We start from the raw sequence: 56,812 nt of genomic DNA on the forward strand, positions 1-56,812 counted from the left end.
GCTTGAGAATAGCTGTTAACCAGCCTGAATTCTAGAGTCGGCTGGAGACGAGCAGCAAATAGTTAAGCTAGCTACAAAATCTCTGACTTGTTGCTTTGGCTCTCTGAGAATGGAGCGATGTGATTTAAGTGGGGATCCCTCAATACTCGAAGGTCATGGGTGGGAAGCGGCAAGGACGGGATCTGAGCTTGGCCGGTTCAGAGGCGGGGGCAGGATCCCGAAAAGCTTCTGCCTGCTGCTGGAGGTGTTGCATGGCCTGCTCGATTTCCTGGAGCCGGGACTGAATTTGCCCTTGCCGCTCTTGGATAGACTCCAGCTCCTGGTTGAGGCGCTGCTTTTCCACGGTGAGCTGCTGCATTTCGGCATAGAGGGCGGATTCGGTTTGGCGGCGCGGGATCGAGCGCAGCTTGGGGCGGGGGCGAGTTCGGGGCACACGGGGCAAGCTCATCAGTGGGGATCCCAGAAAACGGCTTGCGCCCATCGTAGCCTGCTCTTGGCGGCCCTTCCATTCCTGGGTAGGATCCAATTCGTCTGGCGTGGAAAACGGCGATGGTAGAAACTGGGGCAGAGCTGCTGCAACGCTACGGCAGCGGCGAGCGCGACTTCAGCAACAGCCAACTAACCGGGGCTGACCTGGCCGGGGCCGACCTGGCCGGGATCGATTTGGGGGGGGCTATTCTCCGGCAGGCCAAGCTGGCCTCTGCCAATCTGGAGCGGGCCTACTTGAGCGGTGCCGACCTCAGCCAAGCCGATCTGCAGGGATCCAACCTGCGCCTGGCCAATCTAGAAAAGGCCAAGTTGCAGGGATCCCGACTGCAGGGAGCCAACTTGCGTGGAGCCAACCTGGCCGAAGCGGACTTGAGCGGTGCCGATCTCAGCCAAGCGGACTTGGCGGGGGCCAATCTCACCGGAACCAACTTAAAGGGATCCCTTCTTGCCCAGTGCAAACTCAAGCTGGCCAACCTGCGCGGGGCCTGCTACGACAGCACCACCCAAATAGAAGCAGATGTCGCCCCGGCAGAGCTGGGCATGGTGCAAGCCTAGAGTTCCGGCTCCAGATCGAGGATCTCCTGGATCTCAGAATGGGTATAGCCCACCGCCCGCAACTTCTCCGAGACCGTCTCAATCTCTTCTGAAGACAGATCCTGTTGCCGTACTCGATCCCAGAGATTGGCCACAATCTGCAGCAGCAAACGGCTGCTTTCCGCCTCGAACAGCTCAAAAGCCGTCGCCAGCTCGATCGCCTGCAACACCTCCTCGGCGCTGCCAATCGGTTGATCGAGGGACTGTTCCTCCAACTCCACCAGCAACTGCCGCAGTTGGTTCAGGCCATCCCCAAGAGCAGACATACAGCAGGCTCCCCAACGGCACCTGAGCACTCACGCTAGCAGACCCCTATCCTGAATCAGAAGGGATCCCACCCATTCTGCAGCAGCTACGGCTATCCTGTTAGAAGAGCGATGCCGTTGCTGGACATCCGCAACCAACAATCCACAACAGCCAAACCACAGCGAGAGGAGATGCATGAGTATGGCCCCGGCGAACGTCCTGCCCAATCCCCCCCAGCCCTTGGCTAGCGAGGGTGGCACCACCCTGGACTACGGCAGCGCGGTTTATCGGCAGGCCTACTCCCGCATCAATGGCATTGTCATCGAAGGGGAACAAGAAGCCCACGACAACTACCTCAAGCTGGCCGAACTGCTGCCGGAAGCAGCAGAAGAGCTGCGCAAGCTGGCCAAAATGGAATTGCGGCACATGAAAGGCTTCCAATCCTGCGGCAAAAACCTGCAAATAGAGCCGGATAGGGAGTTTGCCCGCGCTTTCTTCGCCCCTTTGCGCAACAATTTCCAAAGCGCCGCGGCGGCAGGGGATCTGGTCTCCTGTTTTGTCATTCAGTCTTTGATCATCGAGTGCTTTGCCATTGCCGCCTACAACATCTACATCCCGGTTGCCGATGAGTTTGCCCGCAAGATCACCGAGGGAGTGGTCAAAGACGAGTATTTGCACCTGAACTTTGGCGAGCGCTGGCTGGGCGAACACTTTGCCGAGGTCAAAGCTCAGATCGAAGCGGCCAATGCCCAGAACCTGCCCCTGGTCTGGCAGATGCTGCAGCAGGTAGACGAGGATGTGGAAGCCATCTATATGGATCGCGAGGCCATCGTCGAGGACTTTATGATTGCCTATGGCGAGGCGCTGGCCAACATCGGCTTCAGCACCCGCGAGGTGATGCGCCTCTCGGCCCAGGGTTTGCGGGCAGCGTGACCCAACCCGGTATCCATCCTCTGCTGCTGGACTGGAGTTTCAGCCCGGCTGTCGGGGATCCCTACCTCTCCCGCGTATGGACGTGTTTTGATGGGATCCTGATGCGATCCATTAGTCATGCAAGCGAGTAAACCTCTATGTTCGGCCTGATCGGGCACTTGACCAGCTTGGCTCATGCGAAGCGGGTGGCAGACAAGCTGGGCTATTCCGAATATGCGGAGAGCGACTTAGAGTTCTGGTGCATGGCTCCCCCGCAGGTGGTGGACGAGATTACGGTAACCAGCATTACCGGCCAAAAGATTTATGGGCAGTACGTCGAATCCTGTTTCTTGCCGGAAATGTTGGCGGGGGGACGGGTGAAGGCGGCCTGTCGGAAAGTTTTGAACGCGATGGCTCTGGCCCAGCGGCGCGGCCTGAACATCACCGCTCTGGGGGGGTTTAGCAGCATTATTTTCGAGAATTTCCGCCTTGACAGTCTCAGGCGAGTCCGCAACATCGACTTGGAGATCCAACGCTTTACCACCGGCAACACCCACACCGCCTACATCATCTGTCAGCAGCTACAGTTGGCGGCCCAGCGCTACGCCATGGACTTGGCAGCCGCTACGGTTGCGGTGGTGGGGGCGACCGGAGATATCGGCAGCGCCATCTGTCGGTGGTTGATAGCCCACACCCACCTGGGCAAATTGTTGCTCATCGCCCGGGAGCGGCGGCGCCTAGAAGAGTTGCAGGCCAAGCTCAAGCAGGGGGAGATCTGTTCGCTGGAAGAGGCCCTGCCGCGCGCCGACTTTATCGTTTGGGTGGCCAGCATGAGCCAAGGCATGACCCTCGATCCGCAGGTGTTGCCGGATCCCTGCGTGATCATTGACGGCGGCTACCCGAAAAACATTGCCTCTAACTTGCAACGCAAGGGACTTTACGTCATTGACGGGGGGATGGTGGAGCACTCTTTGGATATTGAATGGAACATCATGCAGTTTTTGAATGTGGCCAACCCGGCCCGTCAGCTCTTTGCCTGCTTCGCCGAGTCGATGCTGCTGGAGTTTGAGGGCCTGTACACCAATTTCAGTTGGGGCCGCAACTTGATCACCCTGGAAAAACTGGATTTAATCGGGCAACTGTCTCGCAAGCATGGCTTCCGCCCCCTCATGCCGGAAGCCTAGCTCCAGCTAGGCCGACCCTCTGAAAAGCGGTAGAAAAATAGACAACGCTGCGAGAGAGCCACCATGTCCCAATCCTTTACCACCCACCTCTGGCAGACGATCGAGCCTATCTACCAACAGATCTTGGATCACCCCTTTAACCGTGAGTTGGCGGCAGGCAGCCTCTCGCGGCAGCGCTTCCAGTTTTATTTGCAGCAAGATGCTCTTTATCTCACCGATTTTGCCCGCGCCCTCGCCTTGATCGGGGCTCGTTCTGAAGGGGCTGAGCGGGTGGTGAGTTTCTTGAACTTTGCCCTGGGGGCCATTGTGGCCGAACGCAGCCTGCACGAGAGTTACTTTCGCCTCTACGACATCCAGCCGGAGACAACCTACGCTCCTGCCTGCTTCGCCTACACCCGTTTTCTATTGGCTGCGGCTGCCTTGGATCCCTACGAGGTGGCCATGGCCGCCGTGCTGCCCTGTTTTTGGATCTATCGCGAGGTGGGATCCGCCATCTACCGCACCGCCCAGCCCAACAATCCTTACCAACAATGGATCGACACCTACGCGGGGGAAGAATTTGCCCAGGTGGTGCAACAGGCCCTCGACCTCACCGACTCCTTGGCTGCGCAGACCACAGCGGCGATGCGGGAAAAGATGACCGCCGCCTTCGTAGCCGCCTCCCGCCTGGAATGGCTGTTTTGGGACAGCGCCTACCGCCTGGAAACCTGGCAGCCGGCTTGATCCCTGCCGGGCCCGGCGGCTCAGCAAGGTAGTCGCTGCCATTGCAATATGAAACAGCTCCTCCGCCGATCTCCAGCTCCCCTCTCCCCTTGGGGCAGAGGGGTTGGGGGTGAGGGGCGGCAACGACTCCAGCCTTTGGCCAAACGTCCGGCCACTGCAGAATCTTCGGCTCAAAACTCGATCAGGGGGGTGGATGGCGGAGATGGGGACAACAACTGCTGCGCCCGCTCAAAGACGGCGTCCAGCATCGCCTCTGTCAACCGCTTGGTGGCCGTGTTGCGGCGGCTGGGGTGGTAAGACGTCAGCAAATAGCGACCCTCTCCCAAAGGAATGACGCAGTTGTGGCCAAAGCGGGGGCGGGGCCTGAGAGGCGGCAAGAGCGCCAAGGTGTAGCGAAAGGCAAAATGGCCCAACGCCAAGATCACCCGCACCTGGGTCAACAGCTCCAGCTCTTGTCTCAGATAGCCCAGGCAAGCTTCGGCTTCTGCGGCGGTGGGACGGTTCTGCGGCGGCGCACAGCGCACCACGGCTGAGATGTAGCAATCCCGCAATTGCAGGCCATCCTCCCGGTGGATTGAGGTGGGTTGATTGGCAAACCCGGCCCGGTACAGGGCGCGAAATAGCCAATCCCCGCTGGGATCCCCAGTAAACACCCGGCCTGTGCGGTTGCCCCCATGGGCGGCTGGCGCCAAGCCGATCACCCACAGCCGCGCCTGCACATCCCCAAACCCCGGCACCGGTCGGCCCCAGTAGAGTTGGTCGCAAAAACGGGCCACCTTTTGCTGGGCAACCCCTTCTCGCCAAGCCACCAGGCGGGGACAGCGACGGCAACGGACGATTTCAGCTTGCAAAGTGGCCCAATCCGAGAGCTCCAGCGCCTCACTCCTCTTCCTCATCCTCCTCCAGCTCGTCAAAAGCAGGGGTGGAGTCGTCGATGAGCTGGTCGTCTTCCAAGATCAAACGGGGCGGCAGCTCCGGCAGCACGACAGGCTCCTCCTCTTCCTCCGGCTCCGGTTCTGGCGCCATCTCCTCGTAGGTGCTGAAGCCGGTGCCCGCGGGGATCAAACGCCCGATGATCACGTTCTCCTTCAGCCCCCGCAGCCAGTCCGACTTGCCCTCGATGGCCGCCTCCGTCAGCACCCGCGTGGTCTCCTGGAAGCTAGCCGCCGAGATGAAGCTGTCGGTGTTTAAGCTGGCCTTGGTGATCCCCAGCAAGACGGGCGTGTACTTGGCCGGCGCTCCCCCGGTAAAGGCCATGTTGGCATTGGTTTGCTGGATTTCCCGCAGCTCCACCAGCTCGCCCGGCAACAGGATGGTATCGCCGCCGTCATCCACCCGCACCTTCGAGGTCATCTGGCGCACCACGATCTCGATGTGTTTGTCGGCAATCTCCACCCCTTGCGAGCGGTAGACATTCTGCACTTCGTTCACGAAAAAGCGCTGCACCTCCCGCAAAGCCAACTGCGCTGCTTGGTCATCTCCCAAGGTTTGGCGATGGTACTCGTAGTAGATCTCCAAGAGGTCGTGGGGATTGGCGGGGCCATCGGTAAGGGGATCCCCTGCTTGCACCGGTTGGCCATCGACCACGATCAGATTTTGCCCCGGCATCACCGAATACTCGGTAACCGTGCCATCGGCTTCGATGACCCGCAGATCCGGCTCTTCTCCTCGCCAGCTCAGTTGCACCGTGCCGGGCCGCCTGGCCAAAACGCACATTTCCTTGGGCTTGCGGGCCTCCAGCAGCTCCTCGATCCGCGGCAGACCTTGAATGATATCCCCCGTCTTGGCCCGCTCAAACACCAGGAGGGCCAAAGAATCCCCCCGCTGCACCAGATCCCCATCCCGCACCTGCAAAATGGCGCCCGCCGACACCAAGTAGGGCCGTGCCGCCCGCAACACCACTTGGCCATCGGTTACCTGCATCACTTGCCCCGACTCGGGAGCAGGGATCCCCGGAGCCAGCTCGTCTCTGGCCCGCACCAGCGCTCCCACCTCGACGCTGGCCGGGCCCGCCAGGGGCACCGTCAGCAGGTCGTCGTCAGTAACCACCAGAACCCGCCGCACCACTTCTGCGCCCTGGCGGATCCCTTGCACGATCCCGGCTTTTTTGGCCTGAATCTCGGTGCGGGCGATCACATCTCCTCTGGCGATGTTGTCTCCCTCGCTCACCAACAGCCGCGTGTGGGTACTCCCCTGCGTCAGATCTGCTTCCACATCGCGGCGCAGCAGCAGGGTTTCCAGAATGACCAGTTGCAGGCGGCGGATACTGGGATCCTTCTCATCTTGGATCAGCTCAATATCGGCCTTCAGTTGCGGGGCGTCGGTATCGATCTCCAGCACCAGTTGCGTGCGCAGGAGCTCCACCGGCCCCACCGACTTCACGCGCTCTCCATCTTTGAAGGGAACCCGCTGCACCGCCCGCAGGCGAATGGAGCGGCCGGACTCGCTGGTGGACTCCTGGCTGGGCACCGAGGGCCGGTCGGGGATTTCGTACTCCTGCACCGGGCGCAGCAGCAAGCCTGGGCCTTCGGGGGTTTCCACATGCTCCAGATAGACCAGTTGGTCGGGAACGATGCTGCTGAGCACCTGTTGCCCTGGCTGGATGAGGGTGCCGCTTTTCACCTCCAAATCGGCGGGGTTGTCCACCAGATGCAGGGATCCCGGCTTGATGACGATCTCCCGCAAAATGTCGTTTTTCTGGATGACCTCGACAACGCCGGCATTTTGGCAGAAGATGTCCTTCACCACCTCGGTGCCGGCTTCTACGTACTGGCCATCCTCCACGTTCAATAGGGAGATGTCTTTGTTCACCTCATGGGTCTCTTCCGGGATCCACAGCAGGGTGCCACCCTGGATGACTTCGTAACCTTGCTTGGCCTTGCCACGCCGTGCCACCTCAATGCCGGCAAACTTCACCAAGCCCCCCGTCTGGCTGCGGAAGTGGTTGTCGATCAGCTCTGCCACCACTTCGTCGTTGCCCACTTTGGTGCCCGGCGTGGCCTTGAGCACGAAGGTCTGGCCGCTGGCGGTATCCAGCAAAAATTGCTCCCGGCCCTGGTGGGATTCCACCCGCACCCGCGCCTCGTGCAGCACCACAGAAGCGTTGATGATCTCCACCTCGCGCCCACTTTTGGTGTCGCTGCGCTCCGGCAGCCGCACAATGCCGCCGTGCTCCGTCACCAGCGAGGTTTCGGCGATTACATCCCCCGCCTGCACCCGATCCCCGTTTTTCACCACCGGCTCGGCCCCCGGCGGGAGATTGTACACCTGGCCAGACATCACCCAGATCAACCCCTGCCGCTGGGCGGTGTAGGTGGTGTTCCCCTGGCGGTCGGTCTTCTCCTCGATGGGCAGATCGGCAAAGCGAATTTCGCCGGCCAGGTCGGCCACCACCTCTTTCTGGGCTTTTTCGGTGCTCTTGCGGCTGGCCTTGGCCAGCGACACCTCCGCAATTAACTGATCCCGCTGCACCTGGGTTCCGTCCCGCACCAGCAGGGTGGATCCCTGGGTCATGTCGAAGACTTCCCGCTGGCCGTCTGGGCCTTCCAAGACGATTTGGTTGTTCACCTCCACCTGGAGAGCGTCATCGCCGTGGCGGGTGCGGAAGGGGCGGGTGCGCAGGTTTTTCGGGAACCGCACCACGCCGGCAAAGGGGGCGCGAATTTGGCGGGCCACCTCCCCGGTGAACACACCCCCCGTGTGGAAGGTGCGCATGGTCAACTGGGTGCCCGGCTCCCCAATCGATTGGGCGGCGATGATCCCGACGGCCTCTCCCAAATCCACCAGGCGGGAGTGGGCCAGGCTCCAGCCATAGCACATGCGGCACACGGAGCGGTTAGCCTCACAGGTGAGGGGAGAACGCACCATCACCTGCCGGATGCCGGCCTCCACGATGGTTTTGGCCAGGTCGTGATCCACCTCTTGGTTGCGACGGGCAATGATCTCCTGGGTTTGCGGATGCACCACATCCCGCGCCAGCACCCGGCCCACCAGGCGCTCCTCCAAGGACACCACCACTTTGTCCCCGTCCATCAGGTATTCCAGGAGAATGCCCTGCTCGGTGCCGCAGTCGGATTCGCGCACGATCACATCCTGAGAGACGTCCACCAAACGGCGGGTCAGGTAGCCGGAGTCGGCGGTGCGCAGGGCTGTATCCACCAACCCCTTGCGGGCCCCATAGGAGGAGATGATGTACTCGGTAACCGTCAGGCCCTCGCGGAAATTGGTTTTAATCGGCAAGTCGATGATCTCCCCCTGCGGGTTGGCCATCAGGCCGCGCATGCCCACCAACTGCCGCACCTGCGAGACGTTCCCCCTCGCTCCCGAGTTGGCCATCATGTACACGGAGTTGAGGGGATCGTTTTGGCGGAAGTTGCTGAGCATCTCCTCCTTGATCTGGTCGTTGGTCTGGTTCCAGGTGTCGATCACCTTTTGGTAGCGCTCCACCTCTGTGATTTCTCCACGGGTGTAGCGCTCCGTAGCTGCCTCGATCTCCGCTTCCGCCTGGGCCAACAACTGCCGCTTGCTGGGCGGGACGCGCAGATCCTCGACGCTGATGGAGACGGCGGCCTGGGTGGCGTATTTGAAGCCCAGGGTCTTGAGGGCATCCGCCATCTGAGCGGTGCGGGCGGTGCCGTAGCGGGCAAACGACCACGCGATCAGATTGCGCAGCTCTTTTTTGCCGATTTGATAGTTGCGAAAGGGCACAGGGGGCAGAGGGGCCTCGGCGTTGTTACGCGACAGGCCGGCGGAAAGGCGTCCTTTTTCACTCATGATGCCTCGCTGATATTTTCAGCAGATTCTCGACAACGGCTGGGTGAGGGGATCCCGACAATCCATCCTTCAAAGAAGAGGACAGCTCGGGAGTGGGTCTAGGCAGACAAAATATCTTGCACCGCCTTGTTAAAAATGATCCGACCTGCCGTGGTGCGCATGTACTGGCTGATCACGTTGCCGTCTTGATCCTCACGGATGCGACGGTAGTTGGTGATCTTGAGGCGGGTGCCGCCCGCTTCTTCGATAATCTGGGGCTCGGACTCTTTTTCGCCCTTGCCCAGCTCCATCGGGCCGTTGTAGCGCACCCAGATTTTGCTGTGCAGGCCGATGACACCGCGGTCGTAGGCGATGAGAGCATCCTCGAGGCTGGCAAAGTAGCGATCTTCAACCGCGGGCGCGTGGGGGTTATCTGCGGTCAGGTAGTAACATCCCAACACCATATCTTGGCTGGGGGTGATGATGGGAGCGCCGGTGGCCGGGGAGAGGATGTTGTTGGTGGCCAACATCAGCAAGCGTGCCTCCGCCTGGGCTTCCAACGACAGGGGCACATGCACCGCCATCTGGTCGCCGTCGAAGTCGGCATTGAAAGCCGGGCAGACCAAGGGGTGGAGCTGAATCGCCCTCCCTTCCACCAGGATCGGCTCAAAAGCTTGGATCCCCAGACGGTGCAATGTCGGGGCGCGGTTGAGCAAGACGGGGTGGCCGTCGATCACCTCCTCTAGCACATCCCAAACCTGCGGGTCGTTGCTCAGGATCAGCTTTTTGGCGGCTTTGATGTTGTTGACGATGTTCCGCTTGATCAACTTGTGAATGACGAACGGCTGGAACAGCTCGATGGCCATCTCTTTGGGCAGCCCACACTGGTGCATGCGCAGGTTGGGCCCCACCACGATTACCGAACGCCCGGAGTAGTCCACCCGTTTGCCCAACAGATTTTGCCGGAAGCGCCCCTGTTTGCCCTCGATGATGTCCGATAGGGACTTGAGGGGACGGTTGTTGGCCCCCGCCACCACGCGCCCCCGCCGACCGTTGTCGATCAGCGCGTCCACCGCCTCCTGCAGCATGCGCTTTTCGTTGCGCACAATAATCTCCGGCGCCATGATCTCCTGCAGCCGGGCCAGGCGGTTGTTGCGGTTGATCACCCGGCGGTAGAGATCGTTGAGGTCGCTGGTGGCAAAGCGGCCCCCATCTAACTGAACCATCGGGCGCAGATCGGGCGGGATCACCGGCAGCACCCGCAATACCATCCACTCCGGACGGGATCCGGTGGCGATAAAGTTATCGATCACCCGCAGCCGCTTGATCAGGCGCGCCCGCTTCTGGCCGCGAGCACCGGCGATGTCCTCCCGCAACTGCTCCGCCTCTTTTTCCAGGTCGATATCCTTGAGCAGGCGTTCGATGGCCTCTGCCCCGATCATGGCCCAGTTCTCCGGCAGTTGCAGCTCCGAGCCCTCCTCGTACATCTGATCCTCGATCTCGAGGTATTGATCCTCGGTCAGCAACTGCTTGTAGGAAAGATTGGGGGCGTTGCCGGGATCCACCACCACGTAGGCGTTGAAGTAGACCACTTGCTCCACATCCCGCAGCGGCATATCCAACAGCGTGGCGATGTGGCTGGGGATCCCTTTCAAATACCAGACATGGGTGACGGGGGCAGCCAACTTGATGTAACCCATGCGGTGACGGCGCACCCGCGACTCGGTCACCTCCACCCCACAGCGCTCGCAGACGATCCCCCGATGCCGCACGCGCTTGTACTTGCCGCAGTGGCACTCCCAGTCTTTGGCCGGCCCAAAGATGCGCTCGCAAAAAAGACCATCCATCTCCGGCTTGAGGGTGCGATAGTTGATGGTCTCCGGCTTGGTGACTTCCCCCACCACTTGGCCGTTGGGCAGGGTGCGCTGGCCCCACTCCATGATCCGCTCTGGAGAAGCCAAGCCGATTTTGACATAGTCAAAGCGTTGCTCTGTTTTGGCCATCGCCGTTGTTCTCCTGACTTGTTGCCCTGCTACCTAAACCCAAGGGAGAGGTAAACACCACCCTCCTTCACAGGTCGAATGGGATCCCGATCGACAATCAAAACTCCTCTTCCTCTTCTCCGTCCTCATCTTGGCTGCGGCTGGCGAAGGTAAAGGCCGCCCCAGGCGATAGGGAAAGATCCTCAGGCGTAACCGACTCATACGTGGGTCGAGAGGGAGTGTGACGGTTGGAAGTATCGGCCATCAGATCCACCTCCACATTGCGGGTTTGGCCCTCGTTGTCCGTCTCCACCTTGTGGACCGAAACATCCAGACAGAGGGACTGCAGCTCCCGTACCAGCACCTTGAAGGACTCCGGCGTGCCAGGCCGAGGGATGGGCTTGCCCTTGACGATGGCGTTGAGAGCCTCGTTGCGACCCACCATGTCGTCGGACTTGACGGTGAGCAGCTCCTGCAAGATGTAGGCCGCCCCAAACGCTTCTAGAGCCCACACCTCCATCTCGCCAAAGCGCTGGCCACCCTGCTGCGCCTTGCCCCCCAAAGGTTGCTGGGTCACCAAAGAGTAGGGGCCGGTGGAGCGGGCGTGGATCTTGTCGTCCACCAAATGCACCAGCTTCAACATGTAGGCGCGGCCCACCGTAACGGGCTGGTCGAAAAGCTCCCCGGTGCGACCGTCAAACACCTGGATCTTGCCGCAGTACTTACCTTCTGGGTTGAAGATCCAATCTTTGCCGGTCTTTTCTCGGGCCTCCCGCAACTTGGCCTCCACCGTCAAACGCGAGGCCTCCAAACCATGCATCTCGTCGAAGGGCATCAACTTGAAGCGCACTCCCAAATGTTCTGCTGCCCAACCCAGGAGGCACTCATACACTTGGCCCACATTCATGCGGGAGGGAACCCCCAAGGGGTTGAGCACCACGTCCACCGGTGTGCCATCCGCCAGGTAGGGCATGTCCTCGATCGGCAAGATGCGGGAGATGATGCCCTTGTTGCCGTGGCGGCCCGCGATCTTGTCCCCCACTTGAATTTTGCGCTTGAGGGCGATGTAAACCCGCACCACCATGTTGGCGCCCGGAGGCAGCTCGTCCCCCTGCTCACGGGTGAAGATGCGCACATCCACCACCCGACCGCGCTCGCCGTTGGGCACACGCAGGGAATTGTCCCGCACGTCGCGGGCTTTTTCCCCGAAGATGGCCCGCAAGAGTCGCTCCTCTGGTGGCTGATCCGACTCCCCTTTGGGAGTGACTTTGCCCACCAAAATATCGCCGGCCTCCACCCAGGCCCCAATGCGCACAATGCCGTTTTCGTCTAGGTCGCGCAGGGCATCTTCCCCCACGTTGGGGATCTCGCGGGTGATCTCTTCAGGGCCTAGCTTGGTTTGCCGGGCCTCGATCTCGTGCTTCTCGATGTGAACCGAGGTGAAGACGTCGTCGTAGACCAGCCGCTCGCTGATCAAGATGGCGTCTTCGTAGTTGTAGCCCTCCCAGGGCATGTAGGCCACCAGCACGTTTTGACCCAAAGCCAGCTCGCCCCCCTCGGTAGCCGGACCGTCCGCCAGCACCTGCCCGGCTACCACCCGATCCCCCGCGTAGACAAGAGGACGTTGGTTGAGGCAGGTATCTTGGTTGGAGCGCTGGTACTTCTGCAGACGATAGACGATGGGATCCCCGCCATCTTCGGGCCGCACCACAATTTCATCGGCAGAAACGTAGGTCACCACGCCGTGGGTGCGCGACACCACCACCATGCCGGAGTCCCGCGCCGCCTGGGCTTCCAAACCCGTGCCCACATAAGGCCGATCCGGCTTCAGCAGAGGCACCGCCTGCCGCTGCATGTTCGCCCCCATGAGGGCGCGGTTGGCGTCGTCATGCTCCAGAAAGGGAATCAAGGAGGTGGCCACCGAGATCACTTGCACCGGCGCCACCTGCACATAGTGCACTTCCGTGGGGTGGGCGGTGGTGAACTCTTGACGGTAGCGCACCGGCACCAAGTCGGCGGTAATGCGGCCTTCGGCATCCACCGGCACATCCCCCGGCGCCACGCGATACTCGTCCTCCTCGTCGGCGGTGAGGTAGACCATGCCCAGGTCTTTGCGCACCACGCCGTTTTCGACACGGTAGTAGGGGCTTTCGATGAAGCCGTACTGGTTGACGCGGGCGTGGGTGGCCAGGGATCCAATCAGCCCGGCGTTGGGGCCTTCGGGAGTTTCGATGGGGCAGATGCGTCCGTAGTGGCTGGGGTGGATGTCCCGCACGGCAAAGCCAGCCCGTTCCCGACTCAGGCCGCCCGGTCCCAGAGCCGACAGCCGCCGCTTGTGGGTCAGCTCCGCCAGCGGGTTGGTCTGATCCATGAACTGGGAGAGCTGGCTGGAGCCGAAAAACTCCTTGATGGCCGCTACCAAGGGCTTGGGGTTGACCAAAGAGGCCGGGGTGAGGTTTTCCGACTCCGAAACTGTCATGCGTTCGCGGATGATCCGCTCCAGGCGATTCAGACCCACCCGCACCTGGTTTTGCAAGAGCTCGCCCACCGAGCGCACACGGCGGTTGCCCAGGTGGTCGATGTCGTCCACATGGCCGATGTCGTACTCCAAGTTAATCAGGTAGTCGATGACGGCCAAGATGTCCGGGACGGTGAGCACCCGCACGTTTTCCGCCACGTTGAGATTGAGCTTTTTGTTGAGCTTGTAACGCCCTACCCGGCCCAGGTCGTAGCGCTTGGGATCGAAGAAGCGGGACTCCAGCAACTGCTGGCCGCCGGAGACGGTGGGAGGCTCGCCGGGCCGCAACTTGCGGTACAGCTCCATCAGGGCCTCTTCTTCGCTGTAGTGCCCCTCTTTTTCCATGGTTTTTTGGAAAAATTCGGGGTGGCGCAGGCTGTCGTAGATCTCCGAGTCGCTCAGGCCCAAGGCTTTCAGCAGCACCGCCGCCGAGAGCTTGCGGGTTTTGTCGATGCGCACCCACACCAGGCCGTTTTTGTCGGTCTCGAACTTCAGCCAGGCGCCCCGGTTGGGGATGAGGCTGGCGCTGTAGGTGCGGCGGCCGTTTTTGTCCAGTTCCGACTTGTAGTAGACGCCGGGGCTGCGCACAATTTGGTTGACGATCACCCGCTCGGCGCCGTTGATGATAAAGGTGCCGCGATCCGTCATCAAGGGCAGTTCGCCGATGAAGACGTCCATGTCCTTGATCTCGCCGGTCTCCTTGTTGATCAGGCGAGTGGGCACCCGGATTTGCGCTTGGTAGGTAGCATCCCGTCGCTTAGCTTCCTCAGGGTCGTAGCGCGGTTTGTTGATCTTGTATCCTTTGGAAGGATCCCCAGGGCGATATTCGGGCAAAAAGTGCAGCTCCAGCTTGCCCGTGTAATCGACGATGGGGGAAAAGCTGAGAAGCTCCTCTTCAAACCCTTCTCGCAAAAACCATAAGAAACTCTCCCGCTGAATCTCTACCAGGTCAGGAAAGGTAGGAGCGGCAGGGGATGGCACTGCTAATTGTGTCATGCGTTGCTCGGGAGGGGTCGCGCTGCAGTCAGGCCTTTCATTATAGAAACCCCACCAACGATCGTCAACGAACGTTACAAGGGCCGAGGGGGCATCCGGAAAGTTTGGGCAATGGCACCTGGATCCCACCCAAGCTGCCAACCTTAGGGCGATCCCCAACTTAAGGATTGTTCACATCCATTCACACTCAGGCAGATTATTCTAATCGTTGACCGTTGGGAAGTCAGCCGCTGCTCCGACTCCGCTTGCCGGTCGTCAACAGGGATCGGAAAAGTGGGGTAGGCCTAGAGGCTGAGTCGAGTCGTTATGAGGGCGCGCTCAGCCTGTTAGGGGGGTCTGGTCTGCGTCGCGGTGACCAGAGGGGTTCCCCGGCAGGATCTACCTTCATCCAGATGAGAAGGGGTTGAAATGGGTTTACACAGCTTCTCAGGCCAGGGCGATCTTTATTGATGTTTTTGAAAACAACTGGACACAAGCAGCCGTCTTTGACGAGGAGGGTTTTGTGAGTCTGCACCATCAAGAGAATCAGAACACCAGCCTATCGGCCCAGTTGCGGGAGGGCACCAAGCAGTCCCACACCATGGCCGAGAATATGGCCTTCATCAAGTGCTTCCTCAAGGGGGTGGTGGATAAAAAAGCTTACAGCCGCTATGTGGGCAATTTTTACTTTGTCTATGGCGCTCTGGAAGAGGGGTTCGCGCAGTTGCGAGAGCACCCGCTGGTGGGCCGGCTCTACTACCCGGAGCTGTGGCGCAAGGCCAGCTTGGAGAAGGATTTAAATTATTTTGTCGGCCCCAATTGGCGCGCTGTGGTCAAGCCCTCCCCCGCTTGCCAGGTCTACGTCAACCGCATTCGAGAAGTGGTGGAAACAGACCCGGTTCTGCTGATTGCCCATGCCTACACCCGCTACATCGGCGACCTGTCGGGTGGCCAGATCCTGAAAAATATTGCCCGCCGGGCCATGGGCCTGCCGCCAGGAGAGGGAACGGCCTTTTACGATTTCGAGCAGATCCCTCATGAGGGCAAGTTCAAGCAGCGCTACCGCGCTCAGATGGACGCCCTGGGACTGGATCAGGCCACCATCGAGCGCATTGTGGCGGAAGCCAACTACGCCTTCAAGCTGAACATGGACTTGTTTAGGGAGTTGGAGGGCAATTGGCTGTTGTCGATGGCCCGCCTGGCCTGGAACTCTCTCCTCGCCCAGTTTCAGCGCAAGCCCGCCCGCTCTGAGGCGGCTGCTCCCAGTTCCTAGCCACAGCTATTCCCAATCCCAGAGAATCTTTGCTGGGCCGCCAATCCCCCCTCTCCCTCAGGGAGAGGGGCTGGGGGTGAGGGGTGTCCCTCAGGGAGAGGGGCTGGGGGTGAGGACTAGTCGCATTCGAGGGTATCGCGGGTGGCGCGACCGGTGACGGGGTTAACGCCCCTGGCCCGCTCGCAGAGGATGGCAAGGGCATCTTGCCGTATCAAGGCATTGGTGAAATCCGCCCCCTCGATCTGGATGTCCTCTACTCGAGCCAACCACATCATGCTGTCCTGCAGTTGTGCCTCTCGCAGATCCGCGCCCTGTAAGTTAGCCATGTCCAAGGTGGCGCCGCGCAGATCGGCCCCGCGCAGGTTGGCCTTGCTGAGGTTGGCCCCAAACAAATTCGCCCCTGCCGCTTTGACATGGCTGAGATCGCTTTGGCGCAGGTTGGCCTTGAGAAATTTCCAGCCGCTCAGGTCTTGCCCGGCAAAGCTCATGCCCTGCAGATCTCGTTTGGTGTAGTCTTCTGCCCAGGCCGGGAGCCCCAGGAGAATGACCCCCAGGTATAGTAGCAGCCCCCAAAACACCATCCCCCGCAGGAGCCGAGACAGCTTCACCCGAACCGAAGCCTGCCCAGCAACAGACATTGTGGATCCCTCCCTCCAGGAAACCTCCATGGCTTGGAAATTGCTTTTGTTTCTATCCTACCGGATGGGGATCCCACTGGCAGAGCGGGCTATCTTAAACAGTGTAAGGGGGCGCGGTGACAGCCCTACCCCCAGCTCCTCTCTCTTTGGAAAGGGGGAGTTAGGGTTCAAGGTAACGAGCCGTTTCATTGCTATTGGAAATGACTCACAAATCTTCGGCCAGTGGGGCTTCCGACAGGTCTTCTAGGCTCAATTGCACCTGCCGCTGCAGCGCTTGAATGGCTTGGTACTCCTGCTGGATGCTGGCCTGGTACTGGGCGGCAAGGACGGTGTTGCCCTCGGAAAAGGCTTGATCCCACAGTTGGGTCCAGTAGCGGTAGCGTTTCTGGCGAATTTCCAGCTCCATATTGGCAATGGCGGCCCGCACCACCATCCGTGGACGCATCAAGGCTACACGGGTGTTCTCGTCCAGCCAGAGCAGATGGCTGAGGCGCTCGTTGAGCTGTTCCTCATGGGCGCAGAGGGTGCGCAAAGCCGTCAGCAAAGGCTCTTCTTGGTCTTCCAGCTCCGGCTGCGCCGCCAGCAACTCCAAAGTCCGCTGCCACAGCTCTCGGTGAGGGCGAAAACTAAACTGCAGCTCTCGCTCCAACAAGGTCTCACGAATTTCGCGGCGGTACTCGGCAAAATGCAAGAAAATCTGCAAAAGATGGGACTCCGATTGTAAGAGCTTGGATCCCTTGTTGGCAGGAGGTTGGCGGGGTTTGGCCCAGCGGTAGCCGCGCACGGCACGGCGCAGGTCTTCTTCCAAGTCCCGGCTGAGGCGACCGTTGCCGCGGCTGAGCAATTCTGCCACTTTATGCAAGTATAAAGAGCGCCATTGTCCACCCAAACCGGCCAGCAGTTGCACAAGGGCTTGCTGGGCCTGCTGAAAATCCGCGGCTCGGCTCAGATCCCGACCGGCCAGCACCTGTTCAATTCGCCAATCCAGCCACAGGGGAGCTTGACTGAGCAAGGTTTGAAACTCAGAAACAGGATGCTCTTGCAAAAACTCGTCGGCATCTTTGCCCTCGGGAAGGGTGAGAATGCGCAGCTCGATTTCTCCGCGCCGCGCTTGGTCTTCAATGGCTTCAATGGCCCGGTTGGCCGCGTTCAACCCGGCCCGATCCGCATCAAAGTTGAGAATCAGCCGCTTCGATTGGGTATAGCGCAGCAGGACTTTCACCTGGTGGGGCGTCAAAGCCGTGCCCATAGCGGCTACAGCGTGGGCAACTCCCGCCTGATGCAGGGCGATGACGTCAAAGTACCCTTCCACCACCAAGGCTTGGTCGGCCTTGGCAATGGCGTCGCGGGCAAAGTTAAGGCCGTAGACCACCTGGCTTTTGTTGAACAGCTCGGTTTCTGGAGAGTTCAGGTACTTGGGCTGCTCCTCTCCCAAGGCTCTGCCGGCAAAGCCGATCACCCGCCCCTGCAGGTCGAAGATGGGCAGCATGATGCGGTTGCGGAAGCGGTCGTAATGTCCGGATCCCTGTTGGCGGGGAACCAGCAAGCCGGCTTCTTCTAGAAGTTGGACCGGTTGGCGCTTTTGGTTGACCAGGTATTCGTAGAGCGAGTGCCAGCCGGGGGGAGCAAAGCCGATTTGAAATTTTTGCAAGGTTTCTTCCCTCAGGCGTCGGCTGTGCAGGTACTGGCGGGCCAGGGATCCTAGCTGGGAGCGGAGGGCGTGCTGGTAGAAATCGGCGGCCAGGGCCAAGATCTCCAGCAGCTTTTCCTGGCGGGAGAGTTGGCGCTCGTAGTCCTGGGAGAGGGATCCCCTGGGCTCCGGCACATGGTAGCGGCGGGCCAAGTGGCGCACCGCCTCGGCAAAGGAGAGGCGCTCCATCTGGCTGACAAAGCGGATGACATCTCCGCCCGCCCCGCAGGAGAAGCACTTGTAGATCTGCTTGCTGGGGCTGACCTGAAGACTGGGCTTGCGGTCATTGTGGAAAGGACAGAGGCCGACGAAATTCTTGCCCTGCTTGCGCAGCACCACCTTTTCCGCCACCACCTCGACGAGGTCGGCCTTCTGGCGCACCAGTTGAATGAACTCGGGGGGCAGACCGCTCATGGCCTTGGGGATCCTACACCCCATGGTACCTGCAGGGGACTTGACAGGCTGTCTTTTGACCTGACCTGACCTGCCGGAGATAATGGTCTGGCTTCAAAAGCTGGATTTTTCCATGAACGGTCTTTTGCAGATTGTTGAGAGGAAAATGCGGATTGTCAAACTCTTCTTGCTGCTTTTGCTGGTCGGCGCCGCCGTCTTTTGGGGCCCACAAGTGGCTTCTGCGGAACCGGATTTGGCTTTGGGAGCCAAGGTCTTTCAAGCCAAGTGTGTGGGCTGTCACTTGAACGGGCGCAACAGTTTGGTGGCAGCGAAAAACCTCTCTCTGGCGGCTCTTCATGAGTACCACGTGGATACCCCTGAGCTCATCCAGGCCCAGGTGCGCAACGGCAAAGGGGCCATGCCCGCTTTTGGCAAGCTTCTCAAGCCAGAAGAAATCGAAGCCGTGGCCGCCTACGTTCTAGACCGGGCTGAGCACAACTGGAGCAAAGGCTAATGGCCCAGGAGAGGACTCAAGATCTGACCCTGGCACCTCAGATGCCGCAGGAGCAGAGCTGTGGAGCACAGGGATCCCGCCGCAAAATCTTGTCGGTTGGGGTGGGGGCTCATGGTTTGGTGGCGGTGGGCATTTCTGCCCATGGGGTGGTGGCCATCGGCGTGGTGACCCACGGCATTCTCTCGATTGGCCTGGTGGCCATGGGCGCCCTCTCCTTTGGGCTGGTGTCGATGGGCTTGGCCAGCGCCGGCCTGGTGTCCATGGGCCTTTCCAGTTGGGGTCAGCACAGCATGAGCGTGACCGAATCCCACGGATCCCATCACCATCCTTAGGTTTTGTTGGCCGGATCCTGACCGGTTCTCTTTCCACCTAGCGTTGTTAAGGAGTATTTACAATGTTCAGTTGGCACAGTTACCTGGCCTTGGCCAAGAAATCTCTGCTGGCCCTGGGAATGAGCGTTGTGCCCCTTTCTTCTGCTTGGGCCCATGTGACCGTCCATCCCAAAGAGGCCCCGGCGGGCAGCGTTGCCAAGCTCACCTTCCGCGTGCCCCATGGCTGCGATGGCTCCCCGACCATTCGCCTGCGGGTGCAGATCCCGGAAGGGGCCACCTCGGTGAAGCCGATGGTGCACCCCCTCTGGAAAATTGAGACGGTGAAAAAGCCGCTGGATAAGCCCTACGAGTCCCACGGGAAGATGATCACCGAAACAGTGGCCGAGGTGATCTGGAGCGGCGGATCCCTGCCGGATGAGTTCATGGATGAGTTCAGCCTCAGCCTCAGGCTGCCGGATCGCCCCGGCGAGACTATCCCCATCCCGGTCATCCAGGAGTGTGAACAAGGCATGTACCGCTGGATCCAGGTGGCGCAGCCGGGGGAGGATCCCAAAAACCTGCCAGAGCCGGCGCCGCTGCTGAAGCTGACGGACAAAGGAGAGACCCACGGCCACGGACAGGGACACAGCCACGGCCATGGCGCTCGCTAGCCGGGTTGCCGCTGGAATCATGTCTTTTTTGCAAAAGGGGATCCTCTTCTGGATTCGGGTTGGTCTCCTGGGCACCCTGCTGTGGGTGGGCGGGATCCAGCCCGTTTTTGCCCATGCCAGCTTGCTCTCCACCTTTCCCGAAGATGGAGCGATGCTGCAGGAAGCGCCGGCGCAGGTGCGGCTGGTCTTCAATGAACCTGTGCAGCTCACGCAGCTCCAGGTTCTGGACGGCAACGGCCAGGTGCTGCCCCTGGAAAACTTGGTCGGCACGGGCAACGCACCGCAGGGGGATTTGCCGGCGGAGATCCCGGAAGGGGTTTACATCGTCAGTTGGCGGGCCATCTCTGCCGATTCCCATCCGGTGAGTGGTTCGTTTGCCTTTCAGGTGGGGACGGCGGATCCGGGGCTGTTGCAGGCGGCGAGGGCAGCCCAAGCGGGGGATCCCTTCTATTGGCCGCTGGTGGGAGTGCGCTGGGGGATCTACCTGGGCAGCCTGTTTGTGGTGGGCGTGCTGGGCTGGTGGCGGCTGGTGCGGGGGCGGTCGGGCGCTGCAGATGAAATAGAGCTCTCTGCCGAGGCCTGGGCTTTTGCGGCTGCCTGGCTCACCCTCAGCCTGACGCTGGTGGCTTTGAGTTTGCACCTGGCCCAGCTCTACCCCCACTTTGCCGGGCCGGAGCTGCTGAGCGTGCTGGCCTCTCCCTATGGTTGGGGCACGGGGCTGCGGCTGGTGGGGCTGGGGATCCTGATCTGGGCCTGCGAGGGCGGCCCTGGCTGGGCCAGCGGATTGGGGTCGATGGCGGTGATTGGCTCGTTTTTGCCCATCGGCCATGCCCTCACCAGCGAGTATCCAGCAGGGACGATGGCCCTCTTGGGGCTGCACCTGGCCGGCTCGGCTTTTTGGTTGGGGGGGTTGTGGGGGCTGGAGCGCCTGCTAAGCCATTCGCGCCAGCGGGACGGAGTCCTTGAGTTGACTCCCCCCGCAGTAGGCCTCATCCAGCGGTTTTCCGATGTGGCCACCTGGGCCGTGCCGGGGCTGGTGCTGGCAGGGGTGGGAATGGGGGGGATCCACCGCGGCTGGGACTGGGATCATCCCTACGGTCAGTACCTCTGGGCCAAGCTGCTGCTGGTGCTGATGATCCTAGGGTTGGCCGCCCACAACAAGTTGCGGCTGCTGCCGGCGCTGCGGTCGGGGGTCTGGGCGGCGGCTCGATCCCTGCGCCGGATCGTCCGCCTAGAGCTGGTGGGGCTCGTTCTGGTGCTGGCCTTGACCAGCTTCCTCGTGGCCCAGGCTCCCCCTGGCCCTGGGGTAGTCTCGTCCTGCCAGGAGAAATTGAGCTGGCCGGAAGGCAACTTGCACCTGAGGATTCTGCCCTGTCGTCTTGGGGAGAATGAAATTCGGGTTGAAGTGAAAGGGATCCCGGCCCAGGAGCTGACCCTTGGGTTCTCTCTGCCGGAACAGGGGATCCCCCCTTTACGCCGCACTGTGGCGCCGGCTGGGCCCGGCCAATTTGGGGTGGAGAATGTGCCCCTGGCCCTGGCGGGGGAATGGCAGATCGAGGTGAGACTGTTGGTCGGCGATTTTGAAGAACGGCGAGGCCAGATCGCGGTTTCTCTCCAGCCAGACTAAGACACCCGCCAACCGCCGAGCCAGGGGCTCTCCGCTCAAGGGGGCCGGCCTGTGGCAGAATCGAGCCAGCCTGCAAAACAGCAAAAGGCTGCGCTGCTCAGTTGACCGGCTTGGCTATGGAAGACAAAATCAGGGCGGGAACTGTGCTCAGGGGGCGCTACCGCATTCTCCATCCCCTCGGGGAAGGGGGATTTGGTGTGACCTACAAGGCGGTGGATCAAGACACCTTCGATAGCCCCTGCGTCGTCAAGCGCCTTCGCCCCCTCTCTACGGATCCCTACACGCTGGCCACGGCTCGCAAGCTTTTTGAGCGGGAAGCCAAGGTTCTCAACCAGCTCAATCACTTCGACCAAGTGCCCCGCCTGCTGGCCCACTTCGAGCAGGATCAGGATTTTTACTTGGTGCAAGAGTTTGTTGCCGGCCATGATCTCAGCCAGGAGCTGATCCCGGGCAAGCCGCTGGGCGAGGCCGAGGTTTTGCAACTGTTGCGGGATATTTTGGAGATCCTGCGCCATGTGCATGCCCACCAGATCATCCATCGGGATATCAAGCCGGCCAACCTGATGCGCCGCGATGCTGATGGCAAGTTGGTGTTGATCGACTTTGGGGCGGTGAAAGAGGTGGGACGGCTGGTCAGCCCTGCCCCCGGCCAGACCCAGTTGGCGACGGTGATCGGCTCGGTGGGCTACATAGCGCCGGAACAGCTCAACGGCAAGCCCCAGCCCTGCAGCGACCTTTACGCCGTGGGAGTTCTGGCTATCCAAGCCCTCACCGGTCGTCCCCCTCAGAAGATCCGGGATGATCCCCGCACCGGCCAGCTTATCTGGCGGGATCTGGTTCAGGTCAGCGAGGAGCTGGCGGAGATTTTGGATCGCATGATCTGTCCCCGCTGGCAAGAGCGCTTTCAGTCGGCGGCTGAGGTGCTGGAGGCGCTGCGGCCCCTGCTGCCCAGTCCTGACGAAGCTGTTCTGGCGGTGGATCAAGTTCTGGCAGCGCGCCTCTTGACCCGTGGACAGGAGAAAGCCCGCCAAGGGGATTTCCAGGGGGCAATTGCCGACTATACCCTGGCCATTCAATTGGATCCCCGCAACAGCCGCGCCTACAGCCAGCGGGGCAGCGCCCGCTACAAAAGTGGAGACTTGGCAGGGGCTATCGCAGACTACACCCAAGTTATTCAATTGGCAGGGGATGCCCGCGCCTATTTCAACCGGGGCATCGCCCGCTACCGGCTGGAGGACTACGAGGGGGCTGTTGCCGACTATACACAGGCTCTCCGCCTCAACCCGCAATGGGCGGTGGCCTACTACAACCGCGGCAATGCTTACCGGCAACTGAATCAGCAGCAGCAGGCCATTGAGGATTATTCGCGGGCCATTGAGCTCAACCCAGAGGATGTGCGGGCCTATTTCAACCGCGGCGTGGTGCGCGGCCATCTGGGAGATGCACAGGGGGCAGCAGCAGATTTTTCCGAGGTGATCAAACGGGATCCACAGGATGGAGAGGCTTATTTCAACCGGGGGGTGGCGCGGGCCCAGTTGCTGGATCTGCAGGGGGCTGTCGAGGACTACACCCAAGCGTTGCAGTTGGATCCTGGCCAGGGCAAAGCCTATTACCGGCGGGGCCTGGCCCGACAAGTGTTGGGGGATCCCCAGGGGGCTGTTGAAGATTTTTCTCAGGCCATAGCGCTGCGGGCTGCGGAAACGGGCGAACTTTCTGGGACAGAGGCGGCTGCCCAAGCAGATCTCTACTTGCAGCGGGCCATGGCCCACCTGAGCAACAACGCTCTGGAGCCGGCGCTGGCCGATTGTGAACAGGCCCTCGGCCTGGATCCCAAGCTGTCGCGGGCCTATCTCTGCCGGGGCTTGGCCCGTCAGGGGCTGGGGGATCCCGGCGGCGCCCTGGCAGACTTCAACCGTGCCCTGGAGCTGGATCCCCAGATGGCCAAAGCCTACCTCAATCGGGGCATTGCCCAGCTCGATTTGGGCAACGTCGCCGCGGCTCTGGCGGACTTGAGCCAGGCCATCGCTTTGGATCCCCAAGATGCCGGTGCCTACAGCAGCCGCGGGCGGGTTCATCGGCTGCTGGGGGATCTGCTGGCGGCCCTACAGGATTACACGGCTGCTCTGGAGCGGGATCCGCAAAACCCCCAGCTCTACTTCAACCGCGGCCAACTCCATGCGGAGCGGGAAGATTGGTCGGCAGCCTGTGAGGACTTCTCGCAGGTGTTGCAATGGGCGGCCCGGCCTGGGATCCCGCGCGGGTCGGAGCTCTTGGTGAATGCCCATCTGGGCCGCGGCATGGTGCGACAGCGGCTGGGGGACTGGCAGGGGGCGCTGGCCGATTTCGACCAAGCTCTGCAAGGAGATCCTCAATCAGGCTTGGCTTATTTCCATCGTGGCCAGGTGCGGGCTGCCCTGGGAGATGGGCCGGGGGCCATCCAAGACTACCACCAGGCTTTGGCGCTGGGGGCAACCGTGGCCGAAGCGGACATTCGCCGAGATCTGGCGCGGGTGCACGCTCAGACGGGGGATCTGCAGGCGGCCCTAGAGCAGTTGAACGAGGCGGTGCGCCTGCAGCCGCAGCGGCGGGATCTGCGCCAAGAGCGAGCCGAGCTCCATCGGCAATTGGGCCGGTGGCAGGAAGCAATTGCCGACTACGATGAGGTGTTGCGGCAGGATCCCCAAGACTGGACGGCTTGGTTAGGACGGGGCATGGCCCATCGGCAGATGGGCAACTTGGCTTCTGCCATTCAGGATCTCAGCCGGGTTTTGCAGCAGGATCCCGACCATAGGGAAGCGCTGTGGCAGCGGGGACAAACTCTGCTGCAGTTGGGCCAGAAGGAAGCGGCCCTGTCCGATCTCGACCGCCTGCTGCAAAGGGATCCCCACCACGGGATGGCCCGCCTGGCCCGCGGCTCCCTCTTGAAGGAGCTGGGGCACCCTGCGCAGGCCGAATCCGACTTTGACCAGCTCATCCAGGAAAAGGCCCAAGAGGGGGAACAGAAGCTCTCTCTGGAAGCCCACCTGCAGCGGGCCCAGGTTCGCCGCCTGCGCCACAACCTGGAGGGGGCGGTGGCCGATTTGGATCGGGCCTTGGAGCTGGCCGGCCCCGGGGCTCCGGAAGCGCTGGTCACGGCCGCCCTGCTGTACCGGGGCTTGTGTCACCAAGAGAGGGGGGATCTGGCCGGGGCGCTGGCGGATTTCACGGCGCTGATCCAGCAGCAGCCGCAGTCTTCTCAAGGATTTGCCCTGCGGGCAAGGGTGCATCTGGCTTTGGAAGACAAACAGGGGGCGTTGGCGGATCTCGACCAAGCCCTGGGTCTCAACCGGGACTGGGGAGTGGCCGATGCGGCCCTGACCTACCGTCAACGGGGGGATCTGCATCGGCAGGCCAATCGCCCTGAGCTGGCCATTGCCGACTACACGCAGGCCCTGGCCTTGAACCCACAGGAGCGCACTGCTTTGCTCTGCCGAGCTCTCTTGTGGGATCGCGCAGGGCAGACGGACAAAGCTCTGGCAGACTACACTCAACTGCTGCAACTGGAGCTGGATCCCCAAGAGCGCGTCTGGGTCTTGAACAACCGCGGCTGGGCTTGCGCCCAACAGGGGGATTTCTCGGCGGCCATCCGCGACTACACCCAAGCCATCGAGATCGACCCCTGCCACCTCAACGCTCACTACAACCGCGCCCTGGCCCGGGCTGCCTCTGGGGATTGGCAGGGGGCCTGCCAGGATTTCCAGGCTGCCCTCCAGATCCAGGAGTACCAAGGTCGGCTTTTGGAAGAGGCCAGTCTCCCCTTCTAGGGATCCACTCAAGCCTCCTCCGCACCTTCTCCTGTCTCCGGTCGCAGCAGCGGGAAGGCGATGACATCACGGATGCTAGGGGCGTCGCACAGCAGCATCGCCAGACGGTCGATGCCGATGCCCAGGCCGCCGGTGGGAGGAAGGCCGTACTCCAGGGCGGTGAGGAAGTCCTCGTCGAGAAAGTGGGCCTCTTCGTCTCCGGCTGCCTTCAGGGCCGCCTGGGCCTCCAGCCGCTGCCGTTGGTCTACCGGGTCGGTCAGCTCCGAGTAGGCGTTGGCCGTCTCTCGCCCGACGATAAACAGCTCAAAGCGCTCCGCCAACCCCGGCTTGCTGCGGTGGGGCTTGGTGAGCGGACATACCTCCAGGGGATAGTCCAGAACAAAAGTCGGCTGGCGCAGACGGCTTTCGCAGCAGTGCTCGAAGGCTTTGACCAGCAGCTTGCCAGGGGAGTCCTGGGGGGAGAGATCGGGGATCCCCTGCTCGGCCAGGGCGGGCAAGAGCTCGGCGGTGGATCCCTTTTCCACGTCGATGAAGATGCCGGTGGCCTCTTCCACCAACTCCTGTATCGTCACCCGCCGCCAGGGTGGGGTGAGGTCGATGGCTTCCCCTTGGTAAGTAATTTGCAGGGATCCCCGTACCGCCAGGGCGGCGTTGCAGACCAGGGTTTCGGTCAGCTCCATCATGGTGTGGTAGTCGGCAAAGGCTTGATAGGCCTCTAGCGAGGTGAACTCCGGGTTGTGGCGGGTGGAGATGCCTTCGTTGCGAAAGACCCGCCCAATTTCGTACACCCGCTCGATCCCGCCCACCACCAGCCGCTTCAGGTGTAGCTCGGTGGCGATGCGCAAGTAGAGATCCAGATCCAGGGCGTTGTGGTGGGTGATGAAAGGCCGCGCCTCCGCCCCGCCGGGGATCACCTGCAACACCGGCGTCTCGATCTCCACAAAGCCCTGCTCCTCCAGGGTCTGCCGCAGGGAGCGGACGATCTTGGCCCGGTCGAGCAAGGTTTGCTTCACCTCGGGGTTGACGATGAGATCGACGTAGCGCTGGCGGTAGCGTTTCTCCACATCCCGTAGGCCGTGCCACTTGTCGGGCAGGGGCAGCAGCGCCTTGGTCAGCACCTGGTACTCGTCCACCCGCACCGACAACTCGCCTTTTTCGGTGCGCTTGAGACAGCCCTTGGCTCCCAGCCAGTCGCCCACGTCGAGGAGCTTGTCCAGGTTCTTGAAAGCCAGCTCTCCCATGTGCTCCGTCAGCCGTTGCTTTTCTAGGTAGAGCTGGATGGTGCCGGAGCGATCCTGAAGGGTAAAAAAGGCCAGTTTGCCCATGACCCGCCGCGCCCGGATCCGTCCGGCCACGGCCACCTGCACATCCTCCCGCTCGGCGCCGGGCTCGAGATCGGCAAATTGGGCCTGCAACTCGGCGGCCAGGTGGGTAACCGGGAAAGAATAGGCATAGGGCAGGATCCCTTGCTCCTGCAGGTGGCGGGCTTTCTCGAGACGGGCGGCCCGTTGGGCGGCTTCACTGCTGCTGGGGAGAGTGGACATAGGAGTAAAGGGAATAGAGGATTTCAGGAACGGACGGGATCCTTTTTTTACTCTTCCGGCGGCGCGATCCCGTGGGAACGCAGCAGCTCCAAAAGTCTTTCGGCCCGTTGGCGTTCTCTTTCGGCCCGCTGCTGCTCTAGGGCGGCCTTTTCCTCGCCGGTGGGCAAAACTTGGCCCTCTCGGTCACACCAGCGCAGCCATTCCGTGTTGACGCCCTCGAAGGATCCCTGCCAGAGGGTCAAGCCCAGGCCAATCTCCTCCAGCCAAGTGGAATCGAAGGGAACCAGCTCTCCCCCCCGCCGCTGAAAAAGAACCAGCGGGGATCCCTGTAACTCCCGCAGTTGCCGCAAAGGATCGTAAACCCCGTAGTAGGCCACCCCAGCGCGGGCATAGTCCCTGAGTTTGCGACCCAGCTCTTCCCCCTCGCGGTTGGAGACAATCTCAATGACCACGTCGGGGGGCTTGCCCATCTCCCAGACGAAGTAGGTGCGATCTTCCTTGCGCTCGAAGCTGGCGGGGGGAGCCACCTCCAGGCTGAGCATGACATCGGGCACCAGCGGCGGCAGCTTGAGGGCGTAGAACAGGCCGACGTTGGCCGTGGCCAAGAAGGGGATCGGCTCGCCGCTGTCTTTGGCCCTGGGTTGAAAGGAAGCGTAGAGGGCGCTGGTGAGCAGGCGCTGCAGCTTCTCTGAGTAGATGCTATCCACAGGCTGGTCGTCCTCGATTGTCAGGTCGCTGACATCCGGTGGCGGCGGCGGTGGAAACTCCGCTGCTGGTGTCGAGGGCTTGAGGGGGCTAGAAGGTGCAGAAACCATGATGCCGGGATCCCTTGCAGGGTTGCTAGGGGCTGCTCGGTTGTTTGTCGATCAGCCGATATGAAACCATCTCGAGGGTAGCAAAGGCTGCTGGGAAAAGGGTGACCAGAAAGCTTCTCCAATCCCACGCCAGAGATAGAAGCCCAACCCTGGGCTTGCCTCCTTGAGCAGAGCAAGAGACAAAAAATCCTGCCAGACCTCCTCAGCTTTGGCCGGATCCCTTTTGGAGAGCAGCTAGCGCTCTGCTTGGGCGTTCAAGCGGGAGACGATCAGGTACACCACGAAGATAAACAGGGCCACCAACGCCATAGGTCGATCCTTGGTCAGTATCTTTCGCCAGTGTCTGTAGGATAGGGTGCCCACCCGAGCAGGGATCGAGTCGCTGTCCTTGCATTAAACTTTACTATATAACGCTATAGATATGAATGACATTTGCCCGCAGGTTGGTTCTCGGCGGAAGATCGACTGCCGAGCTGGGCCAGTTGGGGATCCCCTCTCACTGGGTAGGCTCGGAGCTGGGCAGAGCCACCAGCAGGGCCTCCAGCAGCCGCTGCACCCGGCTGAGGCGCAGGCCAGCGTCGGCCAAAACAGGGCTGTTGGGGATGATGGCGTGGCGGAACCCCAGCTTGGCGGCTTCCTTGAGGCGCTGCTCCAACTGCGGCACCGGGCGCACCTGTCCCCCCAGGCCCACCTCGCCAATCAAGACCGTAAAGGGATCCACCTGGCGATCCCGGAAGCTGGCGGCCACGGCCACCGCCACCCCCAAGTCGGCAGCCGGCTCGGCCACCTGGATGCCGCCGGCGGAGGCGATGTAGGCGTCGTATTTGGAAAGCGGGATCCCCACCCGTTTTTCCAGCACCGCCAAGATCTGCAGAAAGCGGTTGGGCTCGATGCCGGTGGCGGTGCGGCGGGGGGAGCTGTAGCTGGTGGGGCTGACCAGGGCCTGCACCTCGACCACCAAAGGGCGGGTGCCCTCACAGGCGACGATGGTGGCTGTTCCTGGCGTGGCCTGATCCCGGCTGCTCAAAAAAAGCTGCGAGGGGTTGTCTACTTCCACCAAGCCAGAGGCAGTCATCTCGAAAACGCCGATTTCCTGGGCTGCCCCAAAGCGGTTCTTGACGGCGCGCAGCAGGCGGTGGCTCTGAAAGCGATCCCCCTCGAAGTACAAGACGGTGTCCACTAAGTGCTCCAGCACCTTGGGCCCGGCCAGGGATCCATCTTTGGTGACATGGCCAACGATGAGCAGGGCCACCCCCAGTTTTTTGGCCACCCGCATCAAGAGGCCGGCACATTCCCGCACCTGGGAGACGGATCCCGGCGCTGAGCTAAGCTGCCCCCAGAAGATGGCCTGAATGCTGTCAATGATGGTCACCTGCGGCTGCAGAGCCTGGATCTCGGCCAGAATGGCCTCCAGCTCGGTCTCGGCCAATAGGTAGAGCTGCTCGCTTTCTATCCCCAGCCCCTCCGTCCCGCCGAGGCGATCTGCACGCAGCTTAATCTGCTGGGCCGATTCCTCCCCCGACACGTACAAGACAGGCCCGCCCTTGGCCAGATGAGCGGCAGTCTGCAGCAGCAGAGTGCTTTTGCCAATGCCCGGATCGCCGCCGATCAACACCAGGGATCCCGGTACAATGCCGCCCCCCAACACGCGGTCGAACTCGCCAAAGCCCGAGGAAAGGCGGGGGTGGCGATCCGAGTGCACCTGAGCGAGAGGAAGGGCTGCCTGGGGGATCCCGCTGCCGCGGCTGCGCGGGGGGACAAGACGCTGGGGTGACCCAGACTTGGGAGAGGGGGTGAGAACCACCTCCGTCAGGGTATTCCAGGCGCCACAGTTGTCGCAGCGGCCCAAAAACTTGGGATAGCGCTCGCCGCACTGGCTACACTCCCAGACGGTTTTGGCCTTGGCCATGAGCAGGGATCCCGCCTCTTTCTCAGGATACAAAGACTCGATCCCGCTGGCGCAATCAGGATCTCCGCAAGGGCTCCGACCGGCTGCCGCTAACTGTGGGGCACAGGAACGGCAGGAATGGGCACCTCCGGCAAGACTAGGGATCCGCACTGGGCGTGGTGGCGCAGCAGATGGTCACAGAGCACCAAAGCCACCATCGCCTCCACCATCGGCACCGCCCGCGGCAGCACACAGGGATCGTGGCGCCCCCGCGCCGCCAAGACCGTCTCCTGCCCGTCGAGGGTGACCGTGCTTTGGGGCTGGCGAATGGTGGCGGTGGGCTTGAAGGCCACCCGCAGGACGATATCTTCCCCGTTGCTGATGCCCCCCTGGATGCCGCCGGAGCGGTTGCTGCGGGTGCGCCAGCCGCTGGGGGTCATGTAAAACTCATCGTTGTGCTGCTTGCCCGTCAGGTAGGTGCCGGCAAACCCCGACCCAATCTCAAACCCCTTGCTGGCCGGCAGCGACATCACCGCCTTGGCCAGGTCGGCTTCTAGTTTGTCAAACACGGGGCAGCCCAGCCCGCGGGGCACATTGCGGGCCACGCACTCCACCACTCCCCCGAGAGAATCCCCTTCCCGCGCCGCTGCTTCGATTTTCTCAATCATTGCCGCCGCCGCTTCTGGGTCGGGGCAGCGGACAATGTTGGCTTCCACCTGCTCGGCTGTTACTGAGCTGGGATCCACCTGCGCCTCCACGTCTTTGACCCGCTGCACATAGGCCAGGATCTCCACCCCTGCCGCCAGACGCAGGATCTTCTTGGCAATGGCCCCGGCGGCCACCCGGCCAATGGTCTCCCGCGCCGAGGCCCGTCCTCCCCCCTGCCAGTTGCGGATGCCGTACTTGGCCTGGTAGGTGGCATCAGCATGGGAAGGGCGAAAGGTGGTGGCCATTTCGCGGTAGTCCTGGGGGCGGGCATCCTGGTTGCGCACCAGGATGTGGATGGGTGTGCCCAGCGTAAAGCCCTGGAAAACCCCGGAGAGGATCTCGCAGCGATCCGCCTCCTGGCGCGGCGTGGTGATGGAGCTCTGGCCAGGGCGGCGCCGATCCAGCTCCGCCTGGATGTCGGCCTCGCTCAAGGGCAGCCGCGGTGGGCAGCCGTCCACCACCACCCCCACCGCCCCCCCGTGGGACTCACCGTAGGTGGTGACGCAAAACAAGACGCCGAAGGAGTTGCCGTTGGCCATGGGATCCCTGGGTTGCCAAGAGGTAGAGAAGCTGCCCGCTCCGTTTGCGCTAGCAGGACAGAGTCCTTGGAGGCCTGAGCGAGCTCTAGGGTTGGGGATAAAAAGCCCCCAAGCGACTGTTTTCTATTCTGCACCAGGGAACTGCCGAGCAGCGCGGTGCAACTGACGGCAGCCGGCGATCCCCCGCAACACCAGGTGGGGATCCCAGTGCAGTTCCCTGTCCAGGGGGCGCAGGTGGGCGTAGAGCAGCTCGCCATCGCCGCCGGTTACTAGCAGGGGCCCCTGGGGAAAGCGGCGCCGCCAGTCGGCGATGAAGTCCTGCAAGCCGGCCAGCAGGGTGTGGAGAATGCCGCTGCGGATGGCAGCCCCAGTGTCCCTGGCCCAGCGGGGGGGCAAGGGATCCGCTGCCTCCCACTCCACTTTGGGCAGGCGGGCGGTGTGGTCGGCCAGTGCCTGTGCCTGCAGCCCTAGGCCGGGCAGGATCGCCCCTCCCAGCAGGGATCCCTCCGGGTCAGCCCCCGTCAGGGTTAGGGCGGTGCCGGCGTCGATGACCAGACAGGGCCAGCCGTAGTGGATGCCGGCAGCCCAGACGGCCAGCGCCCGATCCAGCCCCAGGCCGGGGTAGGGATCCCGCAGCGGCACCTGGGAGAGTCCAAGGCAATGCACCCACGGGGATCCCGGCGGCAAAGGGGCAGAGCCAACGGCAGCCAGCCACAGCTCCGTCTCTTCCGGCCAGGACAAGGGCCGGTGGGCAGGGAACTGTTCCACCTTGACCAAGGTCTCCCCCACAAACCAGCCCCAGCGCACGTGGGTGTTGCCCAGCACCGCCGCCAGCCACCGGTCGGGTTGGGCCTCAAAACTCATGCAGCAGCTCCGCCTCCACGCGAAACAGCTCCACTGGCTGATCCGCAGGGATCCCGGCCAACCTTTTGGCGGTGGAAAGCTGCCATTCCGTTGTCAGGGCTTCTCCGGGCAGCAACACCGCCCCCCGCGTGCCCGTGCGAATGAACAGGCCCATGCGGGTGGGATCCACCTGCTCCAGCGAGGGGATGGGCACCACCCGTCGCACGATGGCCACCTGGATGGACGCCGACTCCAGCTCCCCAGGTCGCAGGGGCGGATAGCGCCAGTCGCGGGTAACAGCCCCCACCGCTGCCCGGATGGTGGCCCTGGCCAGATCCTCGCCGCCGGGATCCAAGCTGCCCCAACAGCCGCGGGGCCGCCCCTCCCTGGTCACCGTAACAAAAACTCCCGCCGGGCGCCGCCAGTGGGGCGGGATCTCTTCTGGGGCGGGCAGCACCTGGCCAGTGGCGAAGTAGTGGGCGATGGCCTGCCGCGCCAGGGCCGGCAGCGTCTCAGGAAGGGGTGGCGGCTGGCCGGGAGCGGGGATCCCTGTCCCCTTCGCCTCTTCCTCCCTGGGGTCGACCAAGGCGCCTGCCCAGAAAGTCGTGGCCGGGGACGGGATCCCGCCAACGCGCCCGGAAACCTCTGGCTGGGATCCAACCAGCAGCACTAGCCCCGCCCCCAGAAACAAGGTCAGTAGGCCGAGCAGGCGAACGGCAAAGGTGGACATGGGCAGGGATCCCCTTGGCAAGGGAGAGAGGGTTGGCAACCCAACTCTAGGCTAGGCTACGCCCCCGCTGCTGCAGGTACTGGAAAACGGTGTTCAAGTCCTTGTCGCCCCGCCCGGAGCAATTGACCACCACCCGCTGCTGGGGGCCAAGCTGCGGCGCCAAAGTCTTCAGGTAGGCCAGGGCATGGGCTGTCTCCAGGGCGGGGATGATCCCCTCCAGGCGCGACAGCAGCAGCAGCGCTTCCACCGCCTCGTCGTCGGTAACCGCGTAGTACTCGGCCCGCCCAATCTCTTTTAGGTAGCTGTGCTCCGGCCCTACGCCAGGGTAATCCAGGCCGGCGCTGATGGAATGGGCCTCCTGCACCTGGCCTTCTTCATCTTGCAACAGGTAGCTCATGGCCCCGTGCAAGACCCCAATGCGACCGCGGCTGAGGGTGGCGGCGTGGCGGGATGTGTGCAAACCCTCCCCGGCAGCCTCAATACCGATGAGCCGCACCTGAGGATCGCGGATAAACTCGTTGAACAGGCCCAGGGCATTGGAGCCGCCGCCCACACAGGCCAGCAACACGTCCGGCAACCCTCCCCATTTCTCCTGACACTGCTGCCGCGTCTCCTGGCCAATGACATCGTGAAAGGCCCGCACCAGCTTCGGGTAGGGGTGGGGCCCGGCCACCGTGCCAATGACGTAGTGGGTGGTCTCCACATGGGTTACCCAGTCGCGGATGGCCTCGGAGAGGGCATCTTTGAGGGTGGCCGTGCCGGCTTCCACCCCGCGCACCTCAGCGCCCAACAGGCGCATCCGCTGCACGTTGGGGGCCTGCCGCTCCATGTCCAGCGCCCCCATGTAGATGACGCATTCCAGGCCGAAGCGGGCGCACACCGTTGCCGTGGCCACCCCATGTTGGCCGGCGCCGGTCTCGGCGATGATCCGCCGCTTGCCCATGCGCACCGCCAGCAGCACTTGGCCGAGGGCGTTGTTGATCTTGTGGGCGCCGGTGTGGTTGAGGTCTTCCCGTTTGAGGTAGATCTGGGGGCCGCCGTAGTGTTCGGTAAGCCGCTGGGCAAAGTAAAGCGGGCTGGGCCGCCCGACAAAATCCCGCAACAAGCTGTGCAACTCGGCGCGAAACTCGGGATCCTGCCAGTGCCGCTCAAAGGCTTCCTCCAGCTCCGTCAGGGCGCTCATCAGGGTTTCCGGTACAAAGCGGCCCCCAAACGGCCCAAACCGGCCCTGGGGATCCGGGCGCACCTGCGGGTCAAGGGGATCCCAAGCAACAGCGTGGGCAGCAGCAAGAGGAGTTGAGGTCATGGCAAATCTGTTGGTGCGGGCTGGGCAGCCGGCAATAGGAGACAGTCCTCCCTATTTTACAAAAGTCGGAAACGCGGGAAGGCGACTATTTGCCGCCCTAGAGGGTGGGATCCCGCCAAAACCGGCTTTGAATAGGGGACTTCCAGGGATCTTTAGGATGAGGCCGTCTGATTTTGGGGAGCGGCCTTTATGGACAAGCATCTGCAAGAGTTGCTCCAGCAAGAAGATCAAAAGCGCATAGACGAAGAACTACGCCGCACCTATGCCCTTTCTCAAAAGTCTCAGGGAGTGGCAATCTTTTTGTCGTTATTGCTGGCTTTTGCAGCCTACATTTATACGCGGCGATGGAAAGCGCTGATGGTCTTTTTGGGGTGGTGCATTTTTATTGGCGTGTTGTTTGGCGACGGAGAAGAAGGAGAAGTTTCTCTCCCTGGACTTTTTCTGGCCTCCACCTGGGCAGCAGTGGACAACTGCGCCGCTATCCAGCGAGCTAGAGAAAAAATTGAACTGCTGCGCTCCGGGCAAAACCTCGATAGCGACCGGCGGAGTTAATCGACATCAAATCAACAAGCTGGAAACCCTATCCTTCTCCCCTCTCCCTGTGGGAGAGGGGTTGGGGGTGAGGGATCCCTTTGCCAGCAGCAGTTTAGAAAAAAGGAGCCTAGAATGGCCGCAGATCCGAAAAACTCGAAACCATGAGATCTGCTGCTTGCTTAGCCTGTCTGCTCGCCGCTCTCTTTGTGGGAAAAGGGATCCCGGCTCTGGCCTCACCCGCTCTTTTGGTACTGGCCCAGTCAAGTTTTCAGCCCTACATCAATGCCCGCTTTGGCTATCGCCTCGACTATCCGGCCGATTTTGTCCCCCAAGGGGAATCCGATAGCGGCGACGGTCAGGTGTTTGTCGGCGAAGAGGGGGCTGAGCTCCGCGTTTGGGGTGGGTACAATATTTTTCAAGCAACGCCCGCCAGCGCCCTGCAAGAGGAGTTGCAGCGCAGCCGAGAAAGCGGACGCCGGGTTACCTATCAAGTTGCCGGTCGGGATTTTTTCGTGGTCTCCGGCTACGAGCCAGGCAGCTTGCGGATTTTCTATCTCAAAAAGCTTGTCCGCCCCTCTCTAGAGGCTGGCTTTGAATTGGTCTATCCGGCCAGCCGGCGCGAGCGCTACGACCGGGATGTGGAAGCCATAGCCCGCTCCCTGCGCTTTGGGGATCCCTGACCCAGGCCCCAGTTGGGGCATGATCATAGGGATCCCTGGCAAAACCCAATGGCCGAGAGACCGCTGGACAGTTGGCTGCGGGAACGCATGCAAGCCGTTGGCCTTTCCTCATGGCAGGCCTTGCAAGCTCAAGCAGGGATCAGCCGCCGCGCCCTCGATCAGGTGCGCCAAGGGCGGTGGGGATCCCTGCGCCTGGAGCAACTGCAAAAGTTGGCTGCCGCTCTCCGGTGGGATGTGGGATCCCTGCTTGGCGGCGGAAGGGGCTCTGACAATGCAGAGGCAATCTTCTCCCTGCTGCAGCCGCTGCTGACCAGCTACCCCACCGTCCGCGAGATTGCCCGGCGCAAGCCGGATTGGCCGGCCCAGAACGTGACGGCTCTGTTCCGGTCGCTGGATGCCCTGCTGCAGCAGTGGGGGTATGAAGCCATCGGCAGCCCTCTTGAATCTGTCCCCTTCGACCCGCAACTGCACCAGCCGGATCAGCCGGACATTCGGCCTGGGGATCCTGTCTATATCCGCTTTGTCGGCTACCGCTGCGGCCAACGCATTCTTTGCCCGGCCAAAGTTAGTCGCTCCCTGCCCGGAGGATTGAGCTGATGGCACCCGTCCCCAAAGCGACGCTGGCTATTGATTTTGGCACCAGCAATACGGTTGTGGCGGTTTGGGATCTTGGACAAGAAGCGCCCCGCCTGCTCAGCCTTCCCGGCCTCTCCCGCCCCGGTTACGCGGCCATTCCCAGCCTGGTCTACGTCAAGGGAAAAGGCCAACTCCTGGTGGGAGAAACCGTGCGCGCCGGGCGCTGGGGGGCAGTGGATCCGCAGCGCTTGTTTCAGGGCTTCAAGCGGGATCTGGTGGCGGAGTTTGTGCCCCCGCCGCGAGTTCTGGATGGGGAGCGCTACGATGCCGAGAGGGTGGCCCAGGCTTTTTTGCAGGCGGTGATGGAAGCCATCCAACAAGAGTACCCGCAGCCGCAACAGGTGGTGTTTACAGCTCCCGTCGGCTCTTTTGAGCGCTACTTAAACTGGCTGCGGAGGGTGGCCGGGGATCCCATTCAGATTGTGGACGAGGCCACTGCTGCTGCCCTGGGCTATGCGGTTGGCCAGCCGGGATCCCTTGTGCTGGTGGTGGATTTCGGTGGCGGCACCTTGGATCTCAGCCTGGTGCGCACCCTTCCCCCTCAGCCGGGCGACCCTGTCCTCAAGGCGGAGGTGATTGCCAAGGCCGACGCCTACGTGGGCGGATTGGACATCGACATCTGGATTGCCGAATACCTGCTGGGGCAACTGGGGCTGAGCCGGCAGCAGCTGGGAGCCCTGAGCTGGATTACCCTTCTGGAGCAGGCAGAACAGCTCAAGATCGCCCTTTCTGCCCAGCCCAAGGCGGTGGGCAGTTGGTTTGACGACGAAGCCCTAACTGCCTATGAGCTGCAGTTGGATCGGCAGGTGCTGGAGGAGATTCTAGAAACCCACCAGCTCTTGGATCAAATCCGCCAGTGCCTAGACGATGTGCTTCTCACTGCCCAGGCCAGGGGAGTGGGCAAAGGCCAAATTGAGCAGGTGCTCCTGGTGGGAGGCAGCTCCCAACTGCCGGCAGTCCAAGAGCTGCTCCGCTCCTACTTTGGCAAAAAGAAAGTCCGCTGCGAACGCCCCTTCGACGCTGTGGCCTTGGGCGCCCTGCAGGTGGGCCGCCAAGTTAAGCTGGAGGATCGCCTGCACCACAGCTACGCCATCCGCCTCTGGGATCCCTTGCAAAAAAGCTATATCTACTACCCTCTGTTTGAGCGGGGCAGCCCCTACCCCTGCCGACGCTCCGAGCCCTTGATCTTGCAGGTGGCCAACGACGGGCAAACCGAAATTCGCCTCGATGTGGGAGAAGTGGCTCAGGTGGCCCAGGCCGAGGTGGTTTACGACGAGCTGGGGCGCATGAGCAGCCGCCAACTCACTCGACAAACCGATTTTCGATCCCTGGCCCCTGGCGCCGAGCCGGCTTGTCTGGCCCGCCTGCAACCCCCAGGCCGGGCAGGAGAAGATCGCCTCAAGGTGGAATTTGCCGTCGATGCCTCGCGGCGGCTGCTGGCCACTATCTTCGACTTGCAAACCCAGCAACTTTTGGTAGAAGCCCAGCCCGTAGCCACCCTGAGTTAGAGAGAGAAAGGCACTCAGCCTCTTGTCGCACCGAAACCCAAACGGCGCTATCTGGCCCTCCTCCCCTCTCCCTCAGGGAGAGGGGCTGGGGATGAGGGATGCCTCAGGGAGAGGGGCCGGGGGTGAGGGTAAATTTGAAACGACCATAACCCGATCGATTGGATGGGGATTTGATTGGGCCTAGCTTGAGCAATTCAGTATTTGAGAAAAAGCCTTGTTTTCGCCACCACCTCCCTCTTTTGCCCGTCCCCCCCTAGACTTTATCCCGCCGGCCTACAAGCCCTGGGTGCTGCGGCTTGTCCACGGGATCCTGCCGCTGCTGTTGCGGCTGAGGGTGCGGCCCTGGCTTCCTTCCGGCATTGCCAAAATCGAGGCTAGGGGCGTGCAGACCCTGGCGCAGCTCTACCACCAGTTTCAGGCGGGCCAGATCCGGCTGATCCTCGCTTTCCGCCATGTGGAGGTGGATGATCCCCTGGTGGGCCTCTACGTGCTCTCTCGCCTGGTGCCGCAGGCTGCCCGTCGCCAAGGGATCCCCCTCCGCAAACCCATTCACGCCCATTTTCTCTACGACCGGGGCATGCCTCTTTGGGGTGGCGAGTGGCTAGGGTGGCTTCTGTCTCGCCTGGGCGGGATCCCTGTGCATCGGGGACGGCGGGTGGATCGGCTGGCGCTGGCGGCGGCGCGGCGCCTACTGCTGGACGGCCCATTTCCTTTTGGGATCGCCCCGGAAGGGGCCACCAATGGCCACAGCGAGCGGGTCAATCCTCTGGAGCCGGGAACGGCGCAACTGGCCTTTTGGTGCGCCGAAGACCTGGCCAAAGCCGGTCGTTCGGAAAAGGTGGTTGTGGTGCCCATCGGGATCCAATATCGCTACCTAAAGCCCTCTTGGAAAAAGCTGGAGCGCCTGCTAAGCCACCTCGAGCGCCTCAGTGGCCTGACGCCGCCGGCGGATCCCAAGCCTTCCGCAAACCGCCACTGTGCTCAGCGGATCTGTGGCCTGGCCCACCACCTGCTGGCCCAGATGGAAACGTTTTACGGCCTTCCCCCTCTTCCTTCTGGGGTGCCTTTCAACGCCCGCCTGGAGCGGCTGCTCCACACGGCGCTGCAGACGGCCGAGACCTACTTTGGCCTATCTCCCCAAGGGGACTGGAACAGCCGTTGCCGCCGCATCGAAGAAGCCGCCTGGACCCAGATCTACCGAGAAGAATTGCGGCATCCCGGATCCCTGGCCCCGCTGCAGCGGGGGTTGCTCAACTGGAAAGCCCAGCAGGCCACCCTCTACCTGCAGCACATGCGCCTGGTGGAAAGCTGCGTAGCCGTGCAGGAAGAGTACTTGCTGAGCAAGCCTTCTTTTGAGCGGCTGGCAGAAAGTGCCCTGATCCTGTTTGATGTCTTGGCCCGCCTGCGCGGCGATCCCTACCCGGCCCGGCCTCGCCTGGGTTGGCGAGAAGTTCAAGTTACGGTGGGGGATCCCATCTGGGTGAGCCAGCGATGGGAACGCCAGTACCGCCAAGGCCGCCAGGAAGCCAGACAGGCAGTAGCCGAGCTAACTCAAGATTTGCAACTTGCTCTCGAGCGCATGATCTCTTGAAGCAGCAATATGCCTGGCTGGCACAGTTGCCTGTGGTAGGGATGCGGAGCCCTTTCTCCCGCTCCCCTCTCCCAGAGGGAGAGGGGCTGGGGGTGAGGGCGGATCCCCCTGGGAGAGCCGACTTTAGTCGGAGGAGTGTCAAGACCATCTATAAGCAATGGCTAGGCCAGTTGCTCCTTTGACGTAGTCAATGTCTTCGCGGAACTTTTTGAGCTCCTGCTTTTAGATTGCATAGGCAGCATCAAGGGCGGTGGTAGGGGAGCCGAGACGCTTTGGAAGTTTCCCTTTCCCAAAAGCAAGAAGACTCAACCTCGGTCGGGTGCTGCCCCAGCTTTTGGGAAGACAGCAGGGGGGATAGAAACAGCCGTTGCGCCAAGGTCTGCCCAAAAAGCAAGGGATCCCTAGAGAAGGGATCCCTCTTCTAAGACCAATTGAGACTAGAACAAATTAGTCGCGCTCAATGTACAAAAAGAGCACGGCCATGGTTACTGCCGGAAGCAGCCAACCGACAATGGGGACGAAAATCCAAGGAAGATAAGCAGCAGCGTAAGAACCGGTCATGGTTTTGCTCCTCTCCAGTGTCTTGACAAGCTTGACAACTAATTCACCAACCCTCGAAAGATGGCGTCGATCCCGGCAAAGTTCTCCAACAGGAAGTAGGCAGCAAAGACGCCACCCATGCCTCCCAAGAAAAATCCTGCCGTCAGATCCCCCCAGCCACGCGCCGTAGATAGAGGATTGGCTCCCGGCGTTTCCGGCTTGTTTCCAAAGGTAACACTGCCATACGCAGACATGCAGGCGGTTCCCAGCAACACAATCACCATGGCCGTGACCAGCCCACCCAAATTGGCCGCCTCAGGATAGTCGCGCAGCGGGCCCACCACGATTTCCGGCCCCACCAAGAAATAGCCATGCGCCAACCCAATCTCCAGCCCCCGCAACAGCGGCGATAGGCCAGGACGGTTGATGGGGAGATTGTTGATAAACAGACGGGTGACAGGAGAATCGCTAATAGGCGTCGAAAGATGCCCCTCGCAGGGATCGTCGTTAAAGGTGCGAATGTAATCCATGTCCGAAGGTCCTGCCTGGAATTTTGCGACTCATTCTACGAGGCTTAAGTTACGCTCTCGGCAACCCATACTCGGATCGTTAAAAAAGTTCACGCTCGCTTAACACAGAGATAGCTCCTCAGTTTGAGACTTTTCCCCGGCGCTCCACGCTGCTTCCGGGCTCTGACCCACCAGCAAACGCGAACCCCCCTGCGCAACTTACGGGGGGAGAAAAGAAAGGCTTAGACTCACCGGCTGGTGGTGAAGAACGAACGGCTTCACCTTGACCTTAAATTATCCTGAATTGCGGGGCTTTGGAACTCTTGTAGCCCCCTTCGTCGTCTCATGAGTCTGGGCAAGCGTTCTGCCCCCGTTCTCTTCCCAGCCTTTCACCCCATTGGCTGGCCTAGAAGTTTGATATCCTATCGGGGGGCTGCTGTTGAAGGTAGCGGCACTTGCCCTTCTTCCCCTGTGAGGCCGTTCGCGCAGGCGCGACGGAGTTCTGTATGCAAGCAACCCTCTCCATGACCGGTTCACTCCCTCAAACTAGGGAAGCCTCTCCCCTTCTGGAGACCCTGTTGGTGGTGGATGACGAGGATGCCATTCGGGAGACAGTTGCCCTGGCTTTGGAAGAACAGGGGTATCAAGTTTTACAGGCCGCCGATGGCCGGCAAGCGCTGGAGTTGGTGTATACGGCGGAGCGGCTGGATTTGATGATCCTGGATCTGATGTTGCCCAGCTTGAACGGCCTGGATCTCTGCCGGCTGTTGCGCAGGGAGGGCAACACGCTTCCCATTTTGATGCTGACGGCCAAAAGCAGCGAGACCGACCGGGTGGTGGGCCTGGAGCTTGGCGCCGACGACTACCTGACCAAGCCCTTCGGCATGCGGGAGCTGATCGCCCGCTGTCGCTCGGTGTTGCGCCGGCAGCAGCAGTCCCACCCCAGCGATGCCACGGTGCTCCGCTACGGGGATGTGTGCATGTTTACTCAGGAGTGTCGCGTGTTGGTGCGGGGTGTTGAGGTCAGTTTCTCCCCCAAGGAGTTTCGTCTGTTGGAGCTGTTTATGTCCAACCCCCGCCGCGTCTGGACGCGGGAGCAGCTTCTGGAGCGCATCTGGGGATCCGACTTTATGGGCGACAGCAAAACCGTGGATGTGCACATCCGCTGGCTGCGGGAAAAGTTGGAGCTGGATCCCAGCAACCCCGAGTATTTGGTAACGGTGCGCGGTTTCGGCTATCGCTTCGGCTAGTGTTCTGGGGTGTTTTGAGAGCCTCTCCCACGCCACTGGCGGGCAAAGGAGAGTGCCTCGGCACGGGTTTGGATCTGCCCCCAAGCCTGCGCCTCTTGCAGGGCTTGCAACAACTGACCTACCCAGGGGCCGGGTTTGGCCCCCAAGCTGTCCACCAGATCCTGGCCATCCAGCAGGGGCACCAGATGGGCCAAGGGATCCTGGGGATCTTCGTAGCGCTGAAGCCAAGACTCCAGCTTTTGGGGGTCGCCGCCCGTGGCTGCTGCCAACAGCGCCAGGCCGCCGAACAGGGATCCCGCCTGGTGATAGAGCCGCCACTGTTGCGCAGGGGTGGGGGAGTCGGCCAGAAGAGACTGGAGCTGAGGCAAGAGGTGGTGCAGCTTTTGGATGGCCCGCATTTCTGCGCGGCTGAAGCGCAGCCGTTCCAGCTCGGTTTCCACCACTGCTGCCGGGGTTCCCGCCGGATCCCACAGCAAGGCCGCCAGCACCGCCGCCAGCAGCCTGCTGCTCCCTTCGCGTGAGCGGTGCGGGGCACCTTCCGTCAAAGGTTGGGCCAGCTCTGCCAGGGTGCGGGGATACTGCCGTTGCCAGGTCTCGGCCCACCACCACACCGCTTGAGCTTGAAGGAAGCCCGGACTCTCCGCTTGCAAGCGGGGCAGCCAAGCCTGCAGCAACCCCGCCGCCACCGCCGCCTGCAGGTGGGCCAGCCCCGCCATCCCTGTTGCCAGCAGGGCCACCACCTCTGCTCGCACCCGTTCTGCCGCTACCTGGGCCAAAAGGGGGGCCCGCTCTCGGATCGCCTCCTCGGTGGCCGGATCCAGCGCAAACCCCAGTTGGGCCGCCTGGCGGTAGGCCCGCAGCAGCCGCACCGGGTCGGCGCTCAGGTTGTCGGGGTGTACCATGCGCATCCGGCCCTGGCGAATATCGGCTCGTCCGCCGGTGGGATCCAGCAGTTGCTCCCTTTGCAGATCCAAGGCCAGGGCATTACAGGTGAAATCCCGCTGCTCCAGATCCGCCTCTGGGGTGGGACCTGCCTGCAGCCCCACATCCACAGTTAACTTTGCCAACACCATACGGGCAATCTGCCGCTCGGCATCCAACACCACAAAGCCCGCCCGCAGCCGCCGCGCCACCCCCGCCGCCCACCCCACGGGATCCGCAGCGCACATCAGATCCAAATCCGCCGGCGCTTCCGCATCCTCGGCCCTGCCCCGCAGCCAAGCCAGGTAAGCATCCCGCAGGGATCCCCCTACCCAATAGCTCTCCGGCGGCAGCCACTTCTCAGGAAAAGGCAGCCATTTCCGGAAACAAGCCAGCAGCCATGGCAGGGCTTCGCTCATACGTTCTCGTTCGCGTCGGCGGTGTGAAGCACTTTATAGCTTAAACGGCAGGAAGCGCGGCCCCCCGCCCCTTAGAAGAGTGGGTGTCAGGGAGATTCTCCTACGGAACTGAACTATAGTAGGTACCAGAGCTTGCTGGTTCTTCCCAATAAAGACTGGAGCAACTGACCGTGGGGCTATTCAGCCGATTTTCCCGTGACATGGGCATTGATTTGGGCACTGCCAACACGCTGGTCTACGTGGCTGGGCGAGGCATTGTCCTACAAGAGCCCTCTGTGGTCGCCATCGACCAAAACACCAAGCAACCCCTGGCCGTGGGGGAAGATGCCAAAAAAATGTTGGGCCGTACTCCGGGCAACATTGTGGCGGTGCGCCCTCTGCGAGATGGGGTGATCGCCGACTTTGACACGGCGGAGATGATGCTCAAACACTTCATCCATCGCGTGCACGAGGGCCGCTACCTGATTGCTCCGCGCATTGTGATCGGGATCCCCAGCGGCGTAACCGGTGTGGAGCGACGGGCGGTAATGGAAGCGGCCCTGCAAGCCGGCTCGCGGGAGGTGTATTTGGTGGACGAGCCGGTGGCAGCAGCGATCGGGGCCGGCCTGCCGGTGCAAGAGCCCACCGGGAACATGATCATCGACATCGGCGGCGGCACCACCGAGGTGGCTGTCCTGAGTTTACAGGGGATCGTGCTGAGCGAGTCGGTGCGAGTGGCGGGAGATGAGCTGAGCGAAGCCATCATCCAGTACATGAAAAAAGTTCACAACCTCACCATTGGGGAGCGCACCGCTGAAGAGATCAAGATTCAGATCGGCTCTGCTTACCCGATTCAAGAGGAGCTGAGCATGGAAGTGCGCGGGTTACACCTGCTCTCCGGCCTGCCCCGGACCGTCACGGTGAAAAGCACCGAGATTCGCGAGAGCATGGCCGAGCCCCTCTCGGTGATCGTGGAAGCCATTAAGCGCACCCTGGAGCGCACGCCGCCGGAGTTGGCCGCCGACATCATCGACCGCGGCATCATGTTGGCCGGAGGGGGAGCGTTGCTCAAGGGCCTGGATGCTCTGATCAGCCATGAAACCGGCATCCTAGTTCACATCGCCCCCGATCCCCTCAGTTGTGTGGTGCTGGGTACTGGGCGGGTTTTGGAGGATTTTAAAACCTTGGGTCGAGTGTTGAGCGGCAGCTTCAAGGGCTAGAGGAGTTTTTCCCATCCCTGATTTGAGGTGTGAGTCGAGTGGGTCAGAGAGGTATCGCTTGAATCGGCTACGCCAATGGTGGAGGCGCCATGGTTTGGGGCTGCTCCTGTCTGCTCTAGCGATGGGGGCTGCATTAGGACTGCGCCAAACCCAAGGATCCCTGTTGGTGGAGTTGTACACTTGGATCACTGCCCCGGCCCGTCCGCCTGTGGATCCCGCCGCGGTGCTCAGCCAGGCTGCCACCCGTGAGCTGCAAGCCCTGGTAGCCGAGTTGCAGTACCAAAATCGCGAGCTGAAGCGGCTGCTGCAATTTACCGAGCAAATGCCCCAAGCGGGGATCCCGGCAGCCGTGGTGGGCCGCAGCGCCGATCACTGGTGGCAACAGCTCACCCTCAACCGTGGCAGCCGGCACGGAGTCAGGGTGGGAGATGTGGTCATGGCGCCGGGCGGGTTGATCGGGCGAGTCGAGTCGGTTACTCCCAATACCAGCCGGGTGCTCCTGATCAGCGATCCCACCAGCCGTGTCGGGGTGATGTTGAGTCGCAGCCGATACATGGGCATCTTGCGAGGTACGGGCACCCAAAGCGCTGTTTTGGACTTTTTCGACAAGGCTCCCAAAGTCGAGGTGGGGGATGTGGTGGTGACCGCGGGCCTCAGCAGCTTTTATCCAGCCGGGGTTGTGGTAGGAACGGTTCGAGCGGTCAACTTGGACGCCAGCCCTGCTCCTCAAGCCACTGTCGAACTGTCGGCGCCGCTGGGCCTCTTGCAATGGGCCTTGATCTACCGCTATGCGCAACCTTCTGCTTCTTAAGCTTGGGTCTTGCCTCAATTGGGTGGTGACTGCCCTCTCAGGGGTGCTGGCAGCGGTGGCCCCTTGGTGGCGAGGGCCGGGCTTGGAGCTGGCGGGCCTAACCCCCGATTGGCCCTTGATCTGGGTGGTGTGCTGGAGCGTGCGGCGCAAGGCTTGGCAGGGGGCTGTTGCCGGGATCACGCTGGGTTTTCTGCAAGATGCGCTGACCAGCCCTTGTCCTACCCATGCGCTGGGGCTGGCCGTAGTCGGGATCCTCACCGCCAAGTTGCAAAAACAACGCTACATGCAGGAAGACTTCATTTCGGTGGCCTTGATCGTCTTCGGTATGGTGGTGATCGCCGAAACCCTGATGGCGCTGCAATGGATGTGGCTCGTGGCCTCGCAGGGATCCGAGAATCTGGATCCAGCAGGAATGCAAACTTGGCTGGATGGATTGCAGTCTCTCAGCAGCACCGGCGGCGATGGCCCGCGTTCTCTGGAGAGCATCTGGTGGAACCATCAACGCAATGCCCTCACATCTGCCATTTTAAGTAGCCTGTGGGCACCTGCCCTCTATTGGCCCCTCAGCCGTTGGTGGCAATTTCAAGAGCGAGACCTAAGAGAGAGCTAGCTTCAGCTCCGACCCCCGTTTTCGCCTAAAATGACAAAGCCATCTGCGGCCCGCCGGCAATCTTGAGCCAACTGGCCGCATTGAGATTGGATGGATTCAAATTCAGTGGGAGGGATCCATGCCCCATACCATCGTCACCGACGTTTGCGAAGGCATTGCCGACTGTGTGGAGGCCTGCCCCGTCGCCTGCATTCACCCTGGCGACAGCAAAAATGCCAAAGGCACCGACTACTTCTGGATCGACTTTGCCGCCTGCATCGACTGTGGCATTTGCTTGCAGGTTTGCCCGGTAGAAGGCGCGATTTTGCCGGAGGAAAAGCCGCATCTGCAGCGAGTGCCCCGCTAGGCTGGTGGGCTGCTTCATTCTGCTTGCTAAGCTTTGATGGCCCTCTAGCCCAGAGAAGCCAAGGCCACAATGCCGCTGGTCAGCCAGCTCAGGGCCAGGATCCCTCCTAGGAAAGCCAAGGGGATCAGGCCCACCAGGCGCCACCACTCCAGATCCAGCGCCACCGCCGCCGCCCGCACCTGCCAAACCACAAACCACAGCAGTGCTGCAAAGCCCAGCAGGGATCCCGCCACGCCGCCCAAGGATTGGGCAGGCCCCAGTAGCAGCCACGGCAAACCGGCAAACCCCGTCAAGCACAGCAGCGCCGCAAAGGAAGGGGCGGCCCGCCCCAAGCAAAAGGCCAGCAACTGCAACAAAGCCGCCAAACCCACCCAGCCCAGGGATCCCATCAGTACCGCCAGTACCATGCTCGGCAGGCTTGCTCCGGAGCGGCGAATGACCTCCAGGATGTTAAGCAGCCCCACCACCCCAAAGGCTTGCCAGAGAACAGGCCGTTCCCGTAACGCCCGAAACGTGCGCTCCGGCAGAAACCAGGCGCCGTAGATGTTGTCTAACCAGGAATTGAGCATGGCCGGCAAAAAGTCAAGCTGCCTTTCATCTTAAGCCCTTGCTGAGCACTTGACAGGCACACCCCAAAAATGCGGTATGATCGACGAAGAATTCTGCGGCGTTGGTGACTGCCGTTATGTTTTTGCGATCGATACCCTTCGACAATTAGGATGGGAAGTGGATGTGAGAGCAGTAGGCCAAACTTGATTTGGAAACTATCGACAATCATCCCCGATATCCTACACTGGATTTTCCAGGTCGAAAACCACGGTAAAACGGCGCAACAGTATTCTCAAGAAGATCCTCGAAAGGGGATCTTTTTGCTGCTTGAAGGTTGCAGTTAAGTTTGTAGAGCCATTTCAAATGGCAATGAAACGTTTCTCTACGTCGTTATTGCTAGGCAAGGCTGTCCTATCCCTAACTCCCCTCTCCCTCTGGGAGAGGGGCTGGGGGTGAGGGAGCCATGCAAATGACCATCCAACTGGGGTTGTCTTTCGGGACGGGATCCCCTAAGAGGCTTGTTGTTAGTTTTGCACAGGCGGGACGCGGCGCAAGTTCAACAGCACCCTTGCGCTGAGGGGGCGGGTGTTGGCCAGTAGCCCCACGCTCAGCAGCAGCCAACGGTTCAAGGTGGTGCCGGCCAGCAGCCAAGCCATCAACAGGGCTGCCCCTCCCCCTTCTACCCCTGCCGCCAAGACCCAGGCCCAGGCGACTTTCCCGTGCCGGGACAGGAGGATCCCTTGCAATCCACCGACGCCAAGCCCCACCAGCAAGCCACGCAGCGGGCTGGCCATCGCCTGCAAGGCGTTCTGTGGCCAGGGATCCCTGGGATCGAAAGCGAAGGTTGCCACCCCCACCTGAGGGGCCAGGGTATCTGCTGCCACCCAGCCCAAAGCCGTGGCCAGTAGCGTAGCCGCCACCCACCGCCAAGAAACCTGCCGTCGCAATACCGCCCACTGGAGTAGCCCCATTCCCAAGCCAAGGCTGGCCCCAGCCACCGCTCCTTGGAGCGAACCCAAAGCAGCTAGGAGGGGAGCTGCCGCCCCCAGCCCCAGATAGCCAATCCCAGCCGCCGCCCAATTGGCCAGGAGCCAGACCAGGGCCAATCCTTTGCTCTGGCGGGGCTTGCCTGAGGTGGGGAGGGTGGGCTTCGGGTGGGGGCTAACCTGTTCCTGGCCGACCTGCTGTTCAACCTCGCGCAGGCCCTGTTCTGCCGAGGGGTTGCCCGGCTCCAGCCGCAGCACTCCTTGATAGTCCATCTGGGCAAGGCCCCAATGGCCCTGCCGCTGGTGGGCCAGGCCGCGGTACAGATAGTAGCGGGCTTCGTTGGGGGCGCTCTGGATCAGCTCGTTGAGCAGGTGGACGGCCATTTTGTATTCGCCTGCCTCGATCAAATGCACCGCCCGCTGGAGCTTTTCCGCCTCAGCTTCCGACGCAGCCGCCTGCTGGCCAAACCCCGCAGGGATCCGCTGAAGAGAAACCTGTTGAGGAGGAGCCGAGGAGGTGGGAGTCGAGATCTGATCCCCATAGACGGCTCGGAGCTGCTGGGCCAGCTCCTCCATGGTGGCCGGGCGAAGGGCAGGGTCTTTCTCCAAGCAACGCAGCACCACCCTTTCCAGAGCCTCAGGGATGGGGTGGGGCAGCGGATGGTCTTGAAAGGGGCGGGGCTGTTGGAAGTTGTGGACGTGGTACCAGCCCTGCAGGGTATCGGTCTCCGGCTCGAAGGGCAGGGCACCGGTTAACAGCTCGTACAGCACCACCCCCAGCGAATAGATGTCGGAGCGGGCATCCAGCTTCTCTCCCCGCATCTGCTCCGGGGAAGCATAGACCATCGTGCCCAAAAAATACCCGGTTTGCGTCAGGCCACGGGAGGTCTCCCCCATGAGCTTGGAAATGCCGAAGTCGAGGATCTTGACCCGTTCCTTGCCGTCGGGCCCTTTTTGCACAAAGATGTTGCTGGGCTTGATATCGCGGTGGATGACTCCTCGAATCGAGTGTTTGCCCAGATCCATGTGAAAGTTGTGGGCGTGGTGCAGGGCCGAGCAAATTTGCAATGCCAAGTTCACCACCCGCTCTGGGCGCAAGGGGCCTTCCCGTGCCAACACATAGTCCAACCCCTGGCCGGTGTAGGGTTGGGCATTCAGGTACTCCATCACCAGGTAGGGCTGGTTTTGGTAGAGGCCATAGGAGCGCACCTGCACAATGTTGGGGTGCTCGCCCAACAGAGCGCTGACCCTGGCCTCGTCCAGGAAGCGCTGCTGCAGTTGCTGGTAATACTCCGGCTCCATGTCTGGCGGCGGCGGGCGCAACAACTTGACGGCCACCGGCTCGTCATTCAACTGGGTATCCACCGCCTCGAACACATTGCCGTAGCCACCCTCGCTGATGTGGTGGGTCAGTCGGTAGCGGTTGCCGATCAGTTGTCCAATGAGGCGCTGGTTCATGGAGGAGGACGGCCAGCCGAGGAGAGGACTTACCTAAATGATTCTAGTCAGCTTGAGGGCGCAAGACCTGTTTGTGAGGGATCCGCTGCCATTGCCAACCTTTTTCGCCCCAAAAGCTGGGGATCCCGCTAGGATTGGGGCATGGGTGCTCTTTGTGAAACCGCCTCTCCCTCCCCCTTCTGGCTGGAGGTTACCGAGTTTGCCCTGCAGGCCACGGCAAGGGTCGGATCGCAGCTCTTGGCAGACTTTGGCCAGGCCTCCTCTACGGAAAAAGCGGACGGCAGCTTGGTAACCGCTTCTGACAAATGGGCAGATGACACCTTTCAAAAGGCAATTGCCGCGGCCTATCCGGCTCACGGCTACCTGAGCGAGGAGTCCAACCACATTTTCCCGGAGGAAGAGTGGTGCTGGGTGGTGGATCCCTTGGATGGCACCACCAATTTTGCCCGCGGGATCCCCATCTGGGGCAGCTCGCTGGCGCTGTTGCACTGGGGCGTGCCCGTGTTTGGCTGTGTGCATCTGCCGCCCATCCGCCAGACTTTTTACGGCTACTGGCCTCAGTTTGCGGGCGATGCGCCGGCAGGAGCTTTTCTCATCCGCCACGACCGGGATCCCGTTCTTCCTCAGCCCATCCACCCCAGCACCGCCCCACCCGGCCCCAACCAACTGTTTAATTTTTGCTCCCGCAGCAGCCACTGGATTAGCCCGCAATTTCCCTGCAAAGCGCGGATGTTGGGGGGCGCTGCCTACAACCTGCTGGCGGTGGCCAGCGGCAGCCTTTTGGGAGCGGTAGAACGCTCACCCAAGATCTGGGATGTGGCGGCGGTGTGGGCCATCGTCAAGGGGGCCGGCGCCGTTTGGGAGCCCCTTGGCCCTGCTGACCCGGATCCCGGAAGGCCGTTGATCCCCGGCAAGGACTATGGCCGGCTGACCTATCCGACGCTGGTGAGCGCTCAGGACAGGTGGATCCCGCTATTTCGGGCTTTCATTGCTCTGTAGCTCTCGTAAACCGCCTGGACGTTGTACCAGTTGAGGAAGCAAACCCGACACAGCTCCAAGGCCAACTGCGAGCGGCCTTGCCGGATCAACCAGCGCAGCAGCGGCTCTAGCCGCTTCTCGTTCAGCCAGCCCCCCAGCGACAGCAGGCCCCATAGGCATTGATGCAGAGGCGTCAGTTGGATCATCAGGCGCACGGCCCAAGTGGGGTGCTTTTGGTAAAAGAGGATGCCCATGCGGCCCCGCTGCCGCTCCCGCTCGATGAGGGCTGGGATTTGCGCTAGCTCGAAGGGCGGATGCCAGTGGTAGCCGGTGGCCTGGGGGCACTTGACCAGGCGCAGGCCCAGGTGCTTCAGCCGCACCCCCAGCTCCAGGTCTTCCCAGCCGTAGAGGTGAAACCGCTCGTCAAAGGGGCCGGCAGGGGTTTCACAAGCCCGCTCCAGCCAATGGCGGGCGATGGCCACATTGCCGGTGGCAAAGAAGGCTGCCGAAAAATCGGTGGGCTTGAAGGGCTCGGAGCAGGGATCCTGGAAATTGCAGGTGTTGATCACCCGCCCATAGGTGAAGACCTTGGCTTCCTGGAGCGAACTGGGATCCCCCTTGACGCCGTGTCGCCGCAGCATCTGGGCATGAGCGGCCAAGAAATGATCCACCACCACCAGGTCGCTGTCGATAAAAACAATGATGGATCCCTGGGCATGGCGAAACCCCAGGTTGCGGGCGGCAGCAGGGCCGCGGTGTTCTTGGCACAAAAGCTTTATCGGCGGCAAATCTGGCGGCTGGCTCTGCAGCCATTCCACCGTGCCGTCGGTGGAGCCGTCGTCCACCACCACCACCTCGTAGCCGTCGTAGGGGCCAGGCTGCTGCTGGGCCAAAGCCTGCAGACATTTCTGCAAGATGGGACGGCGGTTGTAGGTGGGGATGATGACGCTGATGTACACCGGGGATCCCTGGCTCGTAAGGCAAACCCTACTCCTAGAGTCAAGGGGTTTTTCTATACGGCTAGAGAGCTTTGAGCAGCTCTGCCGATTGGCGCACCGTCTCGAAAAAGTGATGGACATTGGCCTCCGGAGTGGTGTGGTGCACGCCGTGGCCCAGGTTCATGATGTGGCCGCGGGGTCCCGCCTTTTGAATCACCTCCAGGGTGCGCTGCCGGATGAATTCCGGGGATCCCAGCAACACCATCGGGTCGAGATTGCCCTGCACCGCCAGGGATCCCAGGCGGGCCCTGGCCTCGGCCATGTCGCTCATCCAATCGAGGCTGAAGACATCGATGCCAGCTTTGCCCACCCGCTCCAACAAAGCGGCGCTGCCGTTGATGTAGAGAATGAGCGGCACCTGCGGATACCGAGCTTTCACCTGATCCACAATTTGCTTTTGGTAGGGCAAGGCCCAAGCTTCGTAATCGCCGGGGCTGAGCTGGCCGGCCCAGGTGTCAAACAACTGCACCACCTGGGCACCGCACTCGATCTGGTAGATCACGTAGCGGGCAATGCTATCCGCCAGCTTGCTCAGCAACTGATGCAACATCTGCGGCTGAGTGAAGGCCAGGCTCTTGATATGGGCATAGTCTTTGGAGCTGCGGCCCTCTACGGCGTAGCAGGCCAAGGTCCAAGGGGAGCCGACAAAGCCCAGCAGCGTTGCCTTCCCTTCCACCTCGCGGCGCAAGGTGCTGAGTATGGTCTTGATAAAGGGCAGGCTTTCTTCCGGCTCTAAGAGACGGATTTGGTCGATTTGGGCCTGGGAGCGGATTGGCGGGTCGATGATCGGCCCCTGCTGCTCCACCAGCTCAAAGGGGATCCCCATGCCCTCAAGGGGGGTGAGGATGTCGCTGAACATAATGACGCCGTCGGGGGCAAAGGCGCGAAACGGCTGCAACGAGATCTCAATCGCCAGCTCCGGGATCTCGCAGCGCTGCTTGAAGGTGTATTTGCTCTGCAGCTCACGGTAGACCGCCATGTAGCGCCCCGCCTGGCGCATCATCCAAACCGGAGGACGATCCAGCACCTCCCCACGGGCCGCCCGCAGCAGACGGTCGCCATCGCCAAGCTGAGCAGATGAGTGGGACATAAGAAGACCAAGCCGGCTGAAGATCCTTAATGCATCCTGACATTGGGGGGACGGCTAGCGCAAGCTTGCGGATCCCCTATGCCGCCGCGTGCAGGGTATCAAGATAGAGTTTTAGCGGCTCAAGCAGGGATCCCGACCTGGAGTGGACATGAGATAATGTCGGCTTGCAAGCCTGTTGTAGAACTACTCGACAGGGATCCCCCCATTGCCGAGTTGAGAGGAAACCCCGCTTGGTTGCCCAAACCTTTGACCTGAAAGTCTATCTGAGCCGGCGTCAGCAACAGGTGGAAGAGGCGCTTTCTGCAGCTCTGGTTCCCGCCTATCCGGAGCGCATTTACGAGGCGATGCGCTACAGCCTGCTGGCGGGGGGAAAACGCCTGAGGCCGATCCTCTGTCTGGCGGCCTGTGAGTTGGCCGGCGGCTCCGTGGAGCAGGCCCTGCCCACTGCCTGCGCCCTAGAGATGATCCACACCATGTCGCTGATCCATGACGACCTGCCGGCCATGGACAACGACGATTTTCGCCGCGGCAAACCCACCAACCATAAGGTGTTCGGCGAAGACATTGCCATCTTGGCGGGAGATGCGCTGCTGGCTTTTGCCTTTGAGCATATTGCCAGCCAAACTCAGGGGGTACCGCCGCAGTTGGTGCTGCAAGTCATTGCCCGCATTGGCCACGCAGCGGCGGCAACCGGCTTGGTGGGGGGCCAGGTGGTGGATTTGGAGTCGGAGGGCAAAGCCATTTCCCTGGAAACTTTGGAGTACATCCACAGCCACAAGACGGGCGCTCTGCTGGAAGCCTCGGTGGTCTCAGGCGGGATCCTGGCAGGGGCTGATGAAGAGCTGCTGGCCCGCCTGGGCCACTACGCCCGCGACATTGGCTTGGCTTTTCAGATCGTGGACGACATTTTGGATATCACTGCCACCAGCGAGCAACTGGGCAAAACGGCAGGCAAGGATCAAGCTGCCGCCAAAGCCACCTACCCCAGCTTGTTGGGCCTAGAGGCTTCCCGGCAAAAAGCCGAGGAGCTGATCCAATCGGCCAAGGAGGCGTTGCGCCCCTACGGATCCCGGGCCGAGCCACTGTTGGCCCTGGCAGATTTCATCACTCGCCGTCAGCATTAGGACAGGACAAAAGGACAAGATTCAGATGGGATCCCTGTCCCCCTGTTAAAGACCCTGGTCGCGTTCTGGTGCCGGAGAGCTCTATGCTGCAACAGTTGATGGCCAACCACGTCCTCTGGGTTGCTCTGCTGGCCAGTGGTTTGGCCCAGGCCATGAAGCTGATCCTGGCCTATGTGCGGTCGGGCAAGCTCGACCTGCGGGTCTTGGTGGAGACGGGGGGGATGCCCAGCTCCCACGCGGCGCTGGTGACGGCTTTGTCGGTGGGGGTGGGGATCCAGGAAGGCTGGGACAGCCTGCTGTTTGCGGCGACGGTGGTTTTTGCTTTGGTGGTGATGTACGATGCTGCTGGGATCCGCCAGGCCGCCGGCAAGCAGGCGCGGGTGCTGAACCGTCTCCTGGAAGAATGGTTTGAAGAGAAGGGCGCCGATCGTTTCCAAGAACCTTACCTGAAGGAGTTGCTGGGCCACACGCCTGTTCAGGTTATTGCCGGCGCTGCTTTGGGAGCAGCGTGTATCACCTTGTCGTTTGCCCTGGGAGTCAACTGACGACAATTGGGGCATGCTAGAGCAGAAGGAGTGCGGATGGTCATGAGTTCTCAACCGCGTCCGATCCAGCGTTGCCCCGCCTGTGGCAAGCCGATCCCGGCCTATCGATATAAGTCCCCCTACTGCGACCACTGCGGCTGGCGGGCGGCCTCAGCCGGAAAAGGTGGATCTGGGGGCCAGAGAGTCAGAGCTCAGGGGAATAGGATTCAACAACACCTGCAGCGCCTCAGCCTGCCCCCTCTGTTGCAGCCGCTGTTGAAGTTCGACTTTTACCTCTATCTGGGCTGGGGGATCAGCCCTCTGTTTCCGCTGGTGGTGGAGCGACCGCTGCTGGCCGAATCCAATTACCTGTTGTTGATCCCCCTTCTGTTGAGCTGGGGGCTGCTCTATCTGGCGGTGCGGGATCTGCCCCTGCCCCAGGACTTGCGGCTGCCGCGGCTGCTGTTGGATGTGGCGTTTATCCTGCTGCCCTTCTTCCAAAAAATCAACGTCTCCAAAGCCCCCAACCGACCCTACTGGAATGCCCTGCTCATCTGGGTCATCGGGATTTTGCTGGCTGCTGCCTTGTGGCTGTGGAGCTTCAGCCTGCTCTTGACGGCGGTGACGTTGCTGTTGACCAGCTTCTGCACGCTGCTGTTCTAGCCGAGATGGTTGACAAACACTCCAGCCTTCCATGAGCACTCCTGCATAGGCAAAACACGCAGCTCAGCTTTGACACTCCCGCTGACTATCGCAACCCTTGCATGGGAGTTCTGTAGCCAAGCGGGATCCTACCTACGCAAGAGATAGTCCTTTCAAACAGCAATGAAACGTTTCTCTATGTCATTATTGCTACGCAACGCTGTCGCGAACGCGCCGCTCTAACTCCCCTCTCCCTCAGGGAGAGGGGTTGGGGGTGAGGGGCTGGCAGCAAAGTGTCTTAATCTTGTTTGAAACGACTATTACAGTAGAGAAGTAGACAACGCTGGAAGAAGCTGTATGCGGCTCACCAGCTTGCAACTCAGGAGCCAAAGGCCGAGATTCCCCACCGCTGCAAGCTGTCGAAGGCGGTGTAGGCCGTCAGATCCGGCTGCAGGGGCGTAATCGACACATACCCTTGGGCAACCGCCTGCACGTCGGAACAGGGATCCACTCCCTCTTCCACCACTTCCCCCGCCAGCCAGTAGTAGGCCTTGCCGCGCGGATCCAGCCGCTTTTCGTAGATATCGGTGTACTTGCGCCAGGCCAGGCGGGCCAAGACCATGCCGCGTATCTCCGTCAGCGCCACCGGTGGGACATTGATGTTCAACAGCAGCGGCTTCTCTAGGGGCTTCAGGCTCAGCTTCTCCAGCAGCGTCAGCACCACCTGGGCCGCCGGCTGAAAATCCTGGTGGGTAAAGCTGGCCAGGCTCACCGCCAGGCTGGGGATCCCTTCCAATAGCCCTTCCATGGCCGCTGAGACGGTGCCGGAGTAGAGCACATCGGTGCCCAGATTGGCTCCCTGATTGATGCCGGAAATCACCCAATCGGGAGGATAATCCAATAGCCCGTCCAGACCCAGCTTGACACAGTCGGAAGGTGTGCCCGAACAGGCCCAGGCTTGCACCTCTGGCGGAAACCCCTCCCGCACCGGATCCACCCGCAGCGGTTTGTGCAACGTCAAGGCGTGGCCGGTGGCCGAGCGCTCCCGATCCGGACAGACTACTGTCACCTGGTGTCCGCCCATCTGAGCCAGCGCTGCCGCTAAACACCGCACCCCTGCCGCCTGGATGCCGTCATCGTTGCTAACGAGAATGTTCATCGGTGCCACTCCTCACCGCGTCCAAGCAACCCGGCTGCCCCTACTATGCTATCTGCTGCTGGGCCCACAGCCGGCCAGGAGCCAGGAAAAAACGAAGAGTGCGGCTTCTGTATGTTACCATTAGACGTAGCCTTATAAACAACATCCGTATAACCACGGTGTTGCTCCATAAATCTTGAGTGTCATTATGAAGCTAAGGTAAAGCTACTACCGAAGCTCCCTTCCTCTTGGTTTATCCTTCCGTTAGGGTCTGGCCTTTTCTTTACAAACTCTTTTGATGGCTCGATGGAGCGGAAGAGGCGGCAAAGTTCACCTAGTTACTCAATTGACAGGAAGCCTATCCCATGTCCCTAGTTTCCATCACATCGGCAGCGGAGGCTCAGGAATGGCGGGAGCTCTGCCAGTGGGCCGAGGAGCACTACCGCTGTCGCACTTTTCCCAAGGATGTGCGCATCCCCACCCGTCCGGGCCTGGTCTACATCCCCCAAGAAGGCGTGGTGCGCCTAGTTAGCCAAACGCCGGAGCGGCGGGAGGTTTTTGTCGGGTTTATCACACCCGGCGTGCCCTTTGAGCTGAGCAACCCGGAGCGCTTTGAGCTAAAAGCTTGCACCCATGTCGATCGCACCACGGTAATGTGGTTTTACTGGCAGGATCTGGAGCAGTGGCCCTACTTGCACCAGAAAATTCAAGAAAGCTTCCGCCAGCAACTGCAACGCAAGCTGCTCTGGCTAGGCAACTTGGGCCAACGGCGTGCCATTGACCGCCTCAAGGGGTTCCTAACGCTGTTGATTGAAGAGTACGGGCAGCCCTGTGAGCAGGGGATGTACCTTCCCTGGACTCTGACCCACGCCCAGATTGGGGACGCCATTGGGGCTACGCGCGTAACGGTCACTCGCCTGCTGGGATCCCTGCGCTCGAAAGGGTTTGTGCAGGTGCTGGATCAAAACTTAATTTGCCTTCCCAACGGGGTGAAGCTGCAGTCCGTGCCCAAAAAGGCGGCTAGCGCCTAAGCTATGGGCCTGCAGCTCTACTACCGTGCCTGGGGCAAAGGGATCCCTTCCCTGCCCATCCTGCTGCTCCACGGCCATCCGGGCAATGCTGACTGCATGGAAGTTTTTGCTGAGGCGGTGGCGGGGATCCACCCCTGTGTGGCGCCGGATCTGCGCGGCTATGGGCGTTCGCAGGTACGGGATCCCTTTGAGATGGCAACTCACCTAGAGGACTTGCAGGAGCTGCTGGATTGCCTGGGCTGGCAGGAGTGTCTGGTGTTGGGCTGGTCGTTGGGTGGGATCCTGGCCCTGGAGTTGGCCTTGCGCCTGCCGCAGCGGGTCAAGGGCTTGGTTTTGGTAGCCAGCGCCGCCTGTCCTCGTAGCAACCATCCCCCCATCACCGTTTGGGATCAGCTTAACACCGGCATTGCTTCGCTGCTCAACTGGCTTTGGCCCGGCTGGAGTTGGAACATCGACACCTTTGGCCGCCGCTCTCTTTACCGCTACCTCATCCAGCAACACACCCCAACCGCCTATCGCTATCTGGCCCAGGCAGCTTTGCCTGCCTATCTGCACACCTCTCCCCAAGCCCGCCGCGCTTTGCGCACCGCCCTGCAACAGGGCTACAACCGTGAGGGGGAGCTGCAGCACCTGCGCCTACCTGTGTTGCTCCTGGCCGGCGAGCGGGATCGCCACATCACCGCCGCTAGCAGCTTGGCCACCGCCCGCCTTCTACCCCAGTGCACCTGCATTGTCTATCCCGATGTGGCCCACCTCTTCCCGTGGGAGATCCCTGAACAGGTAGGACGGGATCTGCGTCGCTGGCTTAGCGCTCAGGACTGGGACAAAGGGAGCTCTTCTAACCCACCCTCAGCGGAAGGAGCCGCAGCCTGAACCTGGACCAGCTTGCGCAGCCGGGCAAAGGCTTCTTCCTCCAGCCGGATCTGCTGCTGCTGCTGTTCTTCCGGGGTGCGCAGGCGTTTTCCCAGCGGCTGTTGCAGCGTGCCCAAAAGTAAGGGCTCGGAGACCCCCGGTTCAGGGTGGATGACGGTGCGGGCCTGCAGGGTAAATACCGGCGAGCCGGTGGAGAAGC

The 56,812-nt window shown here is 61.6% G+C and carries 50 protein-coding genes (1 of these 50 cut by a window edge); 26 read left to right on the forward strand and 24 right to left on the reverse strand.

Annotation, left to right across the window (positions count from 1 at the left end; genetic code table 11):
- Positions 1–139: 139 nt before the first annotated feature.
- On the reverse strand, positions 140–448 hold the full coding sequence (locus tag NW862_RS05450) for a gas vesicle protein GvpV (RefSeq protein ID WP_414332885.1): 309 nt from the start codon (positions 446–448) through the stop codon (positions 140–142).
- A gap of 101 nt (positions 449–549) precedes the next feature.
- Here NW862_RS05450 and NW862_RS05455 point away from each other — a divergent pair, with 101 nt between their 5' ends.
- The gene (locus NW862_RS05455; protein ID WP_414332887.1) at positions 550–1,044 is read left to right on the forward strand and encodes a pentapeptide repeat-containing protein; all 495 of its coding nucleotides are present in this window, start codon (positions 550–552) and stop codon (positions 1,042–1,044) included.
- Here NW862_RS05455 and NW862_RS05460 read toward each other — a convergent pair.
- Entirely contained in the window at positions 1,041–1,349 is a 309-nt protein-coding gene (locus tag NW862_RS05460; RefSeq protein WP_414332889.1) for a hypothetical protein, read from the reverse strand. The genes NW862_RS05455 and NW862_RS05460 overlap by 4 nt on opposite strands.
- Before the next feature lie 181 nt (positions 1,350–1,530).
- On the opposite strand from NW862_RS05460, the gene NW862_RS05465 reads away from it, so the two are divergent.
- From NW862_RS05465 to tenA, 3 genes are all read left to right on the forward strand, one after another.
- Positions 1,531–2,262, forward strand: coding sequence for an aldehyde oxygenase (deformylating) (locus NW862_RS05465; protein WP_414332891.1), 732 nt, complete (start codon positions 1,531–1,533; stop codon positions 2,260–2,262).
- A 137-nt stretch (positions 2,263–2,399) separates the two neighbouring features.
- Positions 2,400–3,425 carry a long-chain acyl-[acyl-carrier-protein] reductase gene (locus NW862_RS05470; RefSeq protein ID WP_414332893.1) on the forward strand — a complete coding sequence of 342 codons (1,026 nt, stop codon included), beginning with the start codon at positions 2,400–2,402 and terminating at the stop codon, positions 3,423–3,425.
- Positions 3,426–3,488: 63 nt separating this feature from the next.
- A complete protein-coding gene (gene tenA / locus NW862_RS05475) occupies positions 3,489–4,148 on the forward strand; it encodes a thiaminase II (RefSeq protein ID WP_414338261.1) in 660 nt (219 codons plus the stop codon).
- Between the two features lie 170 nt (positions 4,149–4,318).
- Here tenA and NW862_RS05480 read toward each other — a convergent pair whose 3' ends face one another.
- The 4 genes from NW862_RS05480 to rpoB form a co-directional block, all read right to left on the reverse strand.
- Positions 4,319–5,044 (reverse strand): uracil-DNA glycosylase, encoded by a 726-nt coding sequence (locus NW862_RS05480; RefSeq protein ID WP_414332897.1) that lies wholly within the window; start codon positions 5,042–5,044, stop codon positions 4,319–4,321.
- Positions 5,028–8,921: a DNA-directed RNA polymerase subunit beta' gene (locus tag NW862_RS05485; RefSeq protein WP_414332899.1), complete on the reverse strand. Its 3,894-nt coding sequence runs from the start codon at positions 8,919–8,921 to the stop codon at positions 5,028–5,030. The genes NW862_RS05480 and NW862_RS05485 overlap by 17 nt, the downstream gene beginning before the upstream one ends.
- 98 nt (positions 8,922–9,019) lie before the next feature.
- Positions 9,020–10,903 (reverse strand): DNA-directed RNA polymerase subunit gamma, encoded by a 1,884-nt coding sequence (locus NW862_RS05490; RefSeq protein ID WP_414332901.1) that lies wholly within the window; start codon positions 10,901–10,903, stop codon positions 9,020–9,022.
- Between the two features lie 97 nt (positions 10,904–11,000).
- Positions 11,001–14,396 carry a DNA-directed RNA polymerase subunit beta gene (rpoB, locus tag NW862_RS05495; RefSeq protein WP_414332903.1) on the reverse strand — a complete coding sequence of 1,132 codons (3,396 nt, stop codon included), beginning with the start codon at positions 14,394–14,396 and terminating at the stop codon, positions 11,001–11,003.
- A 502-nt stretch (positions 14,397–14,898) separates the two neighbouring features.
- Between rpoB and NW862_RS05500 the strand changes: the two genes are divergently transcribed.
- Positions 14,899–15,648 (forward strand): heme oxygenase (biliverdin-producing), encoded by a 750-nt coding sequence (locus NW862_RS05500; protein ID WP_414332905.1) that lies wholly within the window; start codon positions 14,899–14,901, stop codon positions 15,646–15,648.
- A gap of 116 nt (positions 15,649–15,764) precedes the next feature.
- Here NW862_RS05500 and NW862_RS05505 read toward each other — a convergent pair whose 3' ends face one another.
- Entirely contained in the window at positions 15,765–16,286 is a 522-nt protein-coding gene (locus tag NW862_RS05505) for a pentapeptide repeat-containing protein (RefSeq protein WP_414332907.1), read from the reverse strand.
- 205 nt (positions 16,287–16,491) lie between these two features.
- Positions 16,492–18,390: a DNA primase gene (gene dnaG / locus NW862_RS05510; protein ID WP_414426992.1), complete on the reverse strand. Its 1,899-nt coding sequence runs from the start codon at positions 18,388–18,390 to the stop codon at positions 16,492–16,494.
- 112 nt (positions 18,391–18,502) lie between these two features.
- Here dnaG and NW862_RS05515 point away from each other — a divergent pair, with 112 nt between their 5' ends.
- The 5 genes from NW862_RS05515 (at position 18,503) to NW862_RS05535 (ending at position 25,295) form a co-directional block, all read left to right on the forward strand.
- Positions 18,503–18,883 (forward strand): c-type cytochrome, encoded by a 381-nt coding sequence (locus tag NW862_RS05515; protein WP_414332911.1) that lies wholly within the window; start codon positions 18,503–18,505, stop codon positions 18,881–18,883.
- Positions 18,883–19,215 (forward strand): hypothetical protein, encoded by a 333-nt coding sequence (locus tag NW862_RS05520; protein ID WP_414349075.1) that lies wholly within the window; start codon positions 18,883–18,885, stop codon positions 19,213–19,215. The genes NW862_RS05515 and NW862_RS05520 overlap by 1 nt, the downstream gene beginning before the upstream one ends.
- A gap of 62 nt (positions 19,216–19,277) precedes the next feature.
- Positions 19,278–19,865 carry a YcnI family protein gene (locus tag NW862_RS05525; RefSeq protein ID WP_414349076.1) on the forward strand — a complete coding sequence of 196 codons (588 nt, stop codon included), beginning with the start codon at positions 19,278–19,280 and terminating at the stop codon, positions 19,863–19,865.
- Between the two features lie 19 nt (positions 19,866–19,884).
- The gene (locus NW862_RS05530; protein ID WP_414426993.1) at positions 19,885–21,492 is read left to right on the forward strand and encodes a copper resistance CopC/CopD family protein; all 1,608 of its coding nucleotides are present in this window, start codon (positions 19,885–19,887) and stop codon (positions 21,490–21,492) included.
- 116 nt (positions 21,493–21,608) lie between these two features.
- Positions 21,609–25,295, forward strand: a complete 3,687-nt coding sequence (locus NW862_RS05535) for a tetratricopeptide repeat protein (protein ID WP_414426994.1) — start codon at positions 21,609–21,611, stop codon at positions 25,293–25,295.
- An 8-nt stretch (positions 25,296–25,303) separates the two neighbouring features.
- On the opposite strand, the gene lysS is transcribed toward NW862_RS05535, so the two are convergent.
- The 7 genes from lysS to trpB form a co-directional block, all read right to left on the reverse strand.
- Positions 25,304–26,839: a lysine--tRNA ligase gene (lysS, locus tag NW862_RS05540; RefSeq protein WP_414332918.1), complete on the reverse strand. Its 1,536-nt coding sequence runs from the start codon at positions 26,837–26,839 to the stop codon at positions 25,304–25,306.
- Between the two features lie 47 nt (positions 26,840–26,886).
- A complete protein-coding gene (locus NW862_RS05545; RefSeq protein ID WP_414332919.1) occupies positions 26,887–27,654 on the reverse strand; it encodes a Uma2 family endonuclease in 768 nt (255 codons plus the stop codon).
- A 496-nt stretch (positions 27,655–28,150) separates the two neighbouring features.
- Positions 28,151–29,563, reverse strand: coding sequence for a DNA repair protein RadA (gene radA / locus NW862_RS05550; protein WP_414367738.1), 1,413 nt, complete (start codon positions 29,561–29,563; stop codon positions 28,151–28,153).
- An 89-nt stretch (positions 29,564–29,652) separates the two neighbouring features.
- Positions 29,653–30,789 (reverse strand): chorismate synthase, encoded by a 1,137-nt coding sequence (aroC, locus tag NW862_RS05555; RefSeq protein ID WP_414349079.1) that lies wholly within the window; start codon positions 30,787–30,789, stop codon positions 29,653–29,655.
- Between the two features lie 123 nt (positions 30,790–30,912).
- Positions 30,913–31,653 carry a pantothenate kinase gene (locus NW862_RS05560; RefSeq protein WP_414332922.1) on the reverse strand — a complete coding sequence of 247 codons (741 nt, stop codon included), beginning with the start codon at positions 31,651–31,653 and terminating at the stop codon, positions 30,913–30,915.
- On the reverse strand, positions 31,643–32,401 hold the full coding sequence (locus NW862_RS05565) for an AMMECR1 domain-containing protein (protein WP_414332924.1): 759 nt from the start codon (positions 32,399–32,401) through the stop codon (positions 31,643–31,645). Before NW862_RS05565 ends, NW862_RS05560 begins: the two co-directional genes overlap by 11 nt.
- Positions 32,402–32,408: 7 nt before the next feature.
- Positions 32,409–33,668, reverse strand: coding sequence for a tryptophan synthase subunit beta (trpB, locus tag NW862_RS05570; protein WP_414332926.1), 1,260 nt, complete (start codon positions 33,666–33,668; stop codon positions 32,409–32,411).
- A gap of 189 nt (positions 33,669–33,857) precedes the next feature.
- Here trpB and NW862_RS05575 point away from each other — a divergent pair, with 189 nt between their 5' ends.
- The 5 genes from NW862_RS05575 (at position 33,858) to NW862_RS05595 (ending at position 38,617) form a co-directional block, all read left to right on the forward strand.
- Positions 33,858–34,220: a hypothetical protein gene (locus NW862_RS05575; protein ID WP_414426995.1), complete on the forward strand. Its 363-nt coding sequence runs from the start codon at positions 33,858–33,860 to the stop codon at positions 34,218–34,220.
- 143 nt (positions 34,221–34,363) lie between these two features.
- A complete protein-coding gene (locus tag NW862_RS05580; protein WP_414332930.1) occupies positions 34,364–34,882 on the forward strand; it encodes a hypothetical protein in 519 nt (172 codons plus the stop codon).
- 48 nt (positions 34,883–34,930) lie between these two features.
- On the forward strand, positions 34,931–35,479 hold the full coding sequence (locus NW862_RS05585; RefSeq protein WP_414332932.1) for a hypothetical protein: 549 nt from the start codon (positions 34,931–34,933) through the stop codon (positions 35,477–35,479).
- Positions 35,479–37,026 (forward strand): Hsp70 family protein, encoded by a 1,548-nt coding sequence (locus tag NW862_RS05590; protein ID WP_414338223.1) that lies wholly within the window; start codon positions 35,479–35,481, stop codon positions 37,024–37,026. The genes NW862_RS05585 and NW862_RS05590 overlap by 1 nt, the downstream gene beginning before the upstream one ends.
- A gap of 214 nt (positions 37,027–37,240) precedes the next feature.
- A complete protein-coding gene (locus NW862_RS05595) occupies positions 37,241–38,617 on the forward strand; it encodes a 1-acyl-sn-glycerol-3-phosphate acyltransferase (protein WP_414349084.1) in 1,377 nt (458 codons plus the stop codon).
- Positions 38,618–39,064: 447 nt separating this feature from the next.
- Here the strand turns inward: NW862_RS05595 and NW862_RS05600 are convergent, their stop codons facing one another.
- The gene (locus tag NW862_RS05600; RefSeq protein WP_011428960.1) at positions 39,065–39,178 is read right to left on the reverse strand and encodes a photosystem I reaction center subunit VIII; all 114 of its coding nucleotides are present in this window, start codon (positions 39,176–39,178) and stop codon (positions 39,065–39,067) included.
- A 38-nt stretch (positions 39,179–39,216) separates the two neighbouring features.
- Positions 39,217–39,687 (reverse strand): photosystem I reaction center protein subunit XI, encoded by a 471-nt coding sequence (locus tag NW862_RS05605; RefSeq protein WP_414332937.1) that lies wholly within the window; start codon positions 39,685–39,687, stop codon positions 39,217–39,219.
- A gap of 503 nt (positions 39,688–40,190) precedes the next feature.
- Here NW862_RS05605 and NW862_RS05610 point away from each other — a divergent pair.
- Positions 40,191–40,916: a response regulator gene (locus NW862_RS05610; RefSeq protein ID WP_414332939.1), complete on the forward strand. Its 726-nt coding sequence runs from the start codon at positions 40,191–40,193 to the stop codon at positions 40,914–40,916.
- Here the strand turns inward: NW862_RS05610 and NW862_RS05615 are convergent.
- The gene (locus NW862_RS05615) at positions 40,913–42,256 is read right to left on the reverse strand and encodes a CCA tRNA nucleotidyltransferase (protein WP_414332940.1); all 1,344 of its coding nucleotides are present in this window, start codon (positions 42,254–42,256) and stop codon (positions 40,913–40,915) included. The two genes, NW862_RS05610 and NW862_RS05615, sit on opposite strands and share 4 nt — an antisense overlap.
- Before the next feature lie 170 nt (positions 42,257–42,426).
- Between NW862_RS05615 and NW862_RS05620 the strand changes: the two genes are divergently transcribed.
- From NW862_RS05620 to NW862_RS05635, 4 genes are all read left to right on the forward strand, one after another.
- Positions 42,427–43,455: a rod shape-determining protein gene (locus NW862_RS05620; RefSeq protein ID WP_414332942.1), complete on the forward strand. Its 1,029-nt coding sequence runs from the start codon at positions 42,427–42,429 to the stop codon at positions 43,453–43,455.
- Between the two features lie 94 nt (positions 43,456–43,549).
- Entirely contained in the window at positions 43,550–44,266 is a 717-nt protein-coding gene (gene mreC / locus NW862_RS05625; protein ID WP_414332944.1) for a rod shape-determining protein MreC, read from the forward strand.
- Entirely contained in the window at positions 44,244–44,876 is a 633-nt protein-coding gene (gene mreD / locus NW862_RS05630) for a rod shape-determining protein MreD (RefSeq protein WP_414332946.1), read from the forward strand. Before mreC ends, mreD begins: the two co-directional genes overlap by 23 nt.
- A 118-nt stretch (positions 44,877–44,994) precedes the next feature.
- Positions 44,995–45,222 carry an indolepyruvate ferredoxin oxidoreductase subunit alpha gene (locus tag NW862_RS05635; RefSeq protein ID WP_414332947.1) on the forward strand — a complete coding sequence of 76 codons (228 nt, stop codon included), beginning with the start codon at positions 44,995–44,997 and terminating at the stop codon, positions 45,220–45,222.
- Between the two features lie 44 nt (positions 45,223–45,266).
- On the opposite strand, the gene NW862_RS05640 is transcribed toward NW862_RS05635, so the two are convergent.
- Complete coding sequence (locus NW862_RS05640) at positions 45,267–45,791, reverse strand: YIP1 family protein (protein WP_414332949.1); 525 nt, start codon at positions 45,789–45,791, stop codon at positions 45,267–45,269.
- Between the two features lie 504 nt (positions 45,792–46,295).
- Positions 46,296–48,215: a protein kinase domain-containing protein gene (locus tag NW862_RS05645; protein ID WP_414426996.1), complete on the reverse strand. Its 1,920-nt coding sequence runs from the start codon at positions 48,213–48,215 to the stop codon at positions 46,296–46,298.
- Positions 48,216–48,356: 141 nt separating this feature from the next.
- Here NW862_RS05645 and NW862_RS05650 point away from each other — a divergent pair, with 141 nt between their 5' ends.
- A complete protein-coding gene (locus tag NW862_RS05650) occupies positions 48,357–49,214 on the forward strand; it encodes an inositol monophosphatase family protein (protein ID WP_414426997.1) in 858 nt (285 codons plus the stop codon).
- Here NW862_RS05650 and NW862_RS05655 read toward each other — a convergent pair.
- Positions 49,169–50,152, reverse strand: a complete 984-nt coding sequence (locus tag NW862_RS05655; RefSeq protein ID WP_414338203.1) for a glycosyltransferase family 2 protein — start codon at positions 50,150–50,152, stop codon at positions 49,169–49,171. The genes NW862_RS05650 and NW862_RS05655 overlap by 46 nt on opposite strands.
- A 61-nt stretch (positions 50,153–50,213) precedes the next feature.
- Entirely contained in the window at positions 50,214–51,281 is a 1,068-nt protein-coding gene (hemE, locus tag NW862_RS05660; protein ID WP_414335752.1) for a uroporphyrinogen decarboxylase, read from the reverse strand.
- A 230-nt stretch (positions 51,282–51,511) separates the two neighbouring features.
- Here hemE and crtE point away from each other — a divergent pair, with 230 nt between their 5' ends.
- The 3 genes from crtE (at position 51,512) to NW862_RS05675 (ending at position 53,592) form a co-directional block, all read left to right on the forward strand.
- The gene (crtE, locus tag NW862_RS05665) at positions 51,512–52,405 is read left to right on the forward strand and encodes a geranylgeranyl diphosphate synthase CrtE (RefSeq protein WP_414335754.1); all 894 of its coding nucleotides are present in this window, start codon (positions 51,512–51,514) and stop codon (positions 52,403–52,405) included.
- A gap of 83 nt (positions 52,406–52,488) precedes the next feature.
- Positions 52,489–52,950 (forward strand): divergent PAP2 family protein, encoded by a 462-nt coding sequence (locus tag NW862_RS05670; RefSeq protein ID WP_414335755.1) that lies wholly within the window; start codon positions 52,489–52,491, stop codon positions 52,948–52,950.
- A 42-nt stretch (positions 52,951–52,992) separates the two neighbouring features.
- Positions 52,993–53,592, forward strand: coding sequence for a hypothetical protein (locus tag NW862_RS05675; protein ID WP_414335757.1), 600 nt, complete (start codon positions 52,993–52,995; stop codon positions 53,590–53,592).
- 358 nt (positions 53,593–53,950) lie between these two features.
- On the opposite strand, the gene surE is transcribed toward NW862_RS05675, so the two are convergent.
- Positions 53,951–54,730 (reverse strand): 5'/3'-nucleotidase SurE, encoded by a 780-nt coding sequence (gene surE, locus NW862_RS05680; protein ID WP_414335882.1) that lies wholly within the window; start codon positions 54,728–54,730, stop codon positions 53,951–53,953.
- 344 nt (positions 54,731–55,074) lie between these two features.
- On the opposite strand from surE, the gene NW862_RS05685 reads away from it, so the two are divergent.
- Together NW862_RS05685 and NW862_RS05690 are read left to right on the forward strand one after the other, a co-directional pair.
- Positions 55,075–55,740 carry a Crp/Fnr family transcriptional regulator gene (locus NW862_RS05685; RefSeq protein ID WP_414335883.1) on the forward strand — a complete coding sequence of 222 codons (666 nt, stop codon included), beginning with the start codon at positions 55,075–55,077 and terminating at the stop codon, positions 55,738–55,740.
- 3 nt (positions 55,741–55,743) lie between these two features.
- A complete protein-coding gene (locus NW862_RS05690; protein WP_414335885.1) occupies positions 55,744–56,613 on the forward strand; it encodes an alpha/beta fold hydrolase in 870 nt (289 codons plus the stop codon).
- Here NW862_RS05690 and NW862_RS05695 read toward each other — a convergent pair.
- On the reverse strand, positions 56,553–56,812 hold the final stretch of the coding sequence (locus NW862_RS05695) for a DUF2518 family protein (protein WP_414335887.1). It continues 328 nt past the right edge of the window; the window shows 260 of its 588 coding nt (coding positions 329–588); the start codon falls outside the window, past its right edge; the stop codon is at positions 56,553–56,555. The genes NW862_RS05690 and NW862_RS05695 overlap by 61 nt on opposite strands.

Source organism: Synechococcus sp. H55.8 (assembly GCF_047462375.1).
Lineage (GTDB): Bacteria > Cyanobacteriota > Cyanobacteriia > Thermostichales > Thermostichaceae > Thermostichus.

Excerpts from the sequence above, each read along its gene's own strand:
- NW862_RS05575 (WP_414426995.1), top strand. The coding sequence starts at position 33,858 with ATGGACAAGCATCTGCAAGAGTTGCTCCAGCAAGAAGATCAAAAGCGC.
- dnaG (WP_414426992.1), bottom strand. The coding sequence starts at position 18,390 with ATGAGCGGTCTGCCCCCCGAGTTCATTCAACTGGTGCGCCAGAAGGCC.
- NW862_RS05585 (WP_414332932.1), top strand. The coding sequence starts at position 34,931 with ATGGCCGAGAGACCGCTGGACAGTTGGCTGCGGGAACGCATGCAAGCC.
- NW862_RS05640 (WP_414332949.1), bottom strand. The coding sequence starts at position 45,791 with ATGCTCAATTCCTGGTTAGACAACATCTACGGCGCCTGGTTTCTGCCG.
- NW862_RS05520 (WP_414349075.1), top strand. The coding sequence starts at position 18,883 with ATGGCCCAGGAGAGGACTCAAGATCTGACCCTGGCACCTCAGATGCCG.
- NW862_RS05600 (WP_011428960.1), bottom strand. The coding sequence starts at position 39,178 with ATGACCGGTTCTTACGCTGCTGCTTATCTTCCTTGGATTTTCGTCCCC.
- NW862_RS05670 (WP_414335755.1), top strand. The coding sequence starts at position 52,489 with ATGCTGCAACAGTTGATGGCCAACCACGTCCTCTGGGTTGCTCTGCTG.
- NW862_RS05525 (WP_414349076.1), top strand. The coding sequence starts at position 19,278 with ATGTTCAGTTGGCACAGTTACCTGGCCTTGGCCAAGAAATCTCTGCTG.
- NW862_RS05455 (WP_414332887.1), top strand. The coding sequence starts at position 550 with ATGGTAGAAACTGGGGCAGAGCTGCTGCAACGCTACGGCAGCGGCGAG.
- rpoB (WP_414332903.1), bottom strand. The coding sequence starts at position 14,396 with ATGACACAATTAGCAGTGCCATCCCCTGCCGCTCCTACCTTTCCTGAC.
- tenA (WP_414338261.1), top strand. The coding sequence starts at position 3,489 with ATGTCCCAATCCTTTACCACCCACCTCTGGCAGACGATCGAGCCTATC.
- NW862_RS05545 (WP_414332919.1), bottom strand. The coding sequence starts at position 27,654 with ATGGTTTCTGCACCTTCTAGCCCCCTCAAGCCCTCGACACCAGCAGCG.
- NW862_RS05530 (WP_414426993.1), top strand. The coding sequence starts at position 19,885 with ATGTCTTTTTTGCAAAAGGGGATCCTCTTCTGGATTCGGGTTGGTCTC.
- radA (WP_414367738.1), bottom strand. The coding sequence starts at position 29,563 with ATGGCCAAGGCCAAAACCGTCTGGGAGTGTAGCCAGTGCGGCGAGCGC.
- NW862_RS05485 (WP_414332899.1), bottom strand. The coding sequence starts at position 8,921 with ATGAGTGAAAAAGGACGCCTTTCCGCCGGCCTGTCGCGTAACAACGCC.
- mreD (WP_414332946.1), top strand. The coding sequence starts at position 44,244 with ATGCGCAACCTTCTGCTTCTTAAGCTTGGGTCTTGCCTCAATTGGGTG.
- NW862_RS05580 (WP_414332930.1), top strand. The coding sequence starts at position 34,364 with ATGAGATCTGCTGCTTGCTTAGCCTGTCTGCTCGCCGCTCTCTTTGTG.
- surE (WP_414335882.1), bottom strand. The coding sequence starts at position 54,730 with ATGAACATTCTCGTTAGCAACGATGACGGCATCCAGGCGGCAGGGGTG.
- aroC (WP_414349079.1), bottom strand. The coding sequence starts at position 30,789 with ATGGCCAACGGCAACTCCTTCGGCGTCTTGTTTTGCGTCACCACCTAC.
- trpB (WP_414332926.1), bottom strand. The coding sequence starts at position 33,668 with ATGACCTCAACTCCTCTTGCTGCTGCCCACGCTGTTGCTTGGGATCCC.
- NW862_RS05590 (WP_414338223.1), top strand. The coding sequence starts at position 35,479 with ATGGCACCCGTCCCCAAAGCGACGCTGGCTATTGATTTTGGCACCAGC.
- hemE (WP_414335752.1), bottom strand. The coding sequence starts at position 51,281 with ATGTCCCACTCATCTGCTCAGCTTGGCGATGGCGACCGTCTGCTGCGG.
- NW862_RS05460 (WP_414332889.1), bottom strand. The coding sequence starts at position 1,349 with ATGTCTGCTCTTGGGGATGGCCTGAACCAACTGCGGCAGTTGCTGGTG.
- NW862_RS05470 (WP_414332893.1), top strand. The coding sequence starts at position 2,400 with ATGTTCGGCCTGATCGGGCACTTGACCAGCTTGGCTCATGCGAAGCGG.
- lysS (WP_414332918.1), bottom strand. The coding sequence starts at position 26,839 with ATGTCCACTCTCCCCAGCAGCAGTGAAGCCGCCCAACGGGCCGCCCGT.
- NW862_RS05690 (WP_414335885.1), top strand. The coding sequence starts at position 55,744 with ATGGGCCTGCAGCTCTACTACCGTGCCTGGGGCAAAGGGATCCCTTCC.
- NW862_RS05490 (WP_414332901.1), bottom strand. The coding sequence starts at position 10,903 with ATGGCCAAAACAGAGCAACGCTTTGACTATGTCAAAATCGGCTTGGCT.
- NW862_RS05480 (WP_414332897.1), bottom strand. The coding sequence starts at position 5,044 with ATGAGGAAGAGGAGTGAGGCGCTGGAGCTCTCGGATTGGGCCACTTTG.
- NW862_RS05685 (WP_414335883.1), top strand. The coding sequence starts at position 55,075 with ATGTCCCTAGTTTCCATCACATCGGCAGCGGAGGCTCAGGAATGGCGG.
- NW862_RS05675 (WP_414335757.1), top strand. The coding sequence starts at position 52,993 with ATGAGTTCTCAACCGCGTCCGATCCAGCGTTGCCCCGCCTGTGGCAAG.
- NW862_RS05615 (WP_414332940.1), bottom strand. The coding sequence starts at position 42,256 with ATGAGCGAAGCCCTGCCATGGCTGCTGGCTTGTTTCCGGAAATGGCTG.
- NW862_RS05515 (WP_414332911.1), top strand. The coding sequence starts at position 18,503 with ATGAACGGTCTTTTGCAGATTGTTGAGAGGAAAATGCGGATTGTCAAA.
- NW862_RS05450 (WP_414332885.1), bottom strand. The coding sequence starts at position 448 with ATGAGCTTGCCCCGTGTGCCCCGAACTCGCCCCCGCCCCAAGCTGCGC.
- NW862_RS05635 (WP_414332947.1), top strand. The coding sequence starts at position 44,995 with ATGCCCCATACCATCGTCACCGACGTTTGCGAAGGCATTGCCGACTGT.
- NW862_RS05505 (WP_414332907.1), bottom strand. The coding sequence starts at position 16,286 with ATGTCTGTTGCTGGGCAGGCTTCGGTTCGGGTGAAGCTGTCTCGGCTC.
- NW862_RS05645 (WP_414426996.1), bottom strand. The coding sequence starts at position 48,215 with ATGAACCAGCGCCTCATTGGACAACTGATCGGCAACCGCTACCGACTG.
- NW862_RS05650 (WP_414426997.1), top strand. The coding sequence starts at position 48,357 with ATGGGTGCTCTTTGTGAAACCGCCTCTCCCTCCCCCTTCTGGCTGGAG.
- NW862_RS05560 (WP_414332922.1), bottom strand. The coding sequence starts at position 31,653 with ATGAGTTTTGAGGCCCAACCCGACCGGTGGCTGGCGGCGGTGCTGGGC.
- NW862_RS05465 (WP_414332891.1), top strand. The coding sequence starts at position 1,531 with ATGGCCCCGGCGAACGTCCTGCCCAATCCCCCCCAGCCCTTGGCTAGC.
- NW862_RS05605 (WP_414332937.1), bottom strand. The coding sequence starts at position 39,687 with ATGGATTACATTCGCACCTTTAACGACGATCCCTGCGAGGGGCATCTT.
- NW862_RS05535 (WP_414426994.1), top strand. The coding sequence starts at position 21,609 with ATGGAAGACAAAATCAGGGCGGGAACTGTGCTCAGGGGGCGCTACCGC.
- NW862_RS05610 (WP_414332939.1), top strand. The coding sequence starts at position 40,191 with ATGACCGGTTCACTCCCTCAAACTAGGGAAGCCTCTCCCCTTCTGGAG.